Source organism: Shewanella sp. ISTPL2, assembly GCF_013283205.1.
Taxonomy (GTDB): Bacteria; Pseudomonadota; Gammaproteobacteria; order Enterobacterales; family Shewanellaceae; genus Shewanella; species Shewanella oncorhynchi.
On the sequence record NZ_JAAPAV010000001.1, the window covers coordinates 2,595,216 to 2,652,886 of the forward strand.

The following is a 57,671-nucleotide window of genomic DNA, read 5'->3' on the forward strand; positions in this document are numbered from 1 at the left end:
ATCTCCCATATAGCGGTAGATTTCAGCTTCGTTATTGGACACTGTATCTGAAAGTAAACTAAAGCTGTCTTGGATCAATCGACTAAAGCGGTAATCGCCAAGTGATTCGGCATGTGTGGTTGAGGCGACCATGTCTAAATAGAGGAATAAGCGCTGCTCGTATCTTGGCTTGTGGTATTTACCAAGGCCTATGTTGAGTAAAATACGCGGCCCGACTAATAATGCCATTTGCTCGACAAAAGCTAAGCTGACTCGTACAACGACCAAATATACGATCAATGCTTGGAATGAAGGACTATAGAGAATGTGCGCCGTCAGCATTTGTCTGAGGGTCGACATGTGATTTTCGATGGCCCACATATTTAAAAACTGAGTCATGTAAGCTAACGTCGTAGCACCCAGTAATAAAAACAAGCCCTTAAAGATGACTGAAAACACATAGGGGAGGCGATTGATTGCACTGAAATCGGCAATGACGTTCGACATCCAATGTAAGCTGCCGAAAATAATCCCCATGTAGATAGCAAGTGTTGCGAGATCAGCCGAACTTACCGCCCATTGGGGCAGCTCTGGTGATTGGGCATATCGAAAAAACACGAATGCAGCCATGGCAATCGCCCAAGCTAAAATCGCAAAAAGGAGTTTTTTCGCTTGTCTACGTGCTCTCACTGCTTGATTGGTATCCGAATACGGCTGTGATTTCAGGATGCCGTAGTTTATAGAAAAGAGTCACCTTAGTGCCAGTGAAATTTGTGATCTGGATCAATCCAAGTCCATATCGTTACTAAAAATTAACCAAATACCTTATTAAGTATCATAGCAGTGAAACTGGTCTTTAAATAAAAACCCCTAGGGTTAGTCATTTTGAGGCTACCATCTTCGGCAATGCTTTGTGTTAACGCCTTACTATTCGCGGCCTTAGGTCGCAATTGCAGCACTTCGCCGTGACGCGCTGTAAGCCTCTCTACTTTTCCGAGGGCGATAAGCTCCATGATCTCTTCCCAATCCTGTTGCAGTAATTGCAACTCGTGCGGATCTGGTTCCCACAATATTGGTGTACCTATACGGCGCTCACCCACAGGAATATGCCTCTCTCCTTCAACGGGTACCCAAAGTACTCGCTGTAACTTATGGCAGACTAAGCTGTTTTGCCAGGTTAATCCTTGGATATTCGATAGCGGCGCCACGCAGACATAAGTGGTCTCCAGTGGTCGCCCCTGTGTATCAATGGGGATAGTTTTAAGCTCGACCCCTAAATGCAGAAAATCTTGCTCAGGTTTAGAACCCGCCGTTGCGCCTAATTCCATTTCGATTAATTGACCGACCCAACCTTTATCGCGTTTAAGATCCTTGGGGACACGAATGCTTCTTTGGCTTGCTATCTGCGCCAAACTCACGCCCGCCATCATGTTGGCACGTTCGAGTAGTTCAGATAGATTTTCGGGGGGGATAATTCGATTCATGGTTGGATTTTACTTAAAAATAACCGCTTAGCAATGGCGGTTAAAAAACGAGCACTACAGGGGGAGTGAACTTGTACCGAATGTTTTTATTCTAAGTAACTGATTTTAAATTTTATATCCGTGTTAACCCCCGTTTTGCAAAAAAGTGTTCAAAGTTACTCTCTGCTTTCCCTTGCGTTCCCCACATACTTATCCACAGATATTATGGATAACTCAGGAAAGTGAGCCTCTTAACCTAATAAAAATCCTAAGTCAATGCGAATAAAGTGCATTTATTCTGGCTTTTGTGGACAGTTGTGGACACTATTTGTGTATAAAGTTGAGTAATATCGCGAGAATGATAGAAATACTTCTTGCTGGTCAAATAATGAGCTTTATTGGTTTTTTAGTCTAAAATAAATCATGATTAATGTGCAAGTTTATGAATTTGTTTGCTATTAAGTTTTAACGCTAAATTTTAAAAACGATGGTAAATAGATGTTTTTTGAACGTTATAACAAGTTCACCTGAGTTTCAAACAGAGATATCCACAGAAAATGTGGATATCCCCGGATTCCATCCCCTAGCATTGTTGATAAATGTCTTTTAAGTCAGATGTTATCCAAAGCTTAGGATAAAATAGAGGTTTGCTGAGAGACTAGCTTTATGAAACAATCAGTTTATTAAAATTTAATGTGATTTGGAGTCCATGTGATTGATAGCGACGGCTTTCGCGCAAATGTGGGCATTATAATTTGTAACAGATATGGCCAAGTCATGTGGGCTAGACGTTTCGGTCAACACTCATGGCAATTTCCTCAAGGTGGCGTCGATGATGGCGAGACAGCAGAAGAGGCTATGTACCGTGAGTTGTATGAAGAAGTGGGCCTAAGACCTGAACACGTGCATATATTAACCTCGACCCGTTCTTGGTTGCGCTATCGTTTGCCAAAGCGTTTAGTCAGACAAGACAGTAAACCTGTGTGTATCGGGCAAAAACAAAAGTGGTTTCTGTTACAACTGAAAAGCCAAGATAGTGCGATTAATTTGAGTTCTTCTGGGCATCCTGAATTTGACGATTGGCGCTGGGTAAGTTATTGGTATCCTGTGCGGCAAGTCGTGTCATTTAAGCGTGATGTTTATCGTAAGGTGATGAAAGAGTTTGCGGTAACGGCATTGTCATTCCAAACCCTAGAAATACCTAGGAAACGGGGAAGACAAAAAACAACGGGCTGATTTTCAAAAGAGGATTGAAAACAGTGTTAAATACGCTTAGGGATATTACTCAGGCTGTGGCATCTGCCCACAGTTTGGAAACCGCATTAGAAATCTTAGTTTCATCGACTAAAGCGGCGATGGAAACCCAATGTTGCTCCATCTATATCCTAGAAGAGCAAGAACTCGTGTTATCTGCAACCGATGGTCTTGAAAAAAGCGCCGTTGGTCGAGTACGTATGCCGCTGACTGAAGGTTTAGTTGGACTCGCTGCCCAGCGAGAAGAGGCCGTTAATTTAGCGGATGCTCGGCTTCATCCAAGGTTTAAGCTTTTTCCTGAAGTCGCCGAAGAAGAATACCGCGCTTTTTTAGCTGTACCTATTATCTACCAGAAGGCTGTGGTTGGGGTGATAGTGGTACAGCAGGCGAGTGCTCGTCAATTCAGTGAGGGCGAAGAAGCCTTCCTGATGACCCTCGCCGCCCAATTAGCGATGGCAGTGCGTGGGTTAAAACAAAAAGCACAAGTCAGCTCCCATCATCAACAAATTCTGTTTCAAGGTACTTCAGCATCAAACGGTATCGCCATTGCGTATGCCTTCGTACTTGGTGGGGAAATCCCCCTTGAACAGCCTGAGGTGCGTTCTGACGATATTGCCTATGAATCGAGTCGCTTAACTACGGCTATGGTGCGTTGTAAAGAAGCGATAGGTGCCTTATCTCAACGGTTTGATCGTGAGCAAGATGACGAAGTTGTCTCCATTTTCAATGCATTACAGTTACTGCTCGATGATGCTAGTTTAGGCGGCGAATATACCCGTGAAGTGCAATTAGGCTGGGCTGCTGAGTCGGCGGTGAGCCGAGTGTCTCTACGTTATATTCAACAGTTTTTAGCAATGGAAGACCCTTACCTTAAGGAGCGGGCTAGCGATATTCGCGACTTAGGTCAAAAAGTATTGCGCCAACTTATTGAGCCAGAACGTCTAGAGCTTGAGCCCGATAAACCTGTAATCCTCATTACCCGTGAAGCCGATGCGACTATGTTGGCTGAGTTCCCAAGGCAAAAGCTTGCGGGTATTGTCACGGAGCTTGGTGGCGTAAACTCCCATGCCGCCATTTTAGCCCGCGCCTTAGGTGTGCCTGCAATCACAGGTGTCGAGCAACTGTTATCTGCCAATATTGACCAAAAACTTCTAGTCGTAAACGCAAGCCGTGGTCAGTTATTGGTGTCGCCATCACCCGCTATTGTCGGTGAGTATCGTAGCCTTATTTCGGCACAAAAAGCCTTGCAACGCCAGTATGCCCAAGAATTAGCGCTGCCTTCTGTAACCTTAGATGGTTCACGTATTCGCTTGTATCTCAATGCGGGATTACTCAGTGGTGTGGCCTCTGAAATTGCAGAGGGCGCCGACGGTATTGGACTTTATCGCACTGAAATTCCTTTTATGTTGCAACAGCGCTTCCCGAGTGAATCTGAGCAAGTCAAAGTCTATCAACAGGTCTTATCGGCAGCGTCCGGTCGACCTGTGGTGATGCGTACTTTAGATGTGGGAGGCGATAAACCTTTACCGTATTTCCCGATTAAAGAAGACAATCCTTTCCTTGGATGGCGCGGTATTCGCTTGTCTCTGGATCATCCTGAGCTGTTTTTGGTGCAGTTACGGGCCATGCTACAGGCTGGGGGAGACGGTAAACAGTTAAGTATTTTGCTGCCTATGGTCAGCAACTTAGATGAAATCGATCAATCCTTAGAATATTTGCAACAAGCCTATGTTGAATTAAAAAACGATGTTAACAGCGACATAGTGATGCCACGAATAGGCATTATGCTCGAAGTGCCCGCCATGCTATATCAGTTGGATGATGTGGCAAAACGAGTGGATTTTGTCTCTGTTGGTAGTAATGATTTAACCCAATATTTATTGGCTGTTGACCGTAATAACCCGCGGGTAAGCTCGTTATTTGACAGTTATCATCCTGGAATATTGCGGGCTTTGCATCAGGCGCACCTAGATTGTCGATACCATAAACTCGATATTAGTATCTGTGGAGAGCTCGCGGGCGAACCTATGGGAGCAATTTTGCTGGTGGCTATGGGATACGATCAGTTGAGTATGAATCAGGGCAGTTTAGCGCGGATCAATTATCTATTGCGACGTGTTGCGCGGGCCGATTTAGATCAATTACTTGCTAAAGCGCTGAGCCTATCAAACGGCTTCCAAGTGCGTGAGCTGGTTAAAGAATATTTGACCCAGCAGGGTCTTGCAACAATTCTTAATTAACTAATGCTGTGTTTTGCTTTAAGCTAAGGCCCTCAATTTATCACGCTGTAGGTACTCGTGTGGATAGTTTGTTGTTGGTGTTCTTTATTTGCTTGGCTTTAGGCGCATTTGTCGGCTTTATGGCAGGATTATTAGGTATCGGTGGCGGCTTGATTGTAGTGCCGGCACTGCTTTATATTTTGCCATCGGTCGGTATTAGCTCTACTCAGCTCCCCCATATTGCAATTGCCACTTCGCTAGCAGCCATTATTCTCACCTCTATTTCGTCGGCACGTGCCCACCATAAGCGTGGCAATGTGCCTTGGGATTTATTCAAATCAATGTTACCGGGCCTGATTATAGGCGCGCTGGCTTCAGGTTTTATTGCTGAGCGTATTCCCGCTGATAAGTTACAACAAGGTTTTGCCATCTTTGTGATTTTAATGACAATTCAAATGGCTTATCCCGTTAAGGCCGAATCAAATCGTCAATTACCTAATTCAGTAGTGCTTTTTGTTGTATCGGCTTTTGTTGCGGTTTTGGCAGGTTTGACCGGGATAGGTGGCGGTATACTGATAGTGCCATTTTTGACTTTTTATGGTTTACAGATGCGTCAAGCCGTGGGCTTTTCTGCGGCGATGGGCTTCTTAATCTCTCTTTCTGGCAGTTTCGGCTATATTATTGCAGGTATGAATGCCCCTGAGTTGCCCTATGGTACCTTAGGCTATATCTATTTACCTGCATTGTTTGGTTTAGTCATCACTTCTGTCTTGATGGCGCCTGTGGGGGTAAAAGCGGCGAGCGCTTGGCCAACACCTGTACTTAAAAAGATATTTGCATTGTTACTTCTATGTGTCGGCCTTAAGTTAATTCTGACCTAGTTTTTATGTTTATCTTTGTTTTAGGCTGCTAATGGATGTGTTATGGCGTTGAGTTTTCCCAATATCGATCCCGTGATCGTTTCATTTGGACCGTTTAATCTTTTTGGACAAACCTTTGAACCGGCACTGCGTTGGTATGGTTTTACCTATTTAGTCGGATTTGCTGCGTCCATGTGGTTGTTGAACCGCCAAGCCGACCGTTCAAAGGGGATATGGGCGCGGGAGCAAGTCTCAGATTTACTCTTTTATGGTTTTCTTGGGGTGATTTTAGGTGGCCGTATCGGTTACGTGCTTTTTTATCATTTCGATTATTTCCTCGCCAGTCCCCTCTATTTATTTAAAATCTCTGAAGGTGGCATGTCCTTCCACGGCGGTTTGATGGGCGTGATTACGGCGATGCTCTATATCGCGTGGAAACAAAAACGTACTTTTTTTGCTGTCGCCGATATGGTGGCACCTGTTGTGCCTATTGGTTTAGGCGCTGGTCGTATTGGTAACTTTATCAACGGCGAGCTTTGGGGACGAACCACTGATCTGCCTTGGGCTATGGTGTTTCCAACTGGTGGGCCTGACCCACGTCATCCATCCCAGTTGTATCAGTTCGCCCTTGAAGGCGTAGCATTATTCCTATTACTTTACTGGTTTAGCAAACGTACCGATAAAGTCGGTGCAGTCTCTGGTATGTTCTTAGTCGGTTACGGTATGTTCCGTATTATGGTTGAAACTGTGAGGCAACCCGACACACAGTTGGGACTTTACTGGGGATTTATGACTATGGGGCAGATACTCTCTGTGCCTATGGTGTTAATCGGTTTGTACTTGATTTTTCGTAAGCAAGGTAAGCAGCAATGAAACAGTATTTAGACTTAATGAAGCACATATTAGCCGAAGGCGTGGATAAATCGGATCGCACAGGTACTGGGACTCGCTCGGTATTTGGCTATCAAATGCGCTTCGATTTGAGCAAAGGTTTTCCTTTGGTGAGCACCAAAAAATGCCATATGCGCTCTATCATCCATGAATTGCTGTGGTTTCTGAAGGGTGAAACTAACGTTGCCTATTTACGCGAAAATAAGGTCAGCATTTGGGATGAATGGGCCGATGACAATGGCGATTTGGGCCCAGTTTATGGTGCCCAGTGGCGCAGCTGGCCAACCCAGAGTGGTGATGCTATCGACCAGATTTCGCAAGTTATCGCCCAGATAAAATCTCAGCCAGATTCTCGCCGTCTTATCGTTTCTGCTTGGAACGTGGGCGAACTGGATAAAATGGCTTTGGCACCGTGCCACGCGTTTTTTCAGTTCTATGTAGCTGATGGCAAATTATCATGTCAGCTGTATCAGCGTAGTTGTGATGTGTTTCTTGGTTTGCCATTTAATATTGCCAGTTATGCTTTGTTAACTATGATGGTCGCCCAGCAATGTGACTTGGCCTTAGGTGATTTTGTGTGGACGGGTGGCGATACCCATTTATATTCTAATCATATGGAACAGACGGCACTGCAGTTAAGTCGTGATCCAAAACCGCTGCCGACCATGACTATTGTACGCAGACCTGAGTCGATTTTTGACTATCAATTCGATGATTTTGAATTAACAAACTACGCTCCACACCCTCATATCAAAGCCCCTGTTGCTGTGTGATGTATGTTTTTTAGTCTAACACTTCGGGATAACCGAGGTGTTAGGGAGAAACTTACGATTATATTTGTTATTACAATTCGTCTACACTCAATTCATTATGATTTTTAGGAGTGCAAGATGGAAAAAGCAATTAGAAATTTTCTGAGCCAAGAGTCGGCTGGCGGTATCCTGTTATTGGTTGCTGTTGCCTTAGCCATGCTGATGGCCAATTCCCCCTTATCTGGACTTTATCAAGGCTTTTTAGGCACTGACGTTCAAGTCAAAATTGGCGAGCTCAATATACACAAGCCACTCATCCTGTGGATAAATGATGGCTTGATGGCCATATTCTTTTTGCTGATTGGTTTAGAAGTGAAACGTGAGTTACTTGAAGGCGCCTTATCTAGTGTCGCTCAAGCTTCCCTGCCTACCTTTGCTGCCATTGGCGGCATGTTAGTCCCTGCTGGTGTGTACTTACTGTTTAACTATGGTGATCCTGTCACACAGGCGGGCTGGGCGATTCCTGCCGCGACTGATATTGCCTTTGCCTTAGGTATTATGGCACTGCTCGGAAGCCGCGTTCCTGTTTCACTGAAAGTCTTCTTACTTGCTTTAGCTATCATCGATGATTTAGGCGTCATAGTGATTATCGCGCTGTTTTACAGTACTGACTTATCAACCATCAGTTTAGTGATTGCCAGTTTAGCGATTGCGGGCTTGGTTGGGTTAAACCGCAAAGGGGTTACCTCACTTTTACCCTATGGCATCTTAGGGTTAATCCTTTGGGTTGCCGTACTTAAGTCTGGAGTGCATGCGACCCTGGCTGGCGTCATCATTGCTTTTTGTATTCCATTGCGGGCAAAGGATGGCAGTTCACCCTCAGAAGGCTTAGAGCATAGTTTGCATCCTTGGAGTACTTTCCTCATTTTGCCAGTGTTTGCTTTTGCCAATGCGGGCGTTTATGTCGGCAATATGAATTTGGAGACGTTAATTTCTCCTGTTCCTGTTGGTATTGCATTGGGCCTGATGTTAGGTAAGCCAATCGGTGTAATGTTATTTAGCTTTATTGCGGTGAAACTAAAATTAGCGCAATTGCCCGATGGCGTAGGTTGGAAGCAAATTGCCCCCGTCGCGGCCATGTGCGGTATTGGTTTTACTATGTCTATGTTTATTGCGTCGTTAGCCTTTGAACATGCAGACCCTATGTACGGTGACTTAGCACGCCTAGGGACCTTAATCGGTTCGATTATGGCAGCGTTAGTCGGGTATTTCTGGTTATCAAAAGTGTTACCTAATAAAGGAGTATAACTATGATAAAGTTGAAATTAATGGGAATAGCAACGCTCTTATGTTTATCGACAACCGCGACGGCATCGCAAATTTCGGCCTGTAATCAGGATGCAAACTCGCAGACTTGCCAAAGCTATCTTGAAGGAATAGTGGATGGCGCTTTGATGTTTAAATCTGATTCCTTAGGGGCGAGATTAGAAACTAATGGTTATGAATCGAGGGCACTTAAGTATCGCGGTGGTAAACGTTTCCAAGAAGCGAATCGAACCTATTGCGCCGAACGTATTCCAGAACGTAACGTTTTAGTTTCAGGAGTCACTGAAGCGGTAAGTCTGGGGAATGCTGCCGATTTGGAGCAGTTACAAGGCATAGTTACTAACTTACTCGACTGCCAGCGTTTAAAGTAACTTGACTGGGAATCATCAGGTTTTTAATCATCTGATTTTAAACTATCGAGTTTAAAATAACACAGTACCCCCTCAGCGCCTTGGCGTTTGAGGGAGCATTAACAGCGGGTTAGCATGCTGCACTTGAATTATAACCACTTGTATTATTTTTGGATGATTAAGAAAAAGGGCTCAGTCGCGAAGGCGGCCGAAGCCCTATGTTTAACGCCGCAAACGATAACAGGGCAAATTCGTGCCTTAGAAGATAGGTTAAACGGCAGTCTGTTCAAGCGAGTCGGGCGGACATTGGAGGCGACAGAGTTAGGTGAATTGGTGTTTCGCTACGCCGATAAGATGTTTAGCCTTAGCTATGAAATGCTCGATTTACTTAATTATCAAAAAGCGGATGCCATGTTATTCGAGGTGGGTATTGCCGATGCCTTATCTAAAGCTTTAGTCAGCCGAGTTTTATTATCCGTAGTGCCTAATGACAATTCTATGCACTTAGCCTGCTATGAGGCGACTCACGAGAGCCTAATGGCGCGTTTACGTGAGCATAAACTGGATATGATCCTTTCGGATTGTGCAGGTGAGTCACTGAAATACCCTGAAATTTTATCTAAAAAATTAGGCGAGTGTGGCGTGAGTTTTTTCTCCGCTGAGACTTATAGCGCTGATTTTCCTGCCTGTTTAGAACAAGGCCAGCTATTAATCCCCGGCCGTAGAACTTCACTCGGACAACAGCTATATCGCTGGTTTGACGAGCAAAATCTTAAAGTCAGTATCTTGGGCGAGTTCGATGATGCGGCCATGATGAAGGCCTTTGGTTACCTTAAACGAGGTATTTTTGTCACACCGTCGATTTATCGCCAAGAAGTGATTTCCCATGGTATGAATTTGCTCGGTGAAACCACCGATGTGAAAGAGGAATACCATGTGATGTTTGCGGAACGTATGATCCAACATCCTGCGGTAAAGCGATTATTGGATACAGATTTTAGCGATCTCTTTGAGGGGCTCGATACGCAAGTACAACAATGCTAATTTTGTGAGTCAATATGAAGGGTTAATCGACACTTTAGTCAGTGAACTGATAGACTAATGCCAAATCTGTGTTGGGAGAAATACCTTGGAATTAATGAACATCGCAAGGGTTCGCTGGGCATGTCGTCGTGGGATGCTGGAATTAGACGTCTTGCTTCAACCTTTTGTTGAAAACTTCTATCAAGAAATGTCCGATGAAGATAAAACCGTGTTTATCCGTTTGTTGGAATGTGAAGATCCAGAATTGTTTGCTTGGTTTATGGGCCATGAAGTGTGCCCTGACACTGAACTGGCTCGTATGATAGTAAAAGTCCGTGGAAGACCGGCACCATAGTTTCAGCGTAAAAGCCTCTTTCGACCAACGACTCTCGTTGGTCGTTTTTATTGGTGTCTGTTCTAGCTCATTTCTGCTTTGGCCCCAAAGCGACATTATCGCCTTATCTCTGCTTAAATATTTGTTTATCGTACTTGTTAGTATTTTTTTGCTGTCGCAGTTGTGGCGACTGCAGCATTGGCGTTTAGATTTTGTGCTGAGTGATAAAGGCGAGGGACGTTTGTCAACGGGGGAGCACTTTCAGGTACTAAAACGCACTTGGGTCACGCCCTTTGTTTGCTTGATTTATATCGAAGTGGATACTCAGCTGCGGCTCTTGCTGGTTTGGGCTGATATGTTAAATGATACTGACTATCGACATTTATGTCGGCTGTTGCTGCGGGCTAAAATGCAACAGACTAAACCTCATTCTAAGATTTAGTCTGTTTATGATGAAGTAATCTATGCGTATGCGGTTACTTTTCTGGTAGTAAAATTGTTGGGCGAGGCGCGTCTAATTTCTCTGGATGATCGATATTAAAATGCAGCCCACGGCTTTCTTTACGCTCCATGGCACAGCGAATAATTAATTCGGCCACTTGCACTAAGTTACGTAATTCGAGCAAGTTATTGCTAACCCTGAAGTTACTGTAATATTCCTGAATTTCTTGCTGTAACATCAGGCAGCGGCGCAGTGCTCGCTCCAGACGTTTATCAGAGCGTACAATTCCAACGTAGTCCCACATGAATAACCGCAGTTCGTGCCAGTTATGGGCGATGACCACTTCCTCATCCGAGTTCGACACTTTACTTTCATCCCATGCTGGAATTTGTCCCGGGATTTGAATTTTATGCAGTTGGCTTTCTATATCCTGTGACGCCGCACGGGCAAACACTAAACATTCGAGTAACGAGTTACTCGCCAGACGATTGGCGCCATGTAAGCCCGTATAGGCGACTTCACCAATAGCATAGAGACCATTGAGATCCGTCTGACCGTGCATATCTGTCATTACACCACCGCAGGTATAGTGAGCAGCAGGCACCACAGGGATAGCATCTTTAGTGATATCAATTCCTAGATCTAAGCAACGGCTATAGATGGTCGGAAAATGCTTCATCACAAAGTCAGCATCTTTATGGCTGATATCCAGATACACACAGTCGGCACCGAGACGTTTCATCTCATAGTCGATGGCGCGGGCAACGATGTCACGGGGAGCGAGTTCAGCGCGTTCATCAAAGTCCGGCATAAAGCGGCTGCCATCAGGACGACGCAGATAAGCCCCTTCACCACGCAGGGCTTCGGTGAGTAAGAAGTTGCGCGCATCTGCGTGGTACAAACACGTCGGATGGAATTGGTTGAACTCCATATTCGCCACGCGGCAACCTGCACGCCATGCCATGGCAATACCATCACCACTAGCGACATCGGGGTTTGAGGTATATTGATAAACCTTAGAGCTACCGCCTGTTGCTAACGCAACAAACTTGGCCTTAACGGTTTCGACGTGCTCTTCATTGCGATTCCACACATAAGCGCCTAACACACGATTACCTGGGCGATTTAACTTACGGGTGGTGATGAGGTCGATGGCGTTATAGCGTTCTAAAACTTGAATATTGGGGTGGGCGAGTGCGCGCTCTTGCAGTGTGGTTTGCACTTCTTTGCCTGTGGCATCGGCAGCGTGCAGAATACGTCTGTGGCTATGGCCGCCTTCACGGGTTAAATGGTAAGGTGCGTCTTTTGCATTACCGTCAGTGGTTTCTTCTTTATCGAAGGCAACGCCACATTCGATAAGCCATTGCATCGCACTCTTGGCATTTTCAGCCGTGAAAGTGACAACGTCTTTGTCACATAAACCCGCCCCTGCGATTAAGGTGTCTGCAACATGGGATTCGATAGTGTCACTTTCGTCGAAGACGGAGGCGATACCGCCTTGGGCGTAGTAAGTCGACCCTTCCGAGAGTGGGCCTTTTGAAAGCAGAATTACTTTTGCTTTTTCAGCAAGATGCAAAGCTAGTGTCAGACCTGCGGCACCGCTACCTATGACTAATATGTCAGATTGGTGTTCAACTACTTGTTTCATCGGGTATCATGATGTGACTGAAGAGTGCCAACTATGGTAAACCAACTCACCGATTATGGGTACTTTCCTTTTTACCTTACTTTTTTTGTATAATTTTTAGAACTTTTTCAAAGCCCGCGAGTCTACATAAGTGAATATGATTCGAGCGACTGAGAAATCAGCATTTTAGATTTAGGAGAAGTCGGCTCGGATGAGTGGACAATTAAGTGATCAACAATTAGTTGAGCGCGTACAACAAGGTGATAAAAACGCTTTTAACCTGTTAGTGCTTAAATATCAAAGTAAAGTCATTAGCTTGATATCCCGTTATGTACGGAACCAAGCGGACGTTGCTGATGTGGCACAGGAAGCGTTTATCAAAGCTTACAGAGCTTTGCCAAACTTTCGCGGTGAAAGTGCATTTTATACTTGGTTGTACCGCATCGCAGTAAACACTGCGAAGAATTATCTCGTATCACAGGGGCGTAGAACGCCTGCGAATGATGTTGATGCAGAAGATGCCGAATATTACGAAGGCAGTGACGCGCTGAAGGAGTTTGCCTCCCCAGAACGGCTAATGTTATCGGATGAAATCAAAAAAGTGATTTTCGATACATTAGAGACCTTGCCTGAAGAATTACGAATGGCCATCTCATTGCGTGAACTCGATGGTATGAGTTACGAAGATATTGCCATAGTCATGGATTGTCCTGTCGGGACCGTAAGATCGCGTATCTTCCGAGCTCGAGAGGCAATCGATAAAAAGCTCCAGCCGTTGCTGGAAGCCTAAATTCTTATTTTAAGAAACCCTTATATTTAGACAGGTGAAAAATGGATAAATTAGGTCAAGAATGGGTATCTGCCGCAGTCGATGGAGAGACTGATGCGCAGACCATGGCAGAGTTATCTGCTGATACACATTCACATGATAAATGGCATAACTATCATATGATAGGCGATGCCATGCGTGGCGAATTGCCGCAGACTATTGTGTTAGATCTCTCTGCTAGCATTGCTGCCGCCATTGAACTTGAGCCAGCGATAGTTGCGCCTAAGCATCATGCGTCTAAAGTCACTGCACCTGTAACGCCACAAATTGCCGCCAATTCGGAGCAAAGCCGCGTCGTACCTTTATTTAAGCAATTTGGTCAATATGCCATTGCTGCGACGGTTGCTATGTTTGCGATTGTGGGTGTGCAGAATTACAATCAAACCGCCGATGATGCCGCGTCACCATCGCCCGTGTTAATTACAAGGCCGCTGATTGGTAGCGCATCACCTGTGAGCCTACAAACCGGTCCTGTACAACAGAATCAAGGCTATACCAATGATCAGGTGAATGAGCAACGTCGCCGAATTAATACTTATATCCAAGATCATATGTTGCAACAACGATTGAATACTGGTGCGGTTGTAGAGGACAATACCGAGGTCGTACCCGTTCCGGTCAATCAATAACGAGGAGTTAGCTTGCGTCTAATCCTGTTGGCTTTATTAGCCTTGGTCTTTCCTGCAACCGCGCAGGAAGACATGCCTGCCAAAGCTTGGCTCGAGAAAATGAGTCAGGCTTTACGAGAGAAAGAGTTTAAAGCATCGATTATTCAACTTCAGGCCGATCATATTCGGCCTTTGGTTTACCTGCACGGTAAGGTGAATAATCAAGAAGTTGCCTTTCTAGAATACCTTAACGGTCCACCCAAAAATGCAGTGCGTGTCGGTAATCGTGTGACCTTTATTGAGCACGATGAGCCTGCGTATAGTATCGTTTCTAATCATATTCAAGGTGTCTGGCCTGCTGCTTTCTCTGCCAATATGGCGGACTTAGAAGTGGGTTATCAGTTTGTACTCGGTGGCCGTACCCGTATCGCTGGGCGTCCGGGGCAGATGATCCGCCTGTTGCCTAATGATGAATTCCGTTATGGCTTTCAAATTTGGCTTGATATGGAAACCTATCTGCCGCTGAGATACGACATGCTGACTCAAGATAAGCAATTACTTGAGCAGATAATGGTGATTGAACTCATTGAATTAAGCGAGCCGCCAGCCATTTTGCAAGAGGCCTATAAGCAAGAGTGGCCGGCAGTTATCGATCAAGCCGAGCGCCAAGACGGTCAAAACTGGCAATTTGCTTGGTTACCCGCAGGTTTTACTGTGGTAGTGCGCGACCATCATAGATTAATTGGCAGTCACGAAGCGGTGGAATACATAGCACTGACTGATGGACTGGCAAATATTTCTGTTTATGTGGCGCGTGCGGGCACGAGTCCATTGCCTGAAGAATTAATTACCCGTAATGGCTTGTCGTTAGTCTCAGAAAAAGTCGGTAATGCCGAAGTGGTTGCTGTGGGTAAAGTGCCGACAGAAACCTTAACGCGCATTGCTAAAAGTCTGACGCTAGAATAGGACGCCGATTATGATGGAAGAAATTGCCAGAGTCGTCTCCAGTGATAGTCAAGGCTGGTTGACGGTTGAAGTGGAACTTAAGAGTACCTGCAAGAGCTGCAGTAACAGTGAGTCTTGCGGGACCTCTGCTGTCGCTCAGGCTTTTTCCTCTAAAACCCAGCAATTTTCTATTCAGAGTGACCGCCGCTGCGAGGCTGGTGAATTACTCAAATTAGGCCTTCCTGAGAGCGTGATCCTCAAAGCCGCGGCATTAATCTATTTAATGCCGCTGTTTGGCCTGTTTGTCGGCGCGGCGTTAGGACAATTTTTAGGCCAGTTGCTTGAGTTTAATCCTAACCTAGGTGCCATGGGCTTTGCGGCCGTTGGTGCCTTGATTGCGTGGTCTTTTGGTAAGCAACAGGCTAAACGTTTAGAAGTTGATGCTCAGCCTGTGATTTTGGCCTATTTAGGTAGGAGCATCAATTTAAACGAATTAGCTCAATAATTTCAATGTTTTATTTTTTATCAAATAACAGCTAACTGCGGTTTTGGGCGTTGTTTTATCGGCCTGTCTTAAGTAGGAGTGAATGTGATTGGTATTGAAACCGCAATCAGGTACAATTTCGCTCCTTTGAACCGTATCCATTTTCAGTATTAGTCATTGCAGCATAATGAAACAAATTAGAAACTTCTCAATTATTGCCCATATCGACCATGGTAAATCGACGCTATCAGATCGTCTTATTCAGGTTTGTGGCGGTTTAACCGACCGTGAAATGGATTCTCAAGTTTTAGATTCTATGGATCTAGAACGTGAGCGTGGTATTACGATTAAGGCACAAAGTGTCACTTTGGATTATAAAGCCAAAGATGGCCTTGTCTATCAACTCAACTTTATTGATACCCCAGGTCATGTTGACTTCTCCTACGAGGTCTCGCGCTCATTAGCTGCCTGTGAAGGTGCTTTGCTGGTGGTTGATGCGGGTCAGGGCGTTGAAGCTCAGACATTGGCAAACTGTTATACCGCGCTGGATATGAATCTAGATGTGGTACCCATTTTAAACAAGATTGACTTACCACAAGCCGATCCAGAACGTGTAGCTGCCGAGATTGAAGATATCGTTGGTATCGATGCGATGGATGCTGTGCGTTGTTCGGCTAAAACCGGTGTCGGTGTCGATGAGGTTTTAGAAGTCATTGTTGCCAAAATTCCACCGCCAGAAGGCGATCCTGACGCACCATTGCAAGCCTTGATCATCGATTCTTGGTTTGATAACTACCTAGGCGTAGTGTCTTTAGTGCGAATTAAACACGGTAGCCTGAAAAAAGGTGACAAGTTTAAGGTAATGTCTACAGGACAAAACCACACTGCGGATCGCGTCGGTATTTTCACCCCAAAACAAACTGATAAAACCGAACTTAAAACCGGTGAAGTCGGCTTTGTAATTGCGGGTCTGAAGGAAATTCACGGCGCGCCCGTAGGTGATACGTTAACTTTAGCCAAAAATGGTGCTGAAAAGCCGTTACCTGGTTTTAAGAAAGTGAAGCCACAGGTATACGCTGGCGTATTCCCAATTTCGACCGACGAATATGAAAACTTCCGTGATGCGCTGAACAAACTCAGCCTGAACGATGCGTCATTATTCTTTGAACCTGAAAGTTCTTCGGCACTCGGTTTTGGTTTCCGCATTGGCTATTTAGGCCTGCTCCACATGGAAATCGTACAAGAGCGTTTAGAGCGTGAATACAACCTAGAGTTGATCACCACTGCGCCAACCGTAGTGTACGAAGTTGTCATGACCAGCGGTGAAACGATTTACGTTGATAACCCGTCTGATCTGCCTGCGATTAACAACATTGAAGAAATGCGTGAGCCGATTGTTGAGGCCAACATTTTAGTGCCAAAAGAATACTTAGGTAACGTGATTACCCTGTGTATTGAAAAACGTGGCACCCAAGTGAACATGGTTTACCACGGTAACCAAGTGGCTGTAACTTACCATCTGCCAATGGCGGAAGTGGTCATGGACTTCTTCGACCGTTTGAAATCCACTAGCCGTGGCTATGCATCCCTCGAATATAACTTTATTCGTTTCGATCCTGCAGACATGGTGCGTTTAGATATTCTCATCAACGGCGACCGAGTCGACGCCTTGGCTATGGTTATCCATAGATCAAACATTCGTCACCGTGGTTTAGCCTTAGTGGATAAGATGAAAGAACTTATTCCACGTCAGATGTTTGATATTGCGATTCAAGCGGCGGTGGGCAGTCAAATTATTGCCCGTTCAACCGTAAAAGCCCTGCGTAAAGACGTAACGGCTAAGTGTTATGGCGGCGACGTTTCCCGTAAGAAAAAACTCTTAAATAAACAAAAAGAGGGTAAGAAACGGATGAAGCAAGTGGGTAACGTTGAGGTGCCACAAGAAGCATTCTTAGCGGTACTTAAGCTAAACGAGTAATCGTTAGCATAATAAGTGACAATTTAGTTGACTATTGCGCCGCTGTTTGCGGCGCTTTAGTTAGGTTATCGCATTGGTTTATCACTTTGGTTTACCAAGGTCGAATACGGTAAGTTAACTAAAGTATGATATTCGCTGAGTTAGGCACCTTTAATAATTTTAAGGCAGGAGTTCAATAAGCAATGGCAGCGTATTTTTCCATTATTCTAGTGCTAATCACCCTGATCTCAGGACTTATTTGGTTAGTCGATGTGCTCGTTTTCGCCCCAAAGCGTCGTGAGAGTTTAGCGTTAGCAAAGGCATCACAAGCGAATTTAACTGAAGAAGCTGAGTACCAAATCATTCGTGAGTCGACCATAGTCGAAACCGCGCATTCTATCTTCCCTGTGATTGCCTTTGTGTTGATCCTACGTTCATTCATTTATGAGCCATTTCAAATCCCATCGGGTTCTATGATGCCAACCCTCTTAGTGGGCGACTTCATTCTGGTGGAAAAATTTAGTTATGGGCTTAAAGATCCCGTATGGCGCACTAAACTGGTTGAAACTGGTGAGCCCAAACGCGGTGATGTGGTGGTATTTAAATATCCTGAAAATCCGCAAATTGACTACATCAAACGTGTTGTCGGTTTACCGGGTGATAGAATTATTTACCGTAACAAGCAGTTGATGATCCAGAAGGCCTGTGGCGTTGAGCAAACAGCTTGCCCAGAACCGCAAGTTATCGCCCGCACTGAGATCAGTCGTGGTGATTACAGCCAAGATGGTGTGCCGTTGCTGCGTTATAAAGAGGAATTGGGTGATGTCGCCCACGATATCTTGATCAACCCAAGTCGACCTGACATGCTGGGGTATTTTAAGCGCGAAGGTAATTTACCCGCGGGTGAATTTTTAGTGCCAGAAGGCCATTACTTTGCCATGGGTGATAACCGCGATAACAGTACCGACAGTCGTTTCTGGGGCTTTGTGCCAGAAGAGAACCTTGTTGGTAAAGCGGTAGCGATTTGGATTAGTTTTGAATTTGACCGTTCAAAAGCCGACTTCCTCCCAACTTGGGTGCCTAGCGGTGTGCGTTTTGAGCGTGTAGGTGGAATTAAATAGCATGGAACCGATTAAAAATTTGCCACGTTTGTGTCGTACCTTAGGTTATGAGTTCAAGAATATTGAGCTTTTGACTCAAGCGCTGACCCACAGAAGTGCGGCAAATAAGCATAATGAGCGCTTAGAGTTTTTAGGTGATTCAATTTTATCTATCGTGATTTCTGATGCTTTGTATCATCAGTTTCCGAAGGCAACCGAAGGCGATTTAAGCCGGATGCGTGCCACCTTAGTTCGCGGTGATACCTTAACTATCATCGCCCAAGAGTTTAAGCTCGGCGATTATTTATATCTCGGTCCTGGCGAGTTGAAAAGTGGTGGATTTAGACGCGAGTCGATTCTTGCCGATGCAGTTGAAGCCATTATTGGCGCCGTTTACCTTGATTCCGATCTCGAAGTTTGCCGTGCATTACTGTTGAAATGGTATGCCGAGCGTTTGGCCGAAATCCAACCTGGGATCAGTCAGAAAGACGCTAAGACATTACTGCAAGAACATTTACAAGGGTTTAAAAAGCCGCTGCCTGATTACCAAGTAATCAACATAGAAGGCGATGCCCACGATCAGACATTTACCGTTGAATGTCGTATTGAAGACTTGAGCCAAAGCGTCATTGGTGTGGCGAGTTCACGCCGCAAAGCCGAGCAAATCGCGGCCGCTCAAGTATTGGAGTTACTAAAGAAATGACCAAAAAAACAGACTTGTCAGGTATCGATGCTGCAAAAGCGGCAACTGAGCCGAGTTTAGATGAATTACTGGCAAGGATGAATGCGGCCGCGCCAACGCCGTCGGCCCAATACGATGTCACTTATTGCGGCATGGTGGCGATCATTGGTCGCCCTAACGTCGGTAAATCAACGTTAATCAACCGTTTGCTTGGTCAGAAGGTAAGTATTACTTCTAAAAAGCCACAAACAACGCGCCACCGTATCATGGGTATTCATACCGATGGTCCGAAGCAAATTGTGTTCATCGATACACCAGGTTTACACATAGAAGAGCAGCGGGCGATTAACCGCCTGATGAACCGCGCAGCTGCCAGTTCGCTTGCCGATGTAGCTATGGTGATTTTTGTGGTCGATGGCATGACGTGGACCGCCGATGATGAGATGGTGTTGAGTAAATTACGCCGTGGCGGTGAAGAGCGTCAGACAATTCTGGCGATCAATAAAGTCGACAATATCAAAGACAAAGAATCGCTGTTCCCGTATTTGGAAGAAGTCGCCAAAAAATATCCTTTCGATGAAATTTTGCCGATTTCTGCCAGTAAAGGCACTAACGTTAAGCGCATTTTAGAGCTAGCGGCGGCGTCGATTCCTGAAGGACCTTTCTTCTTCCCTGAAGACTATGTTACCGATCGTTCGCAACGTTTTATGGCGTCGGAAATTGTGCGTGAAAAACTGATGCGCTTCTTAGGTGATGAATTACCCTATGATGCGACAGTTGAGATTGAACAGTTCAAGATGATGGAAAATGGCGTTTATCAAATTAATGCCTTGATCCTTGTTGAGCGTGAAGGTCAAAAACGTATGGTGATTGGTAGCAAGGGCGAACGTATTCGTACTATCGCAACTCAAGCTCGCTTAGACATGGAGACCTTGTTTGATAATAAAGTTTTCCTCGAAGTGTGGGTGAAAGTGAAATCCGGTTGGGCCGATGATGAACGCGCCCTGCGTAGCTTAGGTTACGGCGACGATTAAGCATTAATTCCAGCGAGCGCGCTTACCGATGAAACGTGGTTACGTTTTGCATCATCGTCCGTATCGAGAGTCCAGTGTCTTAGTTAACCTCTTAGTTGACGGCATTGGACGGGTCGATGTGGTTGCCCGAACCGGCAGCGGTAAGCGCTCTATCAAGAGTATTCTCCAGCCCTTTCAACCGCTGATCTTCGAATTTAGCGGTAAGTCTGAATTAAAAACCTTAACTCAAGTCGAAGCCGCTGCGCCTGCTGTGCCTCTTTTTGGCCAAAGCTTGTTTGCTGGCATGTATATTAATGAGTTATTGGTTCGCACTTTGTCTGTACAGCACAATGCCGAAGAGTTGTTCCTCATTTATCATCAAGCCTTAGTCGGCCTTGCCGCGAAGTTTTGCCAATCCCAACTGCGTTATATTGAGCTTGCCTTGCTGCGGGAATTAGGTTTTATGCCTTCTCTTAGCCGCGATACTCAAGGTGAACCACTCGTACCTGACGATTATTATCAGCTCGTGCCTGAGTTAGGTTTTCAATTTGTGCTCAACTCCCGTGCTCGCAATGCCTATCAAGGGGCAATGTTGACGGCGCTTAACGATAACCAGCTCACCGACGCACATTTTTTGAGCGCTAAGTTGTTGATGCGATCCCTGTTAACGCCATTACTCGGGACTAAACCTTTGTTGAGTCGACAATTGTTCGTCAGCACTGCCGTACCAACTAAGATTGATGGGAATAATTCGCCCTAGCTCCTGTTTTTTAGCGTGAGCCTAAGTACAATAGGCCGCAATATCAGCGTTAAACATTAAGGAGTTCCCGATGAGCCGTATCTTATTGGGCGTGAATATCGACCATATTGCTACTCTGCGCCAAGCCCGTGGCACCAGTTATCCTGATCCTGTGCATGCTGCTGCCGTTGCTGAACATGCTGGCGCCGATGGCATCACTATCCATTTGCGTGAAGACAGACGCCACATCATAGACCGCGATGTGTATCTGTTGGCAAAAACCTTGAAAACCCGCATGAATTTCGAATGTGCGGTGACCGAAGAAATGCTTAACATCGCCTGTGAAATTAAGCCGACCTATGTCTGTTTAGTGCCAGAAAAACGTCAAGAAGTCACCACTGAAGGCGGTTTAGATGTAGCGGGGCAGTTAGATAAAATCACTGCCGCAGTGACTCGTTTAGCTGCTGAGGGTATTCAAGTCTCCTTATTTATCGATGCCGATAAAACTCAAATTGATGCCGCCGTTGCCTCTGGCGCACCGCTTATTGAAATTCATACGGGCTGTTATGCCGATGCTAAAACGGAAGCAGAAGAAGCCACTGAGTTAGCGCGTATTCGCGAAATGGCAAAATACGCCCATGGCAAAGGTTTAGTGGTTAACGCGGGTCATGGTTTGCATTATCACAACGTGAAACCCATCGCGGCGATTCCTGAGTTATATGAACTCAATATCGGCCATGCGATTGTCGCACGTGCTGCCATTGACGGTTTAGCGACAGCAGTGAAAGACATGAAAGTGTTAATGCTTGAAGGTCGTCGAGGCGAATAATGGCGATTGTCGGCCTAGGCACAGATATCGTCGAGATTGAGCGTATTCAGGTCCATGTGGCGCGCGCAGGTGACAAGCTCGCTAGACGTGTGCTGACCGAGGCTGAGTTAGCCATTTATACTGCCCATAGTCAGCCAAGTCGTTATCTTGCCAAGCGTTTTGCTGCAAAAGAAGCCGCAGCCAAAGCCCTCGGTACGGGTATTGGCCGCGGCGTGTCGTTTCAGCATATTCACATTGGCAACAATGAGGATGGTGCACCGACGATTCACTTTACCGAGGGGGCGCTGACGCGCTTACAGCAGCTTAAAGCGACGGTTGGGCATATCTCTATTGCCGATGAAAAATCCTATGCGATTGCGACGGTAATCATAGAGTCTCAATAAACCCGAGTTTGCGTCTGTTGGTGGTAAAAAAGGAACCTTAGGGTTCCTTTTTTCATTTCTGGATGGGTATCTAAATAAATGCAAAATCAGTGAATGCAACAATTTATTTACTTTTACTGTTCAGTTTAATTGTTTTACGTTAGTTTATGGCTTTCGCGTCGCTCAATTTGGCGCAGTTAAAAGCAGGGGCAAATGAAGAGGAACCCGACATGAAATCCGCCGCAGAGCAGTTATCGACCTACAAAAGTGTGCATTTAAATCAGCGTAATATTCAGACCCATTTTATTGGCATCCCACTGATTATTTGGTCTGCTTTCCTGTTGCTGGCCACAGTGCGTATTCCGCTGGGCAGTATGGGGGAGACAAGTTTAGCAATGATAGTCGGTATGCTCGTGTTGGCCTATTATGTCCGTTTACACTTAAGGCTTTCAATGGGGCTCATATTATTCATGGTACCTGTGCTGCTCACTACTGAGTGGGCGGCGCATATCGCCGGTGCCACTTGGCTTGCCCTAGGAGTATTTGTGGTGGGCTGGGTGTTCCAGCTAATCGGCCATCAATATGAAAAAGCCAAGCCTGCCTTTGTGGATGACTTAAATCAGCTATTAATTGGGCCATTTTTCTTAATGGCGGAAGTGTATTTTATGTTGGGCTTAGAAAAGGCGCTGAATGCCCAGATAACGCCAATGGCGCTTGAGAAGCGTCGTATACTTGAGGCGAAAAAATCTGCATAGCTTGGCTAGATAGTGAATTAGAGTAGATAGATTTATAGCTCGGGGGAGCATCATCGCTTGGAGGAAATCGTCGGCCGGACCACATCTTAACTTGTGTGGTTCGGCCAATTTTTATGCTCAAAATTGAGGATTAAACTCTGGGGGGATGATAATACAGCGGGATAATTCTCACTGTATTAATCATATTCTCTGACACATCAATTATCTCTAATGGATAACCTGCTAAACGTAAACTGGTATTCGCAGAAGGAATTTCCTCCAGATACTCCAGAATCAGACCATTGAGGGTTTTAGGGCCATCGGTGGGAAAGTTCCACTTCATTTCTTTATTCAAATCGCGGATCGTAATGCCCGCATCGACTAAGTAGCTGCCATCTTGCTGGACCTTAATGTCTTCACTCGGGGTGGTCAACATAGAAGTGGTAAAGTCGCCGACAATCTCTTCGAGAATATCTTCGAGTGTTACTAGACCTTGAATATCACCATATTCATCAACGACTAAGCCGATGCGCTCTTTATTTTGTTGGAAGTTAGCTAGTTGCACATTGAGTGGCGTACCTTCTGGCACAAAGTAGAGTTCTTTCACTGCGCGTAGCAAAGATGACTTGCTAAATTGCTCTTTAGATTGGAGGCGCAGGGCATCGCGTAAATGAATAAAGCCCACTGCATCGTCTATGGTGTCGCGATACACTAACACTCGGGTATGTGGACTTTGGATCACCTGACGATTGATAACCTTAAATTCGTCATTGACGTTAATTCCGTAGATATCTGAGCGTGGCACCATAATATCTTCAACGGTGACTTTCTCTAAATCCAAGATAGATAACAGCATTTCTTGGTGGCGTCGGGGGATGAGTGCCCCTGCCTCATGTACCACTGTGCGCAACTCTTCTTGGCTTAGTGCATCGCTACTATTAACGGTTTTTATCCCCATCAAACGTAAGATACCTGTGGTTATCAAATTAACGCTTGAGACAACATAGGCAAAGGTAGAGGAAAATATAAGTAGCAGTATGCTAGAGGGAAAAGCAATACGCTCAGGATTTAATGCTGCGATGGTTTTTGGCGTAACTTCAGCAAAAACGAGCACGACTAATGTAAGCACGCCAGTTGCAACAGCGACCCCTAAGTCACCCCAAAGACGCATACCAATGATAGTCGCAATAGCAGATGCGGAAATATTGACTAAGTTATTGCCAATTAAGATCAATCCAATCAAACGGTCAGGACGCTCAAGTAACTTCAAGGCTCTAATCGCCCCTTTATGGCCATTGTTGGCTAAGTGGCGTAAACGGTAACGGTTGAGAGTCATCATTGCGGTTTCTGAGCCTGAAAAATAGGCAGAGAATAGGATAAGCACTAGTAAAACGATCAGGAGTGCGCTTGTCGATATAGCGTCCAAAAAAGGCTCCAATGTGGCCAGTAAACTTAAGTAAATACCGACATTTAAAAAAAGTGTCAAGTCGGCCGCAGCAATAACTGCCCCAGCCGACTTAAATGTTTAGTTGAGGATTAATTCTTTGACAATGCGCGCGCCAAAATATGCGAGCGAAAGTAAGGATGCGCCAGTCAGAGTATAAATGACTGCGGTACGAATTTTACAACCGACCCAATACTGTTGCCACAGCATAGTAATGTATACAAACCAAGCCATTATCGACAGAATTGCCTTATGACCTTTACCATCGGCGAACATATCTTCAAGGAAGATAAAACCAGTCGCGAGCGACAAACTGAGCAAGATAACGCCGATAATCACTAGGTGATACAGTTGTTTTTCAACTGTCATCAGCGGCGGAATGCCAGGGCTCAGCATAAATTGTTTTTTCTTCAGTTTATTTTGGATCATCGCCAGTTGTATCGCATACAGGGCGGCAATCATCAGGGCGCTGTAGGCCATGAGTGACAATACGACGTGGGCTAATACTTCAGGATAAAGCTCAAAATGCGTGATGAATTTAGGCGGCAATAACCAGAGTAGGGCAACCGAAAGCACTGAGCAGGCGTAAACCACGGGCACGACGACGATGACTTTCAGCCTGAACATCAATATCGTAAAAGTAAAAGCGATAATCCAGTTCACTAAGGAAATCACATTCGTCAGGCTAAAGTTTTGGCCATCTGTGGTGAAAATCACTTGTGATAATGCTGCAGCATGCAAAATAACCGCAATAGCGGCAAAGCCTGCGACAGCACGGCGATTCGGACCGTCTGGGTGAAACAATCTACTCGTCACTAGTACCAATGCAATGCAATAAAAAAACATGGCTGAGGCAGAAAAGATGACCATGGGTAATTAACCTATTTGTGTAGTTAAAGGTGCCTTAAAAACGGGGCATACAGATCAATATTTTCCCTAGAATAACATGAGCTGTCGGCAAATGGGCAGTGACATGAGTTGCAAAATTTAGCAGATTCTTATTGTTAGGGTTAAATAGTGTGTCGACGACAATAAAACATGACTCAGCGCAAGTAAAACACTTAACCACAATCAAGATGGGTGCAGCAGTAGCATAATGCGTATGCATCGTTATAATACAGCCCATCAATCGAGATTCTTAAAGGTATAGAACAGGACGATGTTTGAGAACCTAACCGACAGACTGTCACGCACACTGAAAAATATCAGTGGCCGTGGTCGCTTAACTGAAGAAAACGTTAAGGAAACCCTGCGCGAAGTGCGTATGGCACTGCTGGAGGCCGATGTTGCCCTGCCTGTGGTGCGCGAATTCGTTAATAATGTAAAAGAACGTGCCGTTGGCCAAGAAGTCTCTAAAAGCTTAAGTCCAGGCCAAGCCTTTATTAAGATAGTTCAAAGTGAACTTGAAAAATCCATGGGCGAGGCGAATGAAGCCCTAGATTTAGCCACTCAGCCGCCAGCTGTGATTATGATGGCGGGTCTGCAAGGTGCGGGTAAAACCACCAGTGTGGCAAAACTGGGTAAATTTTTACGCGAACGCCATAAAAAATCGGTATTAGTCGTCAGTGCTGACGTTTATCGCCCTGCGGCGATCAAACAGCTTGAGACGTTAGCGCAAGAAGTGGCGGTGGAGTTTTTCCCATCGGACGTTAGCCAAAAGCCAATCGACATTGCGAAAGCGGCGATTGCCCACGCTAAATTAAAGTTTATCGATGTGGTGATCCTCGATACCGCGGGTCGTCTGCATGTCGACGAAGCCATGATGGACGAGATCAAAGGCTTACACGCAGCGGTCAAGCCTATCGAAACCTTGTTCGTGGTCGATGCAATGACAGGTCAAGATGCGGCAAACACCGCTAAGGCGTTTAACGAAGCTTTACCACTGACAGGGGTGATCTTAACCAAAGTCGATGGTGATGCGCGCGGTGGTGCGGCGTTATCGATTCGCCACATTACGGGCAAGCCGATCAAATTCCTCGGTGTCGGTGAAAAGACAGACGCGCTAGAACCGTTTCATCCCGATCGTATCGCCTCACGCATTTTGGGCATGGGCGATGTGTTATCGCTTATCGAAGAAGTTGAGCGTGGCGTCGATAAAGAAAAGGCCATGAAGCTGGCTTCGAAAGTGAAGCAAGGTGGCAGTTTCGATTTAGAAGATTTCCGTGAGCAGTTACAGCAAATGAAAAACATGGGCGGCATGATGAACATGCTGGAAAAACTGCCCGGTGTCGGTCAATTGCCCCCAGAAGCCTTAGCGCAAATCCAAGACGGCAAGATGACAGGTCAAATGGAAGCCATCATTAATTCGATGACTTCCAAGGAGCGTAAGAACCCTGATTTAATCAAGGGCTCACGCAAACGTCGCATCGCTGCCGGTTCTGGCACGCAAATTCAAGATGTAAACCGTTTATTGAAACAGTTTACTCAAATGCAAAAGATGATGAAAAAAATGTCTGCTAAGGGCGGCATGCAAAAAATGATGCGCGGAATGCGTGGCATGATGCCGCCAGGAATGAAATTTCCGGGACGTTAATCGGGCATTTTTAGTTAAACTTAGCACTTTATCAGTCGGTTGACTCTGGCAACAATGAACCGCTTACTGAGGGCGCAGGCGTAATAATCGCCATCTTTGGTTGCATTCGTTGGAAAGTCAGGTAAAATCTTCCGGCTTTCTATCTGGGACTCTTCGCGAACACGGGGTTCCAGTTTTTATTTTTGCTTCAAGCAAATCATTAGAGGATTGAAAACGCATGGTTACCATTCGTTTAGCTCGTGGCGGCGCAAAAAAGCGTCCATTTTACAACATCGTTGTTGCTGATAGCCGTAACGCTCGTGACGGTCGTTTCATCGAGCGTGTTGGTTTCTTCAACCCATTGGCCCGTGGCCAAGAAGAAACTTTACGTTTAGACCTAGCTCGCGTTGAGCACTGGGTTTCTAACGGTGCAGCTGCTACAGAACGTGTAGCAAAACTGATCAAAGACGCTCGTAAAGCAACAGCTTAATAGCGTTAAGGTATAGATTGATGAGCAGTAACCAACAGCCAGTCGTACTGGGGAAATTAGGCTCCTGTCATGGCATTAAAGGTTGGCTGAAAATCACCGCCTATACCGATTCTGTTGAAGGTATCTTTGACTATTCACCTTGGCTTATTAAAGAAAATGGTGAATGGCGCGAAATAAAGGTCACCCAGTGGCGTTATCAAGGCAAGGCCGTTGTTGCCTTACTTGATGGCGTAGAAACACGGGAGCAAGCGCAAATGCTCACAAATTGTGAGATTGCGATTTTGCCGGAACAGATGAACGATTTGCCAGCAGATGAATTCTACTGGCGTGATCTCATCGGTTGCGAAGTGGTCAATACAACAGGCTATAACATGGGGATTGTCGATCAGATCGTGGAAACAGGATCGAACGACGTATTACTCGTTAAAGCCAACGCTAAAGATAGTTTCGGCAAAGTGGAACGTATGATCCCCTTTGTCCCTGAGCAGTTCATCAAAACGGTGGATCTGCAAGGTAAACAGATTTTAGTGGATTGGGATCCTGACTTCTAAGTCGAGGTACAACAGATGTGGTTAGGGGTAATAACCCTGTTCCCAGAGATGTTCCGTGCCGTGACAGACTTTGGAGTTACGGGTCGAGCCGTGAAAAACGGCCTGCTCGAGTTGCACACGTGGAATCCCCGTGATTTCACCCATGATAGACATAATACGGTAGATGACAGGCCTTACGGCGGTGGTCCCGGAATGTTGATGATGGTGCAACCCTTGCGCGATGCCATCCATGCAGCGAAAGCCGCAGCGGGTGAAGGTGCGAAGGTGATTTATTTGTCACCTCAAGGACGTAAGCTGGATCAGCAAGGCGTCACTGAGTTGGCTCAATCATCACGTTTGATTTTGGTCTGTGGTCGATACGAAGGTATTGATGAACGCATCATTCAAACGGAAGTGGATGAAGAGTGGTCGATAGGGGATTACGTGCTTTCGGGCGGCGAATTACCGGCGATGACTCTGATAGATTCAGTATCGAGATTGGTTCCTGGCGTGCTAGGAAAACAAGCTTCGGCGGAGCAAGATTCTTTCTCCGACGGTTTACTGGATTGTCCACATTACACTCGCCCTGAAAGCTTGGATGGTCTTGACGTACCGGCAGTGCTGCTAAGTGGCAACCACGAACAAATTAGACTCTGGCGTTTACAGCAAAGCCTTGGTAGGACTTTACTTAGACGGCCAGAATTATTGCAAAATCTAGCTCTGACTGACGAACAAACGACTCTATTAGCGCAGTTCGTTGAAGCAATGAACAAGCATGCTTAGTCGTAGCTCAGTTAATTCTAGAACGGAGTAAGTTATGAACAACATCATTAAAATGCTCAACGATGAGCAAATGAAACAAGACGTACCTGCGTTTGGTGCTGGTGATACAGTAGTCGTTCAGGTTCGTGTTAAAGAAGGCGATAAAGAGCGTTTACAGGCTTTTGAAGGCGTTGTAATTGCTAAGCGTAACCGTGGTCTGCACTCTGCATTCACAGTACGTAAAATCTCTAATGGCGAAGGTGTTGAGCGTGCTTTCCAAACGCACAGCCCACTGATCGCTAGCATTGAAGTTAAGCGTCGTGGTCGCGTTCGTCGCGCCAAACTGTACTATCTGCGTGATCGTTCAGGTAAATCTGCACGTATCCGTGAGAAGCTGGCAACTAAGTAATAGTTACCGCTACAGAAAACAAGACGTAGTGTTCGCACAGAAAACCGCCCTAGTGGCGGTTTTTTGTTGCTGTTTTTTGAGTATTTATACTTGATCTAAAGAGAATGAACAGGCATAGTGGTCGCCTAATTGTAATGGTGTAGCATTACAAAAGTACATTGCGATAGATTTACGCTATTTTATATCCGAAATGAATGCCCAAGCTGACTTGAAGTCCTGCTTCGACAACTGGGTTAAACACTAAGTCTTAGGTGGTAAGCATGCAACAAGATACGATTAACAACGTACACATCAGTTCAGAGAAAGTCTTAATCACGCCGCAAGAGCTTAAAAATGCCTTGCCACTCTCTGAGCATGCTTATCGCTATATCCTCAATGCTCGCAAAACCGTGGCTGATATTGTTCATAAGCGCGACAATCGAGTATTGATTGTCACTGGTCCTTGCTCCATCCATGATATCGCCGCTGCTAAGGAATACGCTTTAAGGCTTAAAACCCTGCACGATGAACTCAGTGATGAGTTTTATATCTTAATGCGAGTGTACTTTGAAAAGCCGCGTACCACGGTAGGTTGGAAGGGCATGATCAACGATCCCGATATGGATGAATCCTTCGATGTCGAAAAAGGCCTGAAAATGGCCCGTGAGCTAATGATTTGGTTGGCCGAGTTAGGACTGCCTGTTGCAACCGAAGCACTCGATCCTATCAGTCCTCAGTACATTTCTGAGCTTGTCACTTGGTCTGCCATTGGTGCTCGCACCACTGAATCGCAGACTCATAGGGAAATGGCATCGGGTCTTTCTATGCCGGTGGGCTTTAAAAATGGCACCGATGGTAAGCTCGATGTAGCGATTAATGCGCTAAAATCGGCGGCCAGTAGCCACAGATTTATGGGCATAAACCAACAGGGCCAAGTCGCATTATTACAAACTGCAGGTAATCCCGATGGTCATGTGATTTTACGTGGAGGTGCAACGCCCAACTATGATGCGGCGAGTGTGGCAGAGTGTGAGGCGCAGCTTCATAAAGCCAAACTCAATGCACGTTTGATTATCGATTGCAGCCACGGCAATTCATCCAAAGACTACAGCCGCCAAAAGCCTGTGTGTGAAGATGTGTTCGAGCAGATTTATAACGGCAATAAGTCGATTATTGGCGTCATGCTAGAAAGTCATTTAAATGAAGGCAATCAAAGTTGTGATAGGCCATTAAGCGAGCTAGCTTACGGTGTTTCTGTAACAGATTCTTGTATTAATTGGGAAAAAACAGAGACCATTTTACGGGAAGGCGCAGCGAAGTTATCTTCAATACTTCCAACGCGTTTCAATATGCTTAAAGTAGCTAACGCTTAAATTAGTTACAGCTTAATGGACTCAGGTATGAATGAAAAAACAACGGCCGAATTAGAACACCTTCGCGGCCTGATTGATGGTGTTGATCAGCAATTACTACACTTACTGCGTAAGCGCTTGGATCTCGTGGCGCAAGTAGGCACGGTGAAACACGGCGCCGGTTTACCTATTTATGCGCCTCAGCGTGAAGCAGCCATGCTGGCTAAACGCCGTGAAGAAGCAAAAACTATGGGGATCGAGCCGCAGTTGATCGAAGATATTTTGCGTCGCTTGATGCGTGAGTCTTACCTCAATGAAAAAGATGTTGGTTTTAAGCAAGTTAAAAAAGATCTTGGCTCAGTGGTGATTATCGGCGGTAAAGGGCAACTCGGTGGACTATTTTCACAAATGCTGACTTTATCCGGCTACCAAGTGAATTTGCTCGATAAAGACGATTGGCAGCAAGCGGATAACCTATTTGCCGATGCGGGCATGGTGTTAGTGACTGTGCCGATTGCGATTACTTGCGAGCTTATTCGTGAAAAGCTGACCCAATTACCAGCCGACTGCATTCTGGCGGATTTGACCTCCATCAAGACTGAGCCAGTTAAAGCCATGCTTGAGGCGCATTCTGGTCCCGTCGTTGGTTTTCATCCTATGTTTGGTCCTGATGTGGGCAGTCTGGCGAAGCAAGTCGTGGTGGTGTGTCATGGTCGCTCGCCGGAAAAATACCAGTGGTTGCTTGAGCAGATCGCCATTTGGGGAGCGCGGATTGTCGAAGCAGAACCAGAGCGTCACGACAATGCGATGCAGCTAGTGCAGGCAATGCGTCACTTCTCGACCTTTGTGTATGGTTTGAATCTGTGTAAGGAAGAGGCCGATATTGATACTTTACTGCAATTTAGCTCGCCGATTTACCGATTAGAATTAGCTATGGTAGGGCGCTTATTCGCCCAAAGCCCAGAGCTTTACGCCGATATTATTTTTGCACAGCAAGATAGCCAGCATGCTATTGGTGATTATTTAGATAACTACCGTGAAGCGTTAGAACTGCTAAAACGGGGTGACAGGAACGAGTTTATTAAGCAGTTCCAAAGTGTCGCCAAATGGTTTGGGGATTTTGCCCCTCAATTCCAGCGCGAGAGTCGTATTATGCTGCAATCGGTAAATGATATGAAAACCAATTAATAAATAAACAGTTACTCTTTAAAACGCCCATCATTGATGGGCGTTTTTTTATGGATTTTTAACAGGTCACATTGTATTAATTAGCAATTGCTTAAGGTGATCTTTCTCTAACATTTAGCATCTCACTTTAGAAATGACTGTCGCTTATGGCACGTTTAGGTAGACTAGTTTTAAACATGTAAAAATAAAGCATGAATTTAAATTAGGAGTCTATCCATGTTCTGTATTCAGTGTGAGCAAACCATTCGTACACCCGCTGGCAATGGTTGTAGTTATTCCCAAGGTATGTGTGGCAAGTTGGCGGCAACGTCCGATCTGCAAGACTTGCTGATTTACATGCTACAAGGCGTGTCTGTATATGCGGTTAAAGCTCGCGAGCTGGGCATTATCGATGCTGAAATTGATAGTTTTGTGCCTAAAGCCTTTTTCGCGACCCTCACCAACGTCAACTTCGATGATGAGCGCATTATGGCCTATACCCAGCAGGCGGCTAAGTATCGTGCTCAGTTAAAAGCTTCTTACGAAGCGGCTTGTGAACAAGCCGGTATTGCTGCTGAGCAAGTGCCGCAAGTCGCTCAGTTAGTGCTGGGGACCAGTAAGATTGAAATGCTAGCGCAGGCGCCGATTGCACTGCTGAATAAAGATAAGCATGAAGTTCATGAAGACATCATGGGATTGAGGTTATTGTGTTTATATGGCCTTAAGGGTGCGGCTGCTTATATGGAGCATGCTCGCGTGTTGGGTCAGACTGATGCTGATGTGGCAGGGCGCTTCCATGAAATCATGTCTTTCTTAGGTGAGCCGAGTGTTGATGGCGATAAGCTGTTTACTACTGCTATGGACATAGGTCAGTTGAACTACCGCATAATGGCAATGCTGGATGCGGGGGAAACTCAAGCCTTTGGTCATCCTGAGCCAACTGTGGTCAACACTAAGTCAGTTAAGGGCAAAGCCATACTAGTCTCTGGCCATGACATGAAGGATTTAGAGCTTATTCTCGAGCAGACTGTAGGCAAGGGTATCAATGTGTTTACCCACGGTGAAATGCTTCCTGCACTAGCGTATCCAGCCTTTAAAAAATATGCACATCTTGTCGGAAATTACGGCAGTGCTTGGCAGAATCAACAGCAAGAATTTGCCAATTTCCCTGGCGCTGTAGTGATGACATCTAACTGTATTATCGATCCAAATGTGGGTAGTTATAGTGATCGTATCTTTACTCGCAGCATAGTGGGCTGGCCTGGTGTGGTGCATATCGAAGGAGATGATTTCTCGGCTGTCATTGATAAAGCGTTAGCCTTAGAAGGCTTTATCTATGATGAAATCCCACACACTATCACTATTGGTTTTGCCCGCAATGCCTTGATGGCCGCAGCGCCCGCCGTGGTTGAAAATGTGAAAAGTGGTGCGATTAAGCATTTCTTCCTTGTTGGCGGTTGCGATGGCGACAAAGCCGACAGAAGCTACTTCACTGAACTTGCTAAATCCACACCTAAGGATTCAATAATCCTGACGCTAGGCTGTGGTAAGTACAAATTCAATAAGCTCGAATTTGGTGACATTAACGGTATTCCACGTTTGCTCGATGTGGGCCAATGTAACGATGCCTATTCAGCGATTCAGTTGGCGATTGCATTAGCTGAAGTGTTTGAATGTGATATCAATGAATTACCTCTGAGCTTAGTGCTTTCTTGGTTTGAGCAAAAAGCCATTGTAGTACTGCTGACGCTGTTGTCACTTGGCGTTAAAAATATTCGAACAGGCCCGACGCCACCTGCGTTCCTGACGGCCAATTTAGCCAAAATTTTAGAAGATAAGTTTGGCTTGCGTAATACCACGACAGTCGAAGCCGATTTAAAAAATATGTTAAACGTGGCTTAAATCAACCAAGAATTGTTGCTGAACTGCGGTTTTGGCTTGTTTACTGAGGCCGCAGTGTTTTGTGGGTAAATGCTATGAACATGAGTGTGATAGCGGGAGCGCGGGCATTATCGGTTTCGCCCCATAAACCCGGAAGTGTTAATCAATTAGTGTGCGTCGAACGCTGGAATGAAACCTCGGATGTCGTGAGTTTTCGTTTTCAAGCGGGCGAGCCGATGAAGTTTGACTATAAACCCGGTCAGTTTATGACCTTTGTGCTTGAGATTAATGGCGAGCAAGTGTGCCGCAGTTATACCTTGTCATCATCGCCATCTAGGCCCTATTCCTTGATGGTGACGATTAAGCGTGTTGCGGGTGGACTCGTATCTAATTATCTTATCGACAATCTATTACTCGGCCAGAGTGTGCGAGTGCTACCGCCCGCGGGGCAATTTAATCTGTTTGATATTGCTCGGCTAAGCCATAAACAGCCAGAGACTGAAAAGTTAGATGCTAATCTGTTAGCTATAACGGCGCAGAAATACCTTTTTTTGAGTGCTGGTTGCGGTATTACCCCCATGTACTCTATGTTGCGTTATCTGACTGATACGCAAATTGATGCCGATATTGCCTTTGTGCACAGTGCGCGATCAGAGAATGATATTATTTTTAAGTCATCATTGGCGACTATGGCCAACCGTTTTAATGCATTTAAGCTCAGATACGTACTTGAGACTGTCACTGAAACACTGGGGTGTTCACCAAAGATAGCATTCGATTTCGGGCGGTTAAGTGCACAGATGCTACAAACCTTAGTACCTGATTTTGCAGAGCGTACTATCTACCTTTGTGGGCCAGAACCTTATATGCAAGCGGTAAAAACCTTATTAGTCGAACTCAATTTTGATATGAGTCGGTTATACCATGAGAGTTTTGCCACGGCCGAGAAAGTTGCTCGCAGTCAGCTTATGCAAGCAAACTCGTCAGATGGAACGAGTGAAAACACACCAGAAGTGGCTTTCGCCTTGTCTATTGGCGATCGAAGCACGACGCTAAATCAAGGGCAAAGTCTGCTGGAGGGAATTGAGGCCGAAGGTTTGCCGATTATTGCGGCCTGTCGTTCGGGCGTTTGCGGCGCGTGTAAGTGTCAAGTCTTGGAGGGAGAAACGGTATCGACAAGCATGATGACACTGACTGCTGCAGAAATTGAGGCCGGTTTTGTACTCGCTTGCTCCACAACATTAGCATCCGACGTGATACTTAAACTTTAACGTGCTGCTAATTAGCGTCATTTACTTGTGACTTATTTTTAAATGGATGGAAATATTTCTAATCCTTAGTTGCGCTTATCTCAGTGAGAACGTAAGGTTAATGACAAGGGCGTATGATGTTTGCGCCCAGTCTATTAGTCTGGCTGGAGTCTCTCAATGACAATGACAACCACTTATGCCGCAAAAATTGAAGACCGTACTCTGGGACATTTGTTGTACGCCTTGATGTCGGGTTTTCCCTTATTATTACTTCCTGTGCTGCTAAGTTTGTTCATTAATCTTTCCCAACGCCAATTCCATGGTAATCCATTATTGGCGTCGCATTTGCGTTGGCAACGGCATTCTAATCTCGCCTTTCTTGGCTTGCTAGTGCTCGGCTATTGCGTTCCACTGACTTGGCTCAGTCTTTCGATTTATCTCTTTGGGATCATTTGGTTTTGCCACAGGATCATTAAAGGGTGGTTAAGTCTATTGGATGGTTTAGAAATCTAAACTTGTGCTAGAGTCTCTAAATTGATGATTTTTAGAGGCTCTTATGTCCAGCTACCAAATTCTGTGTGTCCTCTGCGCGTTGGCGCTAGTGACTTCGGTTATCTCCTCTCGCGTCCATAAACTGCAGGAAACTGTGGCAATTACTGCTATTGCCCTAGGAATGAGTTTGTTGTTGCTCCTTGGGGGGAAGGCTTTAGGTGGGGACGTTTATGTTTATTTTGTCTCTGGCTTAGAGAAACTCGATTTTCAAGCTTTACTGCTCAATGGCATGCTTGGTTTTTTACTCTTTGCCGGCGCATTACAAATCCGCTTAAAAATACTGAGGCATCAAAAGTGGGAGATCCTAATCCTTGCTTTTATAAGCACCTTATTGTCGACATTTATTATAGGTGGGCTGTTATTTTGGTTCGCGCCTATGCTGGGTCTCCCGCTACAATTCAGCCACTGCTTACTGTTCGGCGCCTTGATTTCGCCCACCGATCCTATCGCTGTTTTGGCTATTTTAAAGAAAATGGGTGCGCCGGAAGATATTGCGATTCAAGTAGAAGGTGAATCTTTATTTAACGATGGCATAGGGTTAGTGATTTTTGTGGCAATATCGCAATTGGCTTTCTCCACCGAGCCACTGACGTTTATCCATATCTCTGAGTTATTTATTCGTGAGGCGGTAGGTGGGGTTATTTACGGTAGCGTGCTTGGTTTTCTGCTGCATCATTTTTTCCGCTACTGCGAGGAAGAAACGCAATTAATGCTGGTTACCCTGCTGATCCCAACCGCGGGATATGTCATGGCGGATGTGCTTGGTGTTTCTGGTCCTTTAGCTATGGTGAGTGCGGGGATCATCATAGGAAATTTCAGTGTGCCTAAGTTTTTTGCTCGCAACGAGCGAGTGAAACTATTTACTTTTTGGTCGCTGATTGAATCCTTCTTTAATGCCTTACTCTTCCTATTGCTTGGTTTATTACTTTTGTTAGTCACTTTCAAAGCGCCATTATGGTGGTTTATGTTTGTGGCTATACCAATAGTCTTGTTGGCGCGTGCAATGAGTGTGTTATTACCTTATTTAGGCTTTCGATTGTTTAAGTCATACAACCCCTATGCAGAGACGATTTTGATTTGGGGTGGCTTAAGGGGAGGATTAGCCCTCGCTATGGCGATGAGTTTGCCAGAGGGTATCGTCATAGATGCTATTGGTGGTGTGGAGCTGCGGGAGTTGTTGTTAGTGATGACCTATGCCGTCGTCGTATTTTCGATTCTAGTGCAGGGCTCTACTATGACAGGGCTTATCCGTAGGAGTAATGCCGTTACTGAACCATCGAGTGCTGTTGGCTCTTCTTAAAATGCATAAAGGCTCACTGCGCTGCAATACTAAACAATATTAAGCCTGCTAGTCATCACACTGGCTAGCAAGCTTGTCTGAGTCAATTAGGGATAAAAGATGTCTTATTTATCCCTTAACACACTTCGAACTAACCACATTTCACTTTAAATTAAATCAATCAAGATCAAAGCTTTAGTTCGCCCGATATAATTCCCGTACCACAGCGCTTATTAAGTTAAGCGACTCATGGTCATCATGGCTAGCTAGTGGACAATTGAGTATCAATCCATCCACTTTAAGCTGTTTAATACCTTGTGTTTGAACCAATAGGGCATCATCTGATACGGCATAACTTGGGTTGATCAAAATCGGCAAATGGCTCGTGGCTTTAATCTGGATCAGACTCGCTAAATCGAGTGAAGGTAGATTGGCGTTATTTAAGGTTCTAATGCCTGAGTCACACAGAACCAGTTGCTGATTGCCTTGGCTTAAAATGACTTCTGTTGCCGTGAGTAATTCTTCAAAACTTGCCATATCGTTACGCTCAAGTATTAAAGGTACCGGTAGGGTTCCTACTTGAGTCAGTAAAGTTTGGTTAAACATCTGCTTGCCTGCGAGGAATAACATATCGGCGTGCTGGACTGCTAATGGCATATCAGCTTCTTGCGCTATGGCAATAATGCACACTAGGCCATATTGATGCAGGATTTGGCGTAGTTTAGCGAGAGTAACTTCTGCCATAGTCAGTTGATTAACAGAGCTGAGCAAAACGGCTTGGAATCCCGCTTCTTTAAGCTGCTTCACTTGTTGCTCGAAAGCCGATAATGCTAAATGTGAAATGTCATTATTCAGTGTGATTTGGGCTATGGCACAGACATGCCCTGCACCGATTGTCATTGCGCCGCAGTTGATTTCACTGGCTTGCTCTTTATAGGCTTTGCTATATCGAACTGGACTGGCATTAGCACCATTTTCGCTGATGACTTGATCCTTAGAGGTGCTGGGCTCAATCAGTAGCTGGCTGTTGCTCAGCTGTGTGGGCTTGACTGTTTCACAAGGATAACAGCCTAATACTTTGATAAAACGGGTGATCCGCTCTAGTTGCTTTAAACCTGCCAGCATAGATTCACTGGAGATATTTGCGTCGATATCTAAATAGAACATTTCTTCCCAAGGTGTTCCTGGAATCGGGCGTGACTCTAATTTGCTCATGTTTAACTGATGCGCTTTTAGAACCAGTAAGGCTTCCACTAAAGCACCGGCTTTTTGGCCTGTTGCCATGATCAATGTAGTCTTAGCGGGTAACTGCTCTGGTACGGCAACGGCTTTGCGAGCAACAACGATAAAGCGACTTTGGTTGATCTTCTGATTAGCTAAACCTGCTTCTATGGACTCAAGTTGATAGAGTGCACCACCTTCGGCGCTGCCAATCGCTGCTGCACTGTTATCTGGACTTTGGTTTACCTTTTCCATTGCTTCTGCGCTGCTTGAGCAGTATTCCAGTCTCAAGTCTTTGTGTTGAGTTAAATATCTGCTGCATTGGCTAATAGGCTGAGGGTGGGCATAGACAGTTTTGATCTCAGCTAATTTACTGCCAGCTTTTCCTAGTAGGCAATGGCTGACTTCAATCGTCGTTTCGCCAACAATCGACAGACTGGTGTGCTGTAGCACGTCGTAGACTTCGTTGATTGAACCTGAAGATGTGTTCTCAATCGGCAGGAAACCATAATCAGCATGTCCAGACTCAACGGCTTGCACTATTTCATCGAAACTTTGGCAACCTAAGTCCAGCATTTCAACTTGGCGACGTTGGCAATAGCGTGTAGCTGCGAGATAAGAGTATGAACCTCTAGCACCGAGGTAAGCGATACAATACTGTTGTTTTTGTGTCTCTGGATTGGCGCGGCCGTGAAGGTAAGCTTGTTGATTTAATACTGAATCTTCAATGATGCTCTGGTAAAGGGAGATAACATAGTGGGCATCTAATCCTTTCTCTCTGCCTTCTTTCACGAGTCGAGCGAGCAGTTCTTTTTCCCTTTGAGTATCTCTGATGGGTCTGACATCTACTTCTTTGCTACGGGCTACTTCTAAACTTAAGCGACGGCGCTCAGCGAGTAATGCCAGCAGTTCATTATCCAGATGGGTGATCTGCTCTCGGGTTTGATTTAAAGGCTGTGGTGTATGCATTCTGACCTCAATTGCCGCCATGTATTTTATCAATCGTTTAAGACAAAAAAGCCTCCCAGTTGGGAGGCTTTGGATTTTTACTTTCGTTTTTACACAGTAAATCCGCCTCCTAGAGTGGGGGTGTAAAAAAGAAAGTAAAAAAAGCTGCTGTTATCATTTTCATGGTCTTAAAACTAAAGGGCTAGGGCTTAGCTGTCAATCAAAACTTTCTTAAAGGTAATCTAAAAAAAGCGCACCCGAGGGTGCGCTGGTTTGGTTCAAGTATATATATGGTCAAGCGAGTTTATCCTCCCTATGGTCAGTGTGGGACAAGGTAACACATTCGTTTATCTTACATTTACGTGTAACAGTAAAACGTTGACAACTCACTCGATAACGACTTGCATTTACAATGAACATTAACAAGTACTTTATGCGGCATAGCGTATAACCTTGAAACTATGCAGTTTGCAGTACCAGCGAACTTACGTTGACATGTCTTGCACTTATATTTTAACAATTAACACTTGCATGGAGCTATAACATTAAAAACTAACACTAACAAAACGAACATTTAAAAATAAACGATTTACGGCTCATTGGTTGTACTAGGTACATTTTGCTGTAAGAACAGCTTAGCCTTGTCACGCGTTTAGGTCTTGCTACTTACATTATTACCATTATTACTTTTTACTTTAAAACCTAACATGTTAATACATGGAGAGTATAAAAAGCTTTCATTTACTGTTATTACAATTTTCGTCAAGTCTAGATTTCCTCCTTTTTAGTTGATAAGTAAACATTATTTAAGGTGTCTATAAATATCAAAACTCAACTAATGGTAAACGTTAACACATTACATAAATAAACATTTATACGATTTACAGTTTTTACTATAAAGATAACACTAAGTAAACTAATGACTTTTAATTAAACCAACGTATTGTACTTACATTAAACACTTACATTAAACACTTACATTAAATCACACGCTAAAAACGCTAACTAACATATCAGTGTAAATATGACTCTCTTCATATAACTAATCTATATCTAACTAAACGTGACAGTTGTTACCTCATTTATCTCAGTGTTTAGCACGCATTGGTGCTGACCCGTTTTACAATAAACGCTTTTATTCATGTAGCTTTTGTAAATGTGATTTTTGTTTATGTTTACCTGAGCCTCCATTGTGGATATAAAAAGTTTGATAGTTAAAGGTTTTGCTAATGTACTCGTTGTACTGTACTCGGCTCCTTATGTTAACTCTGGTATTCAGCAATGCCGCCTGTTTCTGGTGGGCATCCTGATATTGGGTCAAAATTGAGTACTGCTTTTAGTGAATGCCAACATACTTGATTGTTTCTAAAATCAAATTGTTCGCTCTTGTGTTGCCTCCTTTCCAAACTTGCTATTGAAAGTGGAACCTAGTTGAAAATAAAAATTGAACTTTTAAACGTAGAAATTATAAGTAAAATTAATCATTAACAGTAAACCTTAGTACTTAAAACCTTAGTGCTTAAAACTATAAGGCTTAGATTGGTCGTGCTCCTTAGTTATATCCAGTAACGTTACTTAGAACTTAAGATCTGTTAATCAATATTTGTAAATCAAAATTTAAAGTAAATCAACATTTGAAACGATTTAAATCCGCACCACTTCGATTCTTGCTGTCACTTTGTAAAGTGTAGTAGGTATTTAGTCAAAAGAACTGTTTTTTTCATCATTAAAATGATTGCACTAAGCTTTTGTAAAAACTGTGATCTGATTAAATATTTCTACTTTATTGCTCTCAAAGTGATGCGTTTCTCGCACTCACTAGATTTAAATTATGCCGCATCTTCCTCCTCGTACTCGTCGTCAATTTCAGCAACATTATTAGTCGGTGTTAGTGATGTGGAGCGTTGAGCTTCAGGTTTGTGTGTTATGCGATTGAGCTGCTTCTCTAATTTTTGGCCCATAGCGTTAATCGCAGTATATAAATTTTCATGTTTTGCTTGAGCGAAGAGTTCTCCATTTGGGATGCCAACCGATGCTTCAATTTTGAAACCAGGTTTCTCCTCCGTAATGATTACATGGGGATTTATCATTTGCACATCATGCCTTGAAAGTTTTTCAAAACGGCTTTCAATGCGTTCGCGAATAGGAGATGTGACTTCAAGTTGCTTGCTAGTAATCTTTAGCATATTTCGAACCTTCTGTTGTTTCCTTGGATTTCAGATTACCAAGGTTCGCACTATAAAACGAGATGTAGATCACGTTTTTGTGCCCATTAGATACTGTTCGTTGGATATTTGATCACTTAGACAAATATCAATAATTCTTGGCCCAAAAGCCTTGTATTGCCAGCTAAATGGGGTCATATTCGATGGGATAACTCCGCAGTCTTTGCCCTTATTTACTTATATTTACTTTAAGTTTCATCCCGAATCCCGATAAAATACCTCTACTTATTCCATTCGGTCACTTTGAGTTTGCCCATTTTATGAATACTGAACACGTTAAAATTAAGGTCTGGGATTTACCCACGCGAATTTTCCATTGGGGCATGGTGTGTCTGTTGGCACTTTTATGGTGGAGTGCCGATGCGGGCGAAATGCAGTGGCATCAAATTTTTGCTTATAGTTTGCTGATCCTTATTGGATTTAGGATCCTCTGGGGGCTGATTGGTAGCGATACGGCAAGGTTTAGTCACTTTGTTCATCACCCCAAAGTTGTACTCGATTACTTGAGATCGATTCGAACTAAAGGGATGTCTGTGGTACTTGGACACAATCCTATCGGTGGCTATATGGTCATCGCGTTGATTGGGATCATTAGCCTTCAATTAGTTACAGGCCTTTTTGCGACCGATGATATTTTTACCGAAGGTCCGCTATATAGCTATGTCAGTTCAGATACCAGTGGGTTTTTGACTTGGTTACACAAAACGAACTTTAACCTTATTCTCTTGCTGAGTGCCATTCATGTACTGGCTGTGATTATTCATGCCATGAAAGGGGATAAGTTAGTTGGTGCTATGATCAGTGGCTACAAGAAAGTCTCGAAGGTTGCTTTTTCATCAAGTGCGAAGAGCGAGCTTCGATTCAAGTCTGAGTGGCTTGCTTTAGTGCTGTTCACAGTATGCGCTGCTGTGGTCTTTGGCTATTTAATGTGGCCAATAGTGCAAGTTCTGTAGATTTATACTTAGTTTTGGAACAACAAAAAGCCTGCTATTTAGCAGGCTTTTTGATGGGAAAAACAACGTCAAACTAATCTTTCTTATAAATGTCGTGACAACTTTTACAGCTTTTTCCAGTGTCCATAAAGGCTTGTTTGATTTCAGCTTGATTACCTTTTTGAGCTACAGTAGCCAGAATGGCAGCATTCTCTTGGAAGGTTTTCATTTTTGCATCAAAATCAGCTCTGTCTTGCCAAACTTTGGCTAGGGCTTCGGTATCACCTTTGTCTGAGCCAGCAATAAAACCTTCGAAAGGAATTTTGGATAATGCAGCAACATTCGTTGCGCGCATTGCGAAGGTTTCTGCTTCGAAAGGTTTTTTGCCTTTCATCATGGCAGCCATATCGCCGAAGTTATAAGCAATAAGACCAAATGCAGATTGGCGGTATTCAATTGCATCTTTAGAGTCTTCGAAATTGTGTGCTTGAGCAGTTGAAGCCAATAAGGTACTGGCAACGAGAGTAAGTAGTAATTTTTTCATCGTATTCTCACAAATTAGCGTCGAAGTGTGACATTGCACTCCTATTGTACACAAATTAACTTGATGTACTAGAAGCAATTTTGTCAGTTTTTGTCTGGATAAGACGGCTAAACGTAACAATTTATTTGTAAGTAGGCTAAATCTGTTAGACTGCTAATGTAATGCTTGAACAGTACTTATGAGGGTGATTATGCGAGCTAACTGGGATCTAGTATTAGAAAAAATTTTGAGCCACAGCAATTATGAAGATCTTTCTGTGTTGTTTCATTTACTGTTAACCGAAGAAGAACGTAGTGCCGTTGCCGGACGTTTGAAGGTCTTTCAATTGCTGCTAGACGGGGAAATGAGTCAAAGGCATATCGCTGCGGAATATGAAGTCAGTATTGCAACGATTACACGTTGTTCTAATTATTTGAAGAATATGTCTTCTGAGCATAGGGCGAAAGTTCAAAAACTAATTGGTTAGTGTTCACGTGGATACAACTCTTATGAATATCATCTGCTCCTATTGTGGTGAATAGAACTAAGTCTTAAGGCGTGATGGGAAGCTTATGACGACGATAGAGGGAACGACGAACCAGAATGTATAAGCCGTAGCTGAGTAAACAGATAGCCAGAATTGGGTAAAGATCCTTGGGAAGGAATTTAAAGATAGCCAGCGCCGCTAAGAGATAGATAAAAGGTATAAAGTCATAAATTATCTCGGGAAGATAACCCGATTTACGTCGTTTGGCCGAGTCTGTTCGACGGTTTTGAGAACGCATAACGTAGATCCTCGCACCTAATACAAATACCACAGTTGCCGCTATCAAGGCATAGTTGATGTCGAGTGCAATAAAACTCGAACTACCGAGCGCCATGTAGCCAAAAGGCAAAATTTCGTAAAGTGGTTTGGTTAACATAAGCACTCCGTCGCTTAACTTAGGTTGATATCAATATCTAATTGAAAATATTCATATAAAATTTGAATACTTCAATTTACCAGTCAGTTATTTATCTATTACGAATATTATAAACGCTTGTGTATAAAAAATGCACGACCTTAAATTAAGGGCGTGCATCTTAAAAGGTTAAACAATGGCTGTTTAATCACTTACGGATAAACAACTTCTCGTTTAACTTCTGGTATCAGGCTTTGTTTAGCCGCGGCAACCACAGCCGCCATTACCATCACAACCTGTTTTAGGTGTATCACAGGCTTCGTGCTCTTCATGGTGGTGTCCATGATCGTGGTCTGAACCACCACAACATCCGCCCGCTTCTTGTTTACCTGAACCGCCACAGCATCCACCACCGTGGTCGTGATCATGTCCATGGCTTCCACAACCACCTTGGGCATGAATGTGGCCATGAGCGATTTCTTCGGCTGAGGCTTCACGAACGTCAACGATTTCGACGCTGAAATTGAGCGATTGGCCCGCTAAAGGATGGTTGCCATCGACGATAACCACATCGTCTTTCACTTCCATGACTTGAACTGGGCGCTGACCCATTTCAGTTTCAGCGATGAAGCGCATACCTGGGACGATATCTTCGATATCACCAAAGGCTTCTAATGGCACGGCTTGACGTAGGCCATCGTGATAAGGCCCATAGGCTTCTTCGGCACTAATAGTGACATCGAGTTTTTCGCCTTTGCTTTTACCGTCTAATGCGGCTTCTAAACCTGGGATCAGGTTTTCAGTGCCGTGTAGATATAGCATAGGTTCAGAGTCGAAAGAGTCTTCTAATAGTCTGCCTTCTTGATCTGATAAACGGTAATGAATGGTTACCGCGCTGTGTTGAGTGATCTTCATATCGCCTCCAATTCGTAATGTGCGCGCATAATAACGTGCTTTTTTAGTGCTGGCGATAATTTGAAGTGGCTTATGTTAGATATCGCACAGGTTTTTTTTAGGCAAATTTGTCGGTGCTTTACGGTAGAAAGGATGAGTAATGTGATTTTTGCTCGTTAGCCTGTCAATTTAGCCTGAGTGATGAGGTAGAACAAATAACGCATTATTTTAACGTGCACTATAAATAATTAGATTGAAAACAAGTGATTATCTAATGGTTTTCGTGCCGCATTACGTTGACGTCAACAGTTATCTATTGCGTAAATCGCATTTTTACCCCTAGAAAACTTCATATTAACGAATCTTGATGCAGTATTTTATCGAGCGTTAATATTTGCCTATAAATAATCCATTTTAGGGGTTGACAAGCGCGGGTAAAAAAAGCAATTCTGTTTATCAAGAAATTAACATGGATTAGCCCAAACACATGCATAGCCTAGGTTTCGTAGTAACTACCATTATTACAACCACCACTACAACAACAGTGGGGGCGGGCTGATACACCCTAAAGAATTTTAACGATGAGCCCGCTTCCCACAAAGAAGCGGGCTTTTTTGTTTCTAGCTCTTATTTCTAAGTCGGGCGCGGTACAGGAGAACAAGATGAAAGTAATGAAATTTGGTGGTACCTCGCTTGCAAATTGGCAGCGATTCTCGATGGCGGCGGATATCGTTGCTAAGTCATCTAAGCTTGAACCCATCGCCACTGTGCTATCGGCCCCGGCGACTGTGACAAATGCGTTACTAGAAATGGTTGATGTAGCAGTCAAAGGTGAAGATTATTCGCCTGTGCTGCAGCATGTTGAGCGGGTATTTACCTCGCTATACCAAGATGCTGTTACTTCAATGTTGTCGAGTGAGCAGAGTGAACAGCTCTTTTCTGGACTTAATGCACAGCTGGTGATTTGGCAGGATAGATTACGTGGCATTAGCTTACTGCAAGAGTGTCCTGATGGCATACGTGCTGAAATCGTGGTGGCAGGTGAGCGTTTATCTGCAGCCTTGATGGAACAAGTGATGCTATCTAAGGGGATCACATCTGCTCAACTCGATCCGCGCGCCTTGTTTCTAGGTCGTGGTCGGCCGTTAGAATCCGTGGTCGATATCGCTGTGAGTAAGCCAAGGTTTCGTGCGTTGGCATTAGGTGAAAAGCGCGTATGGGTAATGCCGGGATTCACCGCCGCCGATGAACAGGGCAAAGTGGTGACGTTAGGCCGTAATGGTTCTGACTATTCTGCTGCTGTGCTCGCTGCCTGTTTAGATGCGTCAAGTTGTGAAATCTGGACCGATGTTGACGGTGTTTATAATACCGATCCCCGTGTGGTTGCCGATGCTAAGCTGTTATCACAACTCAGCTATCAAGAGGCGATGGAACTCTCCTATTTTGGCGCTAAGGTGCTGCATCCTAAGACGATTGCGCCTATCGCCCAGTTCCATATTCCCTGTTATATCAAAAACAGTTTTAACCCCGATGCGCCCGGCACTCTGGTATCAAACCAAGCCGATGAAACCGGCTTGCAGGTTAAAGCTATCTCTAATTTAGATAACCAGACCATGTTCGATATTTCAGGCCCTGGCATGAAAGGCATGGTTGGCATGGCGAGCCGTACCCTCGCGGCGATTTCCCGCAGCGGCGTGTCTGTGTCTTTAATCACCCAAAGCTCCTCTGAATACAGTATTAGCTTCTGTGTGGCGACGTCTGACTCGGCCAAAGTGAAATGGGCCTTAGAGCAAGAGTTTGAATTAGAAATAAAAAGTGACTTGCTTGAACCTATTGCTATGCGTCATGAGCTCGCTATCGTTTCTTTGATTGGTGATGGCATGCGCACCCACAAAGGCGTGGCAGCGCGTTTCTTCCAAGCGTTAGCGCAGGCGAGCGTGAACATTATCGCCATCGCCCAAGGTTCGTCCGAGCGGTCGATTTCGACTGTGATCGAGCAGCGTAAGACTAAGCATGCGGTGGCGGCTTGTCATCAAGGCTTTTTCGATGTGCAGCAGTATTTAGATGTGTTTTTAGTGGGTTGCGGCAATGTAGGTGCAGGCCTGCTCGAGCAGATAAAACAACAGTCCGCCATGCTCAAAGAGCAGCACATCAGTATCCGTGTTTGCGGCATAGTAAATTCGAACAAGATGTTACTCGACAGTGCGGGCATCGATTTAAGCAACTGGTCTAGCTTGCTTGCCGATAGTCAGCAAACCTGCGATATCCCAGCGTTACTCGTATGGGCAAAAGAGCAACAATTGCTTAATCCAGTGCTGGTGGATTGCACTTCGAGCGAGCAAGTGTCGGATCTGTATTTGGATGTGATGAACTCAGGTTTACATGTGGTCACGCCGAACAAAAAGTCGAACACTCGCGATTATGCTTATTATCAAGCACTGCGCCAAACGGCATTAAAACAGCGTCGCCAATTCTTATACGAAACTACAGTCGGTGCGGGTTTGCCTGTGATCGATAACCTGAAAAAATTGTTATTTGCGGGTGACAAACTGCATAAGTTTAACGGTATTTTATCGGGCTCTTTATCCTTTATCTTCGGCATGCTCGATGAAGGCATGACACTTTCTGAAGCGACAGGTCTTGCGCGGGAAAAATGTTTTACTGAGCCCGATCCCCGTGATGATTTGAGTGGTATGGATGTGGCGCGTAAAGTGCTCATTCTTGCCCGTGAAGTGGGACTAAAGTTAGAGCTCAGTGACGTGCAGGTTGAATCTGTATTGCCAGCCGAGTTTGATGATTCAGGTGATGTTGAAAGCTTTATGGCACGATTACCGCAAGTTGATGCTGCAATTGCCGCAAAAGTGGCGCAGGCCAAAGCCCAAGGTAAAGTGCTGCGTTATGTTGGGCAAATTGAGGATGGTGTGTGCCGTGTGCGTATCGCCGAAGTGGATGCACAGGATCCGCTTTATAGCGTTAAAGGCGGTGAAAATGCCTTGGCGTTCTATAGCCGCTATTATCAGCCCATTCCCTTTGTGCTACGCGGCTATGGCGCAGGGACTGAAGTGACCGCTGCTGGTGCCTTTGCCGATGTATTAAGAACCTTGAATTGGACTCGTGAGGTGAGTGTATGAGTTTGACCGTTTACGCTCCAGCCTCTATGGGTAACGTGGGCGTCGGATTTGATTTACTCGGTGCAGCATTAGCGCCGATTGATGGTAGTTTACTGGGCGATAGAGTGACTATCGCCGCGGCAGCGTCGGGTGTGAGTCTTATGCAGACTGGCGCCTGGGCCCATAAACTGCCTGATAATCCGCAAGACAATATTGTGTACCAATGTGCCGAATTCTTCTTAACAGCCATGAGTAAGGAGTATTTAGAAGCGCTTGGTAAAGCAGATGAAGGCGTAGCGCTGACACTGGAAAAGAACCTGCCAGTCGGTAGTGGGTTAGGGTCGAGTGCAAGCTCTGTCGTGGCGGCGTTATATGCCTTGAATGAACATTTTGATAGACCCTATAACGAGCAAGCACTGCTAGAACTGATGGGCGAGTTTGAAGGGAAGATCAGCGGCAGTGTGCACTATGACAACGTTGCCCCTTGTTACTTAGGCGGCATGCAATTGATGCTTAATGTGCCGGGTACAGTTTGCGAAGCAATACCCAGCTTTAAAGAATGGTATTGGGTTGTGGCCTATCCAGGGATTTCACTCTCAACGGCAATGATGCGTAAACTCATGCCTGATCAATATGATAAAAGTGTCACTATCGATTTTGGCCGTTATTTAAGCGCCTTTGTTCATGCGTCTTACCAGCAGAATGCCAAGCTTGCGATCAGCGTATTAAAGGATGTGTTAGCCGAGCCCTATCGCGCCGCCGCGATCCCGGGTTACGACAAGGCCAGAGCTGCTTTAGCCGATTTAGGCATGTTGACTACGGGGATTTCGGGCAGCGGCCCAACGCTGTTTTCGATTACCGATGATTTAGCCACGGCAAATACCGCTAAAGCTTGGTTAGAGGCGCATTATCTCACCGAGGAGGGTGGCTTTGCCCACGTGTGTCGCCTCGATGAGCAAGGCACGCGTAGAGTCGATTAATAGTTAATTTAGCTAAGACTAAGTACCCCAAATTAGCATTTAAGGTTTAGCATCAAAAGGTTGAGTTGAGCATGGAACTATATAATTTAAAACACCCTTCGCAGAAAGTGAGCTTTAAAGAGGCGGTACAACTGGGGTTAGGTAAAGACAGAGGTTTGTTTTTTCCTAGTCAAATACCCGTACTAGACGATATTGAAGGGCTGCTGGCGTTGCCATTCGTTGAGCGCAGTAAAAAAGTACTCGGCGCATGGCTTGCCTCTGAGTTAGGCCAAGATGCGGTCGATGAATTAGTTGAGCGTGCCTTTAACTTTGATTTACCTTTGGTTGCCGTCGATGAGCAGCGTGCCTGCCTTGAATTATTCCACGGTCCAACACTGGCGTTTAAAGATTTTGGGGCGCGTTTTATGGCGCAATGCGTCAATGCCTTTGTCGGCGACACACGCTTAACCATTTTGACTGCGACCTCGGGCGACACTGGCGCAGCGGTTGCCGATGCCTTCTATGGGCTTGAGAAAGTCAATGTGGTGGTGCTCTATCCTAAGGGTAAGATCAGTGAACTACAGGAAAAGATGTTCACTACGTTGGGCAAGAATATCCATACAGTCGCCGTCTCGTCCGATTTCGATGCCTGCCAAGATCTGGTTAAGCGCGCCTTTGATGATCCCGAAGTCCGCGATGGGCTGAGCTTAAACTCGGCAAATTCTATCAACATCAGCCGCTTACTCGCGCAAATTTGCTATTACTTTGAAGCGGTTGCCCAATCTAAACAACGCCATGAAGCCGATCCTGTGATTTCAGTGCCAAGTGGTAACTTTGGCAACCTCACCGCAGGTTTATTCGCTAAAGCAATGGGATTACCAGTTAAACGCTTTATTGCCGCGACCAATGCCAACGATACTGTGCCGCGTTATTTAGACAATGGCCAATGGCAGCCCAATCCGACTCAAGCGACTATGTCCAATGCTATGGATGTGAGTGAACCCAGTAACTGGCCGCGTGTGGAAGCCATTTGTGAGAAATTAGGCTGGCCACTGAGTAGCTTAGTGGGTATTCGCTTATCGGAGGAGCAAACGTCACAGGCGCTGGCCGAGTTACACGCTCACGGTTATGTGTCTGAGCCCCACGCGGCGATTGCGGCTAAGGCCTTATCTTTAACCTTAGTGCCCGATGAAGTGGGTATATTTTTGGGGACGGCGCATCCCGCTAAATTTAAGGATGTTGTGGATAGAGAGTTAACGCTTAACTTACCCTTGCCGCCTGAGCTTGAAGCTGTTGCGAGTAAGCCCATCTTATCTGCGGAATTAGCGGCAGATTTTGCTGCATTAAAAGTGCATTTATTCAAAATATTAGCTTAAGGGCTTTAGCCCTACTGATGTCTGCCTAGCAGTGGAATAACATGGCGTAAAAGCAGGAAGGGAGCTTGGCTCCCTTTTTTTACAAGTGTGAGTTTTATGGTGAGGAATTGATGAGCTTGTGTTACCAGTGAACATAAAACAACCCTTAGTTAACTACATGATATTTAATTAATATTTGTAACTTTCTGTATTATCCTTGGTTTCTTATATGTGACATTGTTCACAATTTTATCTATTGCAATTAGTTATGTTCACCCGCGTGTTTAATCTGTGGGTTAATTGATTTGTCTAAATTTTTTCTGTTAAGTACATGTTTTTGCGTTTTAATATCTGGATGTGCGACCAAGCAGCATGAACTATATCGTCGCATTAACGTGGCCTACGATTTTGAAGTCACCCACTGCGATAGTTTTGCTTTAGTCACTGGGGTGAGCCGCCATGAAAACCGGCTTGATGAAGCTAAAGAGTCCGCCACGGCTCAGGGTGAGGAATTGGGGGGAACACACATAGTTTGGTTACAAGTCGATATGGGGGATCCCACTAAAGTTGTTGCTATTATTTATAAGTGTCTGATTTAAATTTATAAAACTTTATTTTATTTCCTGCGTTCAGGCTTAGCCTTTATCGCAGTATAGTGAGTCGTTTAGATCTCACTCTTGGCTGTTGTGCTTTTTTGTTATTATTCCTCGCCCTTTTTTAGGCTAATTACTGTGATCTCGCCGGTGTTTATGGCGCGCTATCTAAGTGACAACTACGCTTACTGAGGTAGAACCCCCTCGCGGAAGTCTGACGCTGAATCGTTATACTTCATCTTAATCAAGAGAGGATAGTCAACTTAAGAGGCAAGTAACTTAGCCTATGCCATGGTTTAAATACGTTCCTGTCTTATTTATGCTTTTTTTAGTCTTGCCCGCTGTAAGTGTGTCGCAGGTCAATAGTCCTTTACCTTGTAAGAACACGATTAAAGTCGGTTACAACGATTGGCCTCCCTATGCTTGGCAAGATCCTCAAGGAGAAGCCCAAGGCTTAGATGTGGATCTGATGCGGGCATTTGCAGAGTATCTTGGTTGTGAAGTTCATTTTATTAATGTGCCTGCTAAGCGCTCGCATCAGATGTTGCGAGCAGGACAGTTAGATGTGTTGATGGGAGCGACTATGACGGATGAACGTCAAAACTATGCTCTTTTTTCAACCTATTACCGAGATGAAGAGCTACGCTTATTTGTACTTTATGAGCAAAAAGATCAGATTAATATCGATAAATGGGAGGACATTTTTACCAAAAAATTGCGTCTACTTGTCCCTTCTAGCGGTTGGTATGGTGCAGATTATCAAGAATCTCAATATCGATTAGAGCAGGAGCACTTGTTAGTATTAAGTCCCGACTCAGATAAGTCTGTGCAAATGCTTATCTACGGTAGAGGAGATATGATAGTCGGAGATACCTTAGCCATGCCCTATATCGCCAGCCAGCATCAACGCATCAAGCTAGTGCCACTTAAGTTAGTGTTAGATCAAAACCATATTCATTTAATGTTCAGTAAAGCGAGTATCAAGACAAGCCAGTTAGAGCAGTTTAATCATGCGATTAAGGCATTGATGGATAACGGTGAAATTGCACGAGTGATCAATAAATGGCAACAAATGACACTGGCGAAACAGTCTAATATGAGCCGCCTAAACAGTCCGCTAAAGACGCTGTATGTCAGCCCTTAACATTAGCCCTTCACGTTAGCCACTCATGTCCGACTCTGGTATATTTTTATCCTAGTGCAATATGGTAACGCTATGATCTTTGATGTTTTCCTCTAAAGAATCTTGTCTTTTATTCAGTTGTTCCTCCGCGATTTAAGATGTGACACATTTGCTAAAACTTCTCTGACTTGAAGTTACTGAACTCTCTATCAAATTCTGCTAGCTTGTTGGGCTCAATTGTCATGCTTTGGACTTGATTGTGGTTTTTTACAAAAGCCCATGGCAAGAATTTCTTCGCTAAATCTGCTAGCAAAATCTCGTAGTAAAGAGTCTATTGCTAAAAATAACAATAGGATAGAGGTCATACATGAAACTTCGCCATTCTGTCGCCTGCTGTATGCTTGCCCTAGGCACATTAACAGCGTTCCAAACCATCGCTGCCGATGCGGTGAGCAATCAAGGGTATTACCGTGCGCCAGCGTTGCACGATCAAACCTTAGTCTTTACTGCAGAAGGGGATTTATGGACTCAGACCTTAGGTCAAAAAGCGGCTACTCGCTTAACGAGTTTACCTGCGGAAGAGCTAGGGGCGACTATTTCGGCCGACGGTAAGTGGGTTGCTTATGTTGCCAACTATGAAGGCGCGAGCGAAGTGTATGTGATCCCCATTACGGGCGGTGTGGCTAAACGGGTGACTTTTGAGAATAGCCGTGTACGAGTTCAGGGCTGGACTGCCAAAGGCGAGATTTTATATTCTACCGACACTGGTTTTGGTCCTGCTAATAATTGGATGCTGCGCAGCGTCGATCCTCAAACCCTCACCACCACAGATTTACCCTTAGCCGATGCAGTTGAAGGTGTGATTGATGATCGCAACGAATACGTGTACTTCACCCGCTTTGGTCTGCAAGTGACTGGCGATAATGCCAAAGTGTACCGTGGCGGCGCAAAAGGTGAATTATGGCGCTTTAAACTTGGCAGCAAAACCGAAGCACAGTTGCTTAGCGGCCAACACGACGGCTCAGTGCGCCAACCTATGCTATGGCAGGACAGACTCTATTTTATCAGCGACAGCGATGGCAACGACAACCTCTGGTCGATGGCGCTCGATGGTTCAGATGCAAAACAGTTGACTCAATTTAAAGATTGGCAAGTCCGCGGTGCGCGGATGGACCAAGGCAAAGTGGTATTCCAGTTAGGTGCGGATATCCATGTGTTTGATATTGCGGCCGCTAAAGACTCGTTACTCAATATTGAACTCATTTCCGATTTTGCCGAGCGCCGTGAGCATTGGGTGACAGATCCTATGGATTACGCTTCTTCAACTAATTTGGCCCCCGCTGGCGATAAAGTGGTGATCACCGCCCGCAGCCACGTGGCAATCGCGGGTATTGATGGCTCGCGTTTAGTTCAAGTTGCACTGCCGGGGACTTATCGCGTAAGGGAAGCGGTGTTGAGCCAAGATGGCAAGTCGGTTTATGCGATTAGCGACATGACAGGTCAGCAGGAAATTTGGCAATTCTCTGCTGATGGCAGCAGTGGCGCTAAACAGTTAACCAAAGACAGTCATACTTTAAGAATGAGTCTTAATTTGTCCAGTGACGGTCGATTTATCGCCCATGACGATAACGATGGTAACGTTTGGCTGCTCGACTTAAAGAAAAATACCAATCAAAAAATCATCACTAACGGCGAGGGACTTGGGCCTTACGCCGATATCCGCTGGTCCGGTGACAGCCGTTTTATTGCATTAACTAAGTCGGAAATCGGTAAACAACGTCCGCAAATCGTTCTGTATGCTGTGGATGAAAATAAGGCCGAGACGCTCACCAGCGACAAATACGAGTCCTATTCGCCAACCTTTAGCAGTGACGGCCAGTGGCTATATTTCCTGTCAAACCGCCAATTCAGCGCAACACCAAGTTCACCTTGGGGCGATAGAAACATGGGTCCTGTGTTTGATAAACGCAGCCAAATTTTTGCCATCGCACTGGTCAAAAATGCCAAATTCCCCTTTAGTAAACCCAATGAACTCGAATCGAATCAAGTTGAAAAAACCGATGCTAAGGATAAACCGAGTCCAGTGAAAATCGATTGGGCAGGGATCTCCCAGCGTTTATGGCAAGTGCCTGTCGATTCAGGAAATTACAGTAAGCTGCGCGTCGTCGATGATAGACTTTATTTGTTAGATCAAGCTATTGGCGACGATGTCGCTCCTAATTTAATGACCATCAAATTTGACCGATTAAGCCCCAAAGCCGAGGTTTTTGCCGAGGACATTGGCCAATATGAGGTTTCTGCCGATGGTAAAAAGCTGATGCTACGTAAGCACAGTAATGAAAAATCACTCCTGATTGTTGATGGCGGTGATAAATTAGGCGATACGGATAATGCCAAAGTGCAAACGGAACAATGGCAGCTAGCGATTTCTCCGCAGCTTGAATGGCAGCAAATGTTTGAAGATGCGTGGTTGATGCACCGAGAATCTTTCTTCGACAAGAAGATGCGCGGCCTCGATTGGCAAGCCACTAAGGCTAAGTATCAGCCTTTGCTCGACCGCCTGACCGATCGTAACGAACTGAATGACATCTTCATGCAAATGATGGGCGAGTTAGATTCTTTGCACTCACAGGTGCGCGGTGGTGATTTACCTCAAGATCCCGATGCGGCTAAAGCGGCAAGCCTTGGCGCGCGCCTACAACAAACTGCAGATGGCGTTAAAATCGCGCACATTTACAGTAACGATCCTGAGTTACCGGCTAATGCTTCACCGTTAAATCGTATCGAAGTCGATGCTAAAGAAGGCGATATGCTGTTGGCTATTAATGGCACGCCAGTGGTGAATGTGGCCGACGTCACGCGTCTTCTGCGCAATCAACAGGATAAGCAAGTATTACTACAGCTTAAGCGTGGTAGCCAAACCCATAAAACCATCGTCATGCCCGTTAGCGCTGTGGTGGACAGTCAATTACGTTACTTAGATTGGGTGAGCCATAACGCGGCTGTGGTCGAGGATGCAAGTCAGGGCAAGATGGGTTATTTGCACTTATATGCCATGGGCGGTGGTGATATTGAAAGTTTCGCCCGTGAGTTTTATGCCAACTACGATAAAGAGGGTTTGATTATCGATGTTCGCCGTAACCGCGGTGGCAATATTGACAGTTGGATTATCGAGAAGTTACTACGCCGCGCTTGGGCGTTTTGGCTACCGACCCACGGCACGCCAAACACCAATATGCAACAAACCTTCCGCGGTCATTTAGTGGTGTTAACCGATGAACTGACCTATTCCGACGGCGAAACCTTCTCCGCAGGGATTAAAGCACTCGGTATTGCGCCCTTAATTGGTAAGCAAACGGCAGGGGCGGGCGTGTGGTTATCTGGGCGAAATGCGTTGACCGATAAAGGGATGGCGCGGGTGGCCGAGTATCCACAGTATGCAATGGATGGCCGCTGGGTGCTTGAAGGCCATGGCGTAACGCCGGATATTGAAGTCGATAACTTACCTTTCGCTACCTTTAATGGCAAAGATGCGCAGCTTGAAACTGCAATAAGTTATTTGAAGGATGAGTTGGTTAAACAGCCAATCCCAGCCTTAAAAGTGCAACCTTTGCCTGTAAAAGGTATGGCACAGGATATTAAAGCTAAGTAATTGATATTTAAATTCAGTATTTAACCGAAATTTAAGGTATCTCGGCTAGCATGTCCGCGTACAAAGTTAGGGTGTTGTCTCTTGGTTCCCGAGACAACACCCATTTTTATGCCCATTCATTAATACTTCTATTCCCATTTTTACTTGTTTCTGCATAGATCTGCATAGTGTTCACTTGCTGTTGTTGGGCAAGGTGATTAACTGTCATTGCTCTCGCGTCTTCGTTATGGCTTAGATAATAGGCCGTTGGCGCTGAAATCCCTTGGCTCGTTCCTGTCGCTAAATTGGTCATGTCGGCGATCACTTGATACTTCATCTTCGCGTGTTTCAATTCGACTAAGGTTTCTATGTTATCCCTCAGTGCTGGCATTTCTGCTGGTTTTTGCGTATTCGCCGCCAATTGTTTTGCATCGCTAGAAAGCGTTACTGTATCAGTTGATGCTGGTGCGCTGGTTTGAACTGGATTTTTAACCTGTGTAAATTCAGCAGTGGAGACATTTTTTTGTGGGCTGACAGACGGGGAATTTCGCAGTGGTTGAATGTGCATCTTTTAATTCCAACAGATGATACCAAGCTAAGATTGGCTTCTATCGTACTGTTTAAAAGCTGGACCTGAGCTGAATAATGGTGAAAAGTTAGACTCTGTGGATGGTTAGGTGGCGCGGATAATTCGGTGATAGCAATGATTCAGACAGGTATTGAGTTACGGTGCGGCAATAAAAAAGCCCGCTTAGGAAAAGCATCTGCGGGCCATAAAGATCTGCTCAAATCCTAAAACTTGATTTGAATATCTGTTGCTAAACTATTAGCGATAAAGCAATTTGCATGTGCTTTCTCGTGAATTTTCTCAAGGGTTTCTTGGCTGACTTCGACCCCTTCAGCGAAAATGACCTTAGGATTGAGCACCATCTTTGTCACGGCCAACTTGCCCGCCTCGTTTTTACCCAGCTCTGCAGTGGCATTATCCACATAGGAGGTTACAGGTAAGCGCTTAAGATGCGCAATTGCTAGAAAGGTCAACATATGGCATGAGGATAATGCAGCCAACAGGCTTTCCTCTGGATTGACATTTTGCCCATTGCCTTTGTATTCCGGTGCCGACGAGGCTTGAATCGTCTGGCCGCTGCCAAAGGTAATACTGTGGTCTCGACAAAATTCGCCTTCTTCGGCGGGCGAGGTTTGCCAGTTAACCGTTAAGTTAAAGCCCATTATTTTCTCCTATCTGAAGGACATCAGGGCACTATAGCCTAGCGGTGCTCACTTAGCCATGATCGCCATGCCAGTGTTAGCTGGACATTAGATCCCAGCACTCAGTAATAGAGTGCCAGTGAGCACGCTGCCAGTGACGATTCCTATCGGTAAATGGCGCGGGCTGTAGCTTAACGTTAGGATGACCAGCATTGCCGCGAGGGAAATTATTCCCATAAACAAAATGCTCCCGTAGGCCCAGCCCTGATCGCTCGCGCAGGCACTTAAGCTAAATGCTAGTAGTAACCAAGCAAACAAGGTTAGCAAACGACTTTGCCATTGTGCTGGTGGACGATTGAACACATCTTTGAAGTGACCAAATTTAGCTAAGGCAAACAGGGCGAGGGAAAGATAACTCAAACCTAAGATCCCAAGTAGGGGAATAAATTCTGGCATCATGATTTGGCTTCCTCCAATGAAGATGACGAACTAAGGTCGCTGGCAAGGGATGTTTGGGATTCGCTTCTACGTGCATTTTTTGCTTTTGCTGGGCGTTTAGCGGGGGCCTTAGCAATCAAAGTCACTCTTTTACTGGCAAATAGCATAGCGCCACCAAGTAGCACTGCGAGCACGTCAAATCCGACTAAAGCCCATTGGTGGGATTGGATATTGTCGATGATATTGCTTGGTGATGTGAAGGCATTGAGCACGGGCAGCGCACAGCACAAGGTCCCTGTGAGTCGTAATGCGGTTTGCCACTGGCGACGTGAACGACCCAAGAAAGCCCAAACTCCCATTGCCGCTAACGCGAGAAAGAAACTGTGAACTTCCCATTCAGAGCGGCTTGCAAAACTTGTCGATAAGAGACGATTGGCGTAAAAGAAGGCTACAGTGCCTAAGGGTAGTCCTAAGATAAACATGAAGTTTAACCCTTCAACTAAACGTAATCCAAAGCTTGGTTTCTCGCCTTTATCGATCAATTTTTGCTGTTTTTGACGTAGACGAATGGCCCACATCAAAGTGCCTGTCGCGATCATAGCGCAGCCTAATAAACCGCAGAAAAAGAATAAAAATCTTAGCAGCGGGGCGGCAAAACGTGCCGTGTGCAGCGACATCATAGTATCGTAAGTCGCGGAGGCTCCTGAGGCTTCGTGCGGGCTGGTATATTTAAGCTCACCATTTACCCCGTTGAATATCAAAATATTGGCTTCATCGGTCACATCTTTACCTGTGTTTTGGTAAAAGGTCACTTGGCTATTTTGATCTTTAGGGTATGACACTATCACTTGCTTAATTGGCGCATCGCCCCATGCGGCTTTCACTTGAGGTAATAATTGGCTTAGTTGCACCTGTGGCGCACTAATCCCTGCAGCTTTCTCGGTTTGTCTGGCGGGATTAAGTTCTTTTAAAAAAGCTTGGTTATCACCCGAATAGGCGGTATTAACCGTCCATGGGATATAGATAAGCATTAGGGTAATAAGCCCTGTATAAGTGATCATCAAATGATAGGGCAGGGCGATGACAGAGCTCACATTGTGCGCGTCTAGCCAAGAGCGAGCGCCTTTATCCCGTCTAAAACTGAACAAATCTTTGAAGATCCGTTTGTGGATCACTATGCCACTGATAAGGGCGATCAG

Annotated in this window: 55 protein-coding genes and 1 other annotated feature (2 of these 56 cut by a window edge); of the genes, 41 read left to right on the top strand and 14 right to left on the bottom strand. The window is 45.0% G+C overall.

Going from position 1 to position 57,671, the window contains the following annotated elements:
• Together HUB64_RS11480 and mutH are read right to left on the bottom strand one after the other, a co-directional pair.
• On the bottom strand, positions 1-669 hold the 5' portion of the coding sequence (locus HUB64_RS11480; RefSeq protein ID WP_105249866.1) for an adenylate/guanylate cyclase domain-containing protein. It extends 399 nt beyond the left edge of the window; only the first 669 of its 1,068 coding nucleotides appear in the window; its start codon is at positions 667-669; its stop codon lies off the left edge, out of view.
• A 122-nt stretch (positions 670-791) separates the two neighbouring features.
• Positions 792-1,463: a DNA mismatch repair endonuclease MutH gene (gene mutH, locus HUB64_RS11485; RefSeq protein ID WP_131523041.1), complete on the bottom strand. Its 672-nt coding sequence runs from the start codon at positions 1,461-1,463 to the stop codon at positions 792-794.
• Positions 1,464-2,153: 690 nt separating this feature from the next.
• On the opposite strand from mutH, the gene rppH reads away from it, so the two are divergent.
• From rppH to HUB64_RS11535, 10 genes are all read left to right on the top strand, one after another.
• Entirely contained in the window at positions 2,154-2,678 is a 525-nt protein-coding gene (gene rppH, locus HUB64_RS11490) for an RNA pyrophosphohydrolase (RefSeq protein ID WP_006080762.1), read from the top strand.
• 23 nt (positions 2,679-2,701) lie between these two features.
• Positions 2,702-4,936, top strand: a complete 2,235-nt coding sequence (ptsP, locus tag HUB64_RS11495; RefSeq protein ID WP_105249864.1) for a phosphoenolpyruvate--protein phosphotransferase — start codon at positions 2,702-2,704, stop codon at positions 4,934-4,936.
• 59 nt (positions 4,937-4,995) lie between these two features.
• Complete coding sequence (locus tag HUB64_RS11500) at positions 4,996-5,796, top strand: sulfite exporter TauE/SafE family protein (protein ID WP_173497029.1); 801 nt, start codon at positions 4,996-4,998, stop codon at positions 5,794-5,796.
• A 42-nt stretch (positions 5,797-5,838) separates the two neighbouring features.
• Positions 5,839-6,648 carry a prolipoprotein diacylglyceryl transferase gene (gene lgt / locus HUB64_RS11505; protein ID WP_173497030.1) on the top strand — a complete coding sequence of 270 codons (810 nt, stop codon included), beginning with the start codon at positions 5,839-5,841 and terminating at the stop codon, positions 6,646-6,648.
• Positions 6,645-7,439, top strand: a complete 795-nt coding sequence (gene thyA / locus HUB64_RS11510; protein ID WP_105249861.1) for a thymidylate synthase — start codon at positions 6,645-6,647, stop codon at positions 7,437-7,439. The genes lgt and thyA overlap by 4 nt, the downstream gene beginning before the upstream one ends.
• 117 nt (positions 7,440-7,556) lie before the next feature.
• Entirely contained in the window at positions 7,557-8,726 is a 1,170-nt protein-coding gene (gene nhaA / locus HUB64_RS11515) for a Na+/H+ antiporter NhaA (RefSeq protein WP_028760832.1), read from the top strand.
• A 2-nt stretch (positions 8,727-8,728) separates the two neighbouring features.
• Positions 8,729-9,115 (top strand): hypothetical protein, encoded by a 387-nt coding sequence (locus tag HUB64_RS11520; RefSeq protein ID WP_105249860.1) that lies wholly within the window; start codon positions 8,729-8,731, stop codon positions 9,113-9,115.
• 114 nt (positions 9,116-9,229) lie between these two features.
• Entirely contained in the window at positions 9,230-10,138 is a 909-nt protein-coding gene (gene nhaR / locus HUB64_RS11525) for a transcriptional activator NhaR (protein WP_028760830.1), read from the top strand.
• An 85-nt stretch (positions 10,139-10,223) separates the two neighbouring features.
• Complete coding sequence (locus tag HUB64_RS11530; RefSeq protein ID WP_028760829.1) at positions 10,224-10,472, top strand: succinate dehydrogenase assembly factor 2; 249 nt, start codon at positions 10,224-10,226, stop codon at positions 10,470-10,472.
• On the top strand, positions 10,453-10,893 hold the full coding sequence (locus HUB64_RS11535; RefSeq protein WP_173497031.1) for a protein YgfX: 441 nt from the start codon (positions 10,453-10,455) through the stop codon (positions 10,891-10,893). The genes HUB64_RS11530 and HUB64_RS11535 overlap by 20 nt, the downstream gene beginning before the upstream one ends.
• Positions 10,894-10,927: 34 nt before the next feature.
• On the opposite strand, the gene nadB is transcribed toward HUB64_RS11535, so the two are convergent.
• The gene (gene nadB, locus HUB64_RS11540) at positions 10,928-12,541 is read right to left on the bottom strand and encodes an L-aspartate oxidase (protein WP_028760827.1); all 1,614 of its coding nucleotides are present in this window, start codon (positions 12,539-12,541) and stop codon (positions 10,928-10,930) included.
• A gap of 190 nt (positions 12,542-12,731) precedes the next feature.
• Here nadB and rpoE point away from each other — a divergent pair, with 190 nt between their 5' ends.
• The 12 genes from rpoE (at position 12,732) to HUB64_RS11600 (ending at position 22,823) form a co-directional block, all read left to right on the top strand.
• The gene (gene rpoE, locus HUB64_RS11545; protein WP_028760826.1) at positions 12,732-13,310 is read left to right on the top strand and encodes an RNA polymerase sigma factor RpoE; all 579 of its coding nucleotides are present in this window, start codon (positions 12,732-12,734) and stop codon (positions 13,308-13,310) included.
• Between the two features lie 41 nt (positions 13,311-13,351).
• On the top strand, positions 13,352-13,978 hold the full coding sequence (locus tag HUB64_RS11550) for a sigma-E factor negative regulatory protein (protein WP_028760825.1): 627 nt from the start codon (positions 13,352-13,354) through the stop codon (positions 13,976-13,978).
• Positions 13,979-13,990: 12 nt separating this feature from the next.
• The gene (locus HUB64_RS11555; RefSeq protein WP_173246125.1) at positions 13,991-14,923 is read left to right on the top strand and encodes a MucB/RseB C-terminal domain-containing protein; all 933 of its coding nucleotides are present in this window, start codon (positions 13,991-13,993) and stop codon (positions 14,921-14,923) included.
• A gap of 10 nt (positions 14,924-14,933) precedes the next feature.
• Positions 14,934-15,407, top strand: coding sequence for a SoxR reducing system RseC family protein (locus tag HUB64_RS11560; protein ID WP_105249858.1), 474 nt, complete (start codon positions 14,934-14,936; stop codon positions 15,405-15,407).
• Positions 15,408-15,573: 166 nt separating this feature from the next.
• Positions 15,574-17,364, top strand: a complete 1,791-nt coding sequence (lepA, locus tag HUB64_RS11565) for a translation elongation factor 4 (RefSeq protein ID WP_028760822.1) — start codon at positions 15,574-15,576, stop codon at positions 17,362-17,364.
• A 182-nt stretch (positions 17,365-17,546) separates the two neighbouring features.
• Positions 17,547-18,464 (top strand): signal peptidase I, encoded by a 918-nt coding sequence (gene lepB, locus HUB64_RS11570; RefSeq protein ID WP_168823422.1) that lies wholly within the window; start codon positions 17,547-17,549, stop codon positions 18,462-18,464.
• A gap of 1 nt (position 18,465) precedes the next feature.
• On the top strand, positions 18,466-19,146 hold the full coding sequence (gene rnc / locus HUB64_RS11575; RefSeq protein WP_012088603.1) for a ribonuclease III: 681 nt from the start codon (positions 18,466-18,468) through the stop codon (positions 19,144-19,146).
• Entirely contained in the window at positions 19,143-20,159 is a 1,017-nt protein-coding gene (gene era / locus HUB64_RS11580; protein ID WP_028760819.1) for a GTPase Era, read from the top strand. Before rnc ends, era begins: the two co-directional genes overlap by 4 nt.
• Before the next feature lie 28 nt (positions 20,160-20,187).
• A complete protein-coding gene (gene recO / locus HUB64_RS11585) occupies positions 20,188-20,898 on the top strand; it encodes a DNA repair protein RecO (RefSeq protein WP_173497032.1) in 711 nt (236 codons plus the stop codon).
• A gap of 70 nt (positions 20,899-20,968) precedes the next feature.
• Positions 20,969-21,706 (top strand): pyridoxine 5'-phosphate synthase, encoded by a 738-nt coding sequence (gene pdxJ / locus HUB64_RS11590; RefSeq protein ID WP_131523032.1) that lies wholly within the window; start codon positions 20,969-20,971, stop codon positions 21,704-21,706.
• Positions 21,706-22,089 carry a holo-ACP synthase gene (gene acpS, locus HUB64_RS11595; RefSeq protein ID WP_105249855.1) on the top strand — a complete coding sequence of 128 codons (384 nt, stop codon included), beginning with the start codon at positions 21,706-21,708 and terminating at the stop codon, positions 22,087-22,089. Before pdxJ ends, acpS begins: the two co-directional genes overlap by 1 nt.
• 209 nt (positions 22,090-22,298) lie before the next feature.
• On the top strand, positions 22,299-22,823 hold the full coding sequence (locus HUB64_RS11600; RefSeq protein WP_173246121.1) for a DUF962 domain-containing protein: 525 nt from the start codon (positions 22,299-22,301) through the stop codon (positions 22,821-22,823).
• A gap of 130 nt (positions 22,824-22,953) precedes the next feature.
• Here the strand turns inward: HUB64_RS11600 and HUB64_RS11605 are convergent, their stop codons facing one another.
• Together HUB64_RS11605 and ccsA are read right to left on the bottom strand one after the other, a co-directional pair.
• Positions 22,954-24,228 (bottom strand): HlyC/CorC family transporter, encoded by a 1,275-nt coding sequence (locus HUB64_RS11605; RefSeq protein WP_173246117.1) that lies wholly within the window; start codon positions 24,226-24,228, stop codon positions 22,954-22,956.
• 99 nt (positions 24,229-24,327) lie between these two features.
• Positions 24,328-25,116, bottom strand: coding sequence for an inner membrane protein YpjD (gene ccsA / locus HUB64_RS11610; RefSeq protein WP_028760813.1), 789 nt, complete (start codon positions 25,114-25,116; stop codon positions 24,328-24,330).
• A 289-nt stretch (positions 25,117-25,405) separates the two neighbouring features.
• Here ccsA and ffh point away from each other — a divergent pair, with 289 nt between their 5' ends.
• From ffh to HUB64_RS11665, 11 genes are all read left to right on the top strand, one after another.
• Entirely contained in the window at positions 25,406-26,779 is a 1,374-nt protein-coding gene (ffh, locus tag HUB64_RS11615) for a signal recognition particle protein (RefSeq protein ID WP_006080787.1), read from the top strand.
• Between the two features lie 217 nt (positions 26,780-26,996).
• Positions 26,997-27,248 carry a 30S ribosomal protein S16 gene (gene rpsP, locus HUB64_RS11620; protein ID WP_006080788.1) on the top strand — a complete coding sequence of 84 codons (252 nt, stop codon included), beginning with the start codon at positions 26,997-26,999 and terminating at the stop codon, positions 27,246-27,248.
• A 20-nt stretch (positions 27,249-27,268) separates the two neighbouring features.
• On the top strand, positions 27,269-27,799 hold the full coding sequence (rimM, locus tag HUB64_RS11625; protein WP_006080789.1) for a ribosome maturation factor RimM: 531 nt from the start codon (positions 27,269-27,271) through the stop codon (positions 27,797-27,799).
• 15 nt (positions 27,800-27,814) lie between these two features.
• On the top strand, positions 27,815-28,561 hold the full coding sequence (trmD, locus tag HUB64_RS11630) for a tRNA (guanosine(37)-N1)-methyltransferase TrmD (protein ID WP_028760810.1): 747 nt from the start codon (positions 27,815-27,817) through the stop codon (positions 28,559-28,561).
• 34 nt (positions 28,562-28,595) lie between these two features.
• A complete protein-coding gene (gene rplS, locus HUB64_RS11635; RefSeq protein WP_006080791.1) occupies positions 28,596-28,949 on the top strand; it encodes a 50S ribosomal protein L19 in 354 nt (117 codons plus the stop codon).
• A 260-nt stretch (positions 28,950-29,209) separates the two neighbouring features.
• Positions 29,210-30,301, top strand: a complete 1,092-nt coding sequence (locus tag HUB64_RS11640) for a 3-deoxy-7-phosphoheptulonate synthase (RefSeq protein WP_173246114.1) — start codon at positions 29,210-29,212, stop codon at positions 30,299-30,301.
• Positions 30,302-30,328: 27 nt separating this feature from the next.
• Positions 30,329-31,468 (top strand): bifunctional chorismate mutase/prephenate dehydrogenase, encoded by a 1,140-nt coding sequence (gene tyrA, locus HUB64_RS11645; RefSeq protein ID WP_173246111.1) that lies wholly within the window; start codon positions 30,329-30,331, stop codon positions 31,466-31,468.
• A gap of 216 nt (positions 31,469-31,684) precedes the next feature.
• Positions 31,685-33,349, top strand: a complete 1,665-nt coding sequence (gene hcp, locus HUB64_RS11650; RefSeq protein ID WP_113940658.1) for a hydroxylamine reductase — start codon at positions 31,685-31,687, stop codon at positions 33,347-33,349.
• Positions 33,350-33,423: 74 nt separating this feature from the next.
• Positions 33,424-34,599, top strand: coding sequence for a hybrid-cluster NAD(P)-dependent oxidoreductase (locus tag HUB64_RS11655; RefSeq protein ID WP_173246109.1), 1,176 nt, complete (start codon positions 33,424-33,426; stop codon positions 34,597-34,599).
• Between the two features lie 156 nt (positions 34,600-34,755).
• Positions 34,756-35,091, top strand: a complete 336-nt coding sequence (locus tag HUB64_RS11660; protein WP_028760805.1) for a hypothetical protein — start codon at positions 34,756-34,758, stop codon at positions 35,089-35,091.
• A gap of 43 nt (positions 35,092-35,134) precedes the next feature.
• Entirely contained in the window at positions 35,135-36,430 is a 1,296-nt protein-coding gene (locus HUB64_RS11665) for a sodium:proton antiporter (protein ID WP_173246106.1), read from the top strand.
• Between the two features lie 174 nt (positions 36,431-36,604).
• On the opposite strand, the gene HUB64_RS11670 is transcribed toward HUB64_RS11665, so the two are convergent.
• Both HUB64_RS11670 and raiA read right to left on the bottom strand, forming a co-directional pair.
• Positions 36,605-38,599, bottom strand: a complete 1,995-nt coding sequence (locus tag HUB64_RS11670; protein WP_173246103.1) for a chorismate mutase — start codon at positions 38,597-38,599, stop codon at positions 36,605-36,607.
• Between the two features lie 41 nt (positions 38,600-38,640).
• Positions 38,641-38,757: a sequence feature (Phe leader region), on the bottom strand.
• 1,650 nt (positions 38,758-40,407) lie between these two features.
• Positions 40,408-40,764 (bottom strand): ribosome-associated translation inhibitor RaiA, encoded by a 357-nt coding sequence (gene raiA / locus HUB64_RS11675; RefSeq protein WP_173246100.1) that lies wholly within the window; start codon positions 40,762-40,764, stop codon positions 40,408-40,410.
• Between the two features lie 299 nt (positions 40,765-41,063).
• Here raiA and HUB64_RS11680 point away from each other — a divergent pair, with 299 nt between their 5' ends.
• Positions 41,064-41,756: a cytochrome b/b6 domain-containing protein gene (locus tag HUB64_RS11680; RefSeq protein WP_113940655.1), complete on the top strand. Its 693-nt coding sequence runs from the start codon at positions 41,064-41,066 to the stop codon at positions 41,754-41,756.
• Between the two features lie 73 nt (positions 41,757-41,829).
• Here HUB64_RS11680 and HUB64_RS11685 read toward each other — a convergent pair whose 3' ends face one another.
• Positions 41,830-42,279, bottom strand: a complete 450-nt coding sequence (locus tag HUB64_RS11685) for a cytochrome c (RefSeq protein ID WP_173497033.1) — start codon at positions 42,277-42,279, stop codon at positions 41,830-41,832.
• A gap of 190 nt (positions 42,280-42,469) precedes the next feature.
• Between HUB64_RS11685 and trpR the strand changes: the two genes are divergently transcribed.
• Positions 42,470-42,745: a trp operon repressor gene (gene trpR / locus HUB64_RS11690; protein ID WP_028760799.1), complete on the top strand. Its 276-nt coding sequence runs from the start codon at positions 42,470-42,472 to the stop codon at positions 42,743-42,745.
• A 64-nt stretch (positions 42,746-42,809) separates the two neighbouring features.
• Here the strand turns inward: trpR and HUB64_RS11695 are convergent, their stop codons facing one another.
• Positions 42,810-43,181: a hypothetical protein gene (locus HUB64_RS11695; protein WP_173246097.1), complete on the bottom strand. Its 372-nt coding sequence runs from the start codon at positions 43,179-43,181 to the stop codon at positions 42,810-42,812.
• 237 nt (positions 43,182-43,418) lie between these two features.
• Positions 43,419-44,075: a peptidylprolyl isomerase gene (gene slyD, locus HUB64_RS11700; RefSeq protein ID WP_028760797.1), complete on the bottom strand. Its 657-nt coding sequence runs from the start codon at positions 44,073-44,075 to the stop codon at positions 43,419-43,421.
• A 641-nt stretch (positions 44,076-44,716) separates the two neighbouring features.
• Between slyD and thrA the strand changes: the two genes are divergently transcribed.
• From thrA to HUB64_RS11730, 6 genes are all read left to right on the top strand, one after another.
• Positions 44,717-47,185: a bifunctional aspartate kinase/homoserine dehydrogenase I gene (gene thrA, locus HUB64_RS11705; RefSeq protein ID WP_173497034.1), complete on the top strand. Its 2,469-nt coding sequence runs from the start codon at positions 44,717-44,719 to the stop codon at positions 47,183-47,185.
• Entirely contained in the window at positions 47,182-48,144 is a 963-nt protein-coding gene (gene thrB, locus HUB64_RS11710; RefSeq protein ID WP_028760795.1) for a homoserine kinase, read from the top strand. The genes thrA and thrB overlap by 4 nt, the downstream gene beginning before the upstream one ends.
• 71 nt (positions 48,145-48,215) lie before the next feature.
• Entirely contained in the window at positions 48,216-49,499 is a 1,284-nt protein-coding gene (gene thrC, locus HUB64_RS11715; protein WP_028760794.1) for a threonine synthase, read from the top strand.
• Positions 49,500-49,783: 284 nt separating this feature from the next.
• Positions 49,784-50,077, top strand: coding sequence for a hypothetical protein (locus HUB64_RS11720; RefSeq protein ID WP_028760793.1), 294 nt, complete (start codon positions 49,784-49,786; stop codon positions 50,075-50,077).
• Positions 50,078-50,357: 280 nt separating this feature from the next.
• On the top strand, positions 50,358-51,215 hold the full coding sequence (locus HUB64_RS11725; RefSeq protein ID WP_028760792.1) for an ABC transporter substrate-binding protein: 858 nt from the start codon (positions 50,358-50,360) through the stop codon (positions 51,213-51,215).
• A 346-nt stretch (positions 51,216-51,561) separates the two neighbouring features.
• On the top strand, positions 51,562-54,846 hold the full coding sequence (locus HUB64_RS11730) for a S41 family peptidase (RefSeq protein ID WP_173497035.1): 3,285 nt from the start codon (positions 51,562-51,564) through the stop codon (positions 54,844-54,846).
• Positions 54,847-54,952: 106 nt separating this feature from the next.
• On the opposite strand, the gene HUB64_RS11735 is transcribed toward HUB64_RS11730, so the two are convergent.
• The 4 genes from HUB64_RS11735 to HUB64_RS11750 form a co-directional block, all read right to left on the bottom strand.
• Positions 54,953-55,393 carry a hypothetical protein gene (locus HUB64_RS11735; protein WP_028760790.1) on the bottom strand — a complete coding sequence of 147 codons (441 nt, stop codon included), beginning with the start codon at positions 55,391-55,393 and terminating at the stop codon, positions 54,953-54,955.
• A 224-nt stretch (positions 55,394-55,617) separates the two neighbouring features.
• The gene (locus tag HUB64_RS11740) at positions 55,618-56,055 is read right to left on the bottom strand and encodes an OsmC family protein (protein WP_028760789.1); all 438 of its coding nucleotides are present in this window, start codon (positions 56,053-56,055) and stop codon (positions 55,618-55,620) included.
• Positions 56,056-56,142: 87 nt separating this feature from the next.
• Positions 56,143-56,493, bottom strand: coding sequence for a DUF3325 domain-containing protein (locus tag HUB64_RS11745; protein ID WP_113940646.1), 351 nt, complete (start codon positions 56,491-56,493; stop codon positions 56,143-56,145).
• On the bottom strand, positions 56,490-57,671 hold the 3' portion of the coding sequence (locus HUB64_RS11750) for a PepSY domain-containing protein (protein WP_173246078.1). The gene runs 489 nt beyond the window's last position; the window shows 1,182 of its 1,671 coding nt (coding positions 490-1,671); its start codon lies off the right edge, out of view — the gene reads right to left on this strand; its stop codon occupies positions 56,490-56,492. The genes HUB64_RS11745 and HUB64_RS11750 overlap by 4 nt, the downstream gene beginning before the upstream one ends.

Excerpts from the sequence above, each read along its gene's own strand:
- era (WP_028760819.1), top strand. The coding sequence starts at position 19,143 with ATGACCAAAAAAACAGACTTGTCAGGTATCGATGCTGCAAAAGCGGCA.
- nhaR (WP_028760830.1), top strand. The coding sequence starts at position 9,230 with ATGCTGCACTTGAATTATAACCACTTGTATTATTTTTGGATGATTAAG.
- hcp (WP_113940658.1), top strand. The coding sequence starts at position 31,685 with ATGTTCTGTATTCAGTGTGAGCAAACCATTCGTACACCCGCTGGCAAT.
- rimM (WP_006080789.1), top strand. The coding sequence starts at position 27,269 with ATGAGCAGTAACCAACAGCCAGTCGTACTGGGGAAATTAGGCTCCTGT.
- HUB64_RS11640 (WP_173246114.1), top strand. The coding sequence starts at position 29,210 with ATGCAACAAGATACGATTAACAACGTACACATCAGTTCAGAGAAAGTC.
- rplS (WP_006080791.1), top strand. The coding sequence starts at position 28,596 with ATGAACAACATCATTAAAATGCTCAACGATGAGCAAATGAAACAAGAC.
- HUB64_RS11600 (WP_173246121.1), top strand. The coding sequence starts at position 22,299 with ATGAAATCCGCCGCAGAGCAGTTATCGACCTACAAAAGTGTGCATTTA.
- recO (WP_173497032.1), top strand. The coding sequence starts at position 20,188 with ATGAAACGTGGTTACGTTTTGCATCATCGTCCGTATCGAGAGTCCAGT.
- rnc (WP_012088603.1), top strand. The coding sequence starts at position 18,466 with ATGGAACCGATTAAAAATTTGCCACGTTTGTGTCGTACCTTAGGTTAT.
- nadB (WP_028760827.1), bottom strand. The coding sequence starts at position 12,541 with ATGAAACAAGTAGTTGAACACCAATCTGACATATTAGTCATAGGTAGC.
- HUB64_RS11730 (WP_173497035.1), top strand. The coding sequence starts at position 51,562 with ATGAAACTTCGCCATTCTGTCGCCTGCTGTATGCTTGCCCTAGGCACA.
- lepA (WP_028760822.1), top strand. The coding sequence starts at position 15,574 with ATGAAACAAATTAGAAACTTCTCAATTATTGCCCATATCGACCATGGT.
- rpsP (WP_006080788.1), top strand. The coding sequence starts at position 26,997 with ATGGTTACCATTCGTTTAGCTCGTGGCGGCGCAAAAAAGCGTCCATTT.
- lgt (WP_173497030.1), top strand. The coding sequence starts at position 5,839 with ATGGCGTTGAGTTTTCCCAATATCGATCCCGTGATCGTTTCATTTGGA.
- pdxJ (WP_131523032.1), top strand. The coding sequence starts at position 20,969 with ATGAGCCGTATCTTATTGGGCGTGAATATCGACCATATTGCTACTCTG.
- HUB64_RS11735 (WP_028760790.1), bottom strand. The coding sequence starts at position 55,393 with ATGCACATTCAACCACTGCGAAATTCCCCGTCTGTCAGCCCACAAAAA.
- HUB64_RS11695 (WP_173246097.1), bottom strand. The coding sequence starts at position 43,181 with ATGTTAACCAAACCACTTTACGAAATTTTGCCTTTTGGCTACATGGCG.
- HUB64_RS11520 (WP_105249860.1), top strand. The coding sequence starts at position 8,729 with ATGATAAAGTTGAAATTAATGGGAATAGCAACGCTCTTATGTTTATCG.
- rpoE (WP_028760826.1), top strand. The coding sequence starts at position 12,732 with ATGAGTGGACAATTAAGTGATCAACAATTAGTTGAGCGCGTACAACAA.
- HUB64_RS11560 (WP_105249858.1), top strand. The coding sequence starts at position 14,934 with ATGATGGAAGAAATTGCCAGAGTCGTCTCCAGTGATAGTCAAGGCTGG.
- HUB64_RS11665 (WP_173246106.1), top strand. The coding sequence starts at position 35,135 with ATGTCCAGCTACCAAATTCTGTGTGTCCTCTGCGCGTTGGCGCTAGTG.
- HUB64_RS11660 (WP_028760805.1), top strand. The coding sequence starts at position 34,756 with ATGACAATGACAACCACTTATGCCGCAAAAATTGAAGACCGTACTCTG.
- thrA (WP_173497034.1), top strand. The coding sequence starts at position 44,717 with ATGAAAGTAATGAAATTTGGTGGTACCTCGCTTGCAAATTGGCAGCGA.
- ffh (WP_006080787.1), top strand. The coding sequence starts at position 25,406 with ATGTTTGAGAACCTAACCGACAGACTGTCACGCACACTGAAAAATATC.
- HUB64_RS11550 (WP_028760825.1), top strand. The coding sequence starts at position 13,352 with ATGGATAAATTAGGTCAAGAATGGGTATCTGCCGCAGTCGATGGAGAG.
- ccsA (WP_028760813.1), bottom strand. The coding sequence starts at position 25,116 with ATGGTCATCTTTTCTGCCTCAGCCATGTTTTTTTATTGCATTGCATTG.
- HUB64_RS11740 (WP_028760789.1), bottom strand. The coding sequence starts at position 56,055 with ATGGGCTTTAACTTAACGGTTAACTGGCAAACCTCGCCCGCCGAAGAA.
- HUB64_RS11685 (WP_173497033.1), bottom strand. The coding sequence starts at position 42,279 with ATGAAAAAATTACTACTTACTCTCGTTGCCAGTACCTTATTGGCTTCA.
- HUB64_RS11670 (WP_173246103.1), bottom strand. The coding sequence starts at position 38,599 with ATGCATACACCACAGCCTTTAAATCAAACCCGAGAGCAGATCACCCAT.
- thrB (WP_028760795.1), top strand. The coding sequence starts at position 47,182 with ATGAGTTTGACCGTTTACGCTCCAGCCTCTATGGGTAACGTGGGCGTC.
- trmD (WP_028760810.1), top strand. The coding sequence starts at position 27,815 with ATGTGGTTAGGGGTAATAACCCTGTTCCCAGAGATGTTCCGTGCCGTG.
- slyD (WP_028760797.1), bottom strand. The coding sequence starts at position 44,075 with ATGAAGATCACTCAACACAGCGCGGTAACCATTCATTACCGTTTATCA.
- acpS (WP_105249855.1), top strand. The coding sequence starts at position 21,706 with ATGGCGATTGTCGGCCTAGGCACAGATATCGTCGAGATTGAGCGTATT.
- nhaA (WP_028760832.1), top strand. The coding sequence starts at position 7,557 with ATGGAAAAAGCAATTAGAAATTTTCTGAGCCAAGAGTCGGCTGGCGGT.
- HUB64_RS11680 (WP_113940655.1), top strand. The coding sequence starts at position 41,064 with ATGAATACTGAACACGTTAAAATTAAGGTCTGGGATTTACCCACGCGA.
- tyrA (WP_173246111.1), top strand. The coding sequence starts at position 30,329 with ATGAATGAAAAAACAACGGCCGAATTAGAACACCTTCGCGGCCTGATT.
- thyA (WP_105249861.1), top strand. The coding sequence starts at position 6,645 with ATGAAACAGTATTTAGACTTAATGAAGCACATATTAGCCGAAGGCGTG.
- HUB64_RS11655 (WP_173246109.1), top strand. The coding sequence starts at position 33,424 with ATGAACATGAGTGTGATAGCGGGAGCGCGGGCATTATCGGTTTCGCCC.
- thrC (WP_028760794.1), top strand. The coding sequence starts at position 48,216 with ATGGAACTATATAATTTAAAACACCCTTCGCAGAAAGTGAGCTTTAAA.
- raiA (WP_173246100.1), bottom strand. The coding sequence starts at position 40,764 with ATGCTAAAGATTACTAGCAAGCAACTTGAAGTCACATCTCCTATTCGC.
- mutH (WP_131523041.1), bottom strand. The coding sequence starts at position 1,463 with ATGAATCGAATTATCCCCCCCGAAAATCTATCTGAACTACTCGAACGT.
- HUB64_RS11745 (WP_113940646.1), bottom strand. The coding sequence starts at position 56,493 with ATGATGCCAGAATTTATTCCCCTACTTGGGATCTTAGGTTTGAGTTAT.
- trpR (WP_028760799.1), top strand. The coding sequence starts at position 42,470 with ATGCGAGCTAACTGGGATCTAGTATTAGAAAAAATTTTGAGCCACAGC.
- HUB64_RS11725 (WP_028760792.1), top strand. The coding sequence starts at position 50,358 with ATGCCATGGTTTAAATACGTTCCTGTCTTATTTATGCTTTTTTTAGTC.
- lepB (WP_168823422.1), top strand. The coding sequence starts at position 17,547 with ATGGCAGCGTATTTTTCCATTATTCTAGTGCTAATCACCCTGATCTCA.